Consider the following 57,671-nt stretch of genomic DNA (forward strand, 5'->3'; position numbering starts at 1 on the left):
GATCAAACTCTTCACTTAAAATTACAGGATCCGAAGATCCAATTTTTTGAGTGCAGTCGTCTATCCAGACCCAAATAAACTCAAATTACTAGCAATTGCTTGCTTTACTTGATTCATTTGGACTCTGTGTCGAACGTCTGCTTGATGGACATTTCCACCGGCCAGACGCCCGCACAAGTCACCTGCGCACACTGTCAAAGATCTTCGGAATCGGCCTCAGCGCCTCATCCTTCTTGCCTCACCCCGCCGCACCGAAGTGCCCGAGGGAGCCGACAACTATACAGCCAATTTCGATTCCGTCAACACCGTGTCGCAATCTTTTTTGGCTTCCCTGCGTCTCCGGGAGAGGCCGTTTCGGCCGTCCCGTCTGCAGGGCCGCGCATCTTACAGCACGCTTCGAATTCGTCAACCGCTTCCGAAACCGCTTTCTCAACACGCCCCCGCTTCGATCAATGCCTGCACCTCAGCGGGGCGCGCATTGTGCAGACGCACAAACAAAATGGGAAGGGGGTTAATGAAAATATTTTTGGGCGTTCGCGGAGCGCCAGCTCACACGTCGCTGTTTGATCTGAAAGCACGCGCTGCGCGCGCCCCTCATCCGCCCGTTGGGCACCTTCTCCCCGCAAGCGGGGAGAAGGAAAACCCAAACGGCGCGCTTGTTACGCCGCGATCAGGCGCACGCGCGCGAAGGTGCGCTTGCCCACTGCAAGCACGCCCTCGAAACCCGGTGCGAACACGCGCTGAGCGTCTTCAATGACTTCTCCGTCGATACGCACCGCACGCTCCTTCAGCTTGCGATTGGCCTCCGCGTTGCTCGGCGTCAGGCCGGAGGCCGTCAGCAATGCGGCGATGCGCAAACCGTCACTCGGCACCGCCACATCCGTCAGCGGCAGCGAAGCGGTATCGCCTACGCCACGCACCGCGGCATTCCAGCCCGCAATCGCGGTTTCCGCCGCCACTCTCCCGTGGAAACGCGCCGTAAGCTCGCGCGCCAGGCGTAGTTTGAGATCGCGCGGATTCAACTGGCCGACTTCGATATCGCGCTTGAGCGTCGCCGCCTCCGCAATCGAAATCTCGAAGCTCAGCAGTTCGATCCAGCGCCACATCAAGACGTCGTCGATCTTCATGGTCTTGGTGACGATGTCGATCGCCGGCTCATTGATGCCGATGTAGTTGCCCAGCGACTTCGACATCTTGTTGATGCCGTCGAGGCCCTCCAGCAACGGCATGGTCAGCACGATCTGCGGCGGCTGGCCAAAGTGTTCCTGCAGGCCGCGGCCCATCAGCAGGTTGAACTTCTGGTCGGTGCCGCCGAGCTCGACGTCCGCCTTCAACGCGACCGAGTCGTAACCCTGCACCAGCGGATACAGGAACTCATGGATCGCGATCGACTGCTGCGCGGCATAGCGTTTGGAGAAGTCGTCGCGCTCGAGCATGCGTGCGACGGTGTGCTGTGCCGCGAGCTTGATCATGTCGGCGGCACCCATCTGCCCGAACCACTCACTGTTGAAGCGGACCTCGGTGCGTTCCTTGTCGAGCACCTTGAACACCTGCTCGGCATAAGTCTGCGCGTTGGCGAGCACGTCCTCGCGGGTGAGCGGCTTGCGGGTGACGTTCTTGCCGGTCGGGTCGCCGATCATTCCGGTGAAGTCACCAATCAGGAAGATCACCTGGTGCCCCAGGTCCTGGAACTGCCGCATCTTGTTGAGCAGCACGGTGTGGCCCAGGTGCAGGTCCGGCGCGGTCGGGTCGAAGCCGGCCTTGATGCGCAGGGGGCGACCCAGCTTGAGCCGGGCTTCGAGCTCGTCGCGCTTGAGAATTTCGTCGGCGCCGCGGGCGATCAGCTCCATAGCGGCAGGTTCCAGGGCGTCGGAGTGGGAGGTCGATGCGGACACAACAGGTTTTCCGATGAGTGGTCGCCGCCTGAACGGGACGGGCAGCGTGAAATTCGTTAGATGGAAGTTAACACGGCGTTAAACCGGGCTCCACGTCAAAAATCCTTTGTGCTTCAAGGGTTTGACGCGGACTACTCACGTGACTATGGTACCCCCCGTAACGCGAGTCTCACGCGCGTGAACGCGCTATTTCATAAGCGCTGCGTTTCGGAGCCACGGAGTGGACGCCGGAGTTCTGAAAACCGTATTAGGGGGATGTTAGCAATGGGCAAATCCGGATTGGGCGCGCAGCGGCGCGAACGACTCAAGGCACTGCGCGAAGCCGCGCTGCACCGGCCGGTCCTGGCCCGACATCTTTCTGATGGCTTCAACGGTCGCTGGACGCGCCGGCAATGGGCGCAGGCCAGCCTGGTCGCGACCATGGGCATGCTGGTCGCCGCGATCGTCCCCGGCCTGAGCCCGGTGCACGACACCCCTGCCCCGGTGGCACGCACTTCGATGGCGCTGCCGCTGCCCTCCTTGCCGCTCGCGCGCCTGCGTGGCGAGGCTGGCGACAGCTGGCAGATGGTGCGGATCGAACGCGGCCAGACCCTGGCCTCGTTGTTCAAGCAATTCGGTCTCTCGCCCTCGACCCTGCACGATGTGCTGCAGCAGCCAGGCGCGCGGGAATCGCTGACCCGACTCAAGCCGGGCACCGAGCTGGCCTTCGACCTGCCGGTTGGCGAAGGCGGCAAGGCTGGCGAGTTGCGCGCCCTGCGCTTCGACCGGGATGCGACCCATCGCGTCGAATTGAGCTTCGATGGCGACCAGATCCGGCAGAAGGTCATCGAACGCCCGAGCGACACGCGCACCGTCGTGCTCAGTGGCAAGGTCGGCCGTTCGCTGTTCCGCTCCGCGCGCAAGGTCGGCCTGAGCGCGGCGAACATCAATACCCTGACCGACGACATCTTCAAATACGACATCGACTTCAATGACGATGTCGGCGCCAATGACCGCTTCAGCGTCGTGGTCGAACAGACGTGGCGTGAGGGCAAGCTGATCGGCACTGGCCCGGTGCTCGCAGCCACCTTCACTACCGGCGACAAGCTGCATACCGGTTTCCGCTTCCTGCGCAACGGCAAGGCCGAGTATTTCACCGGCGACGGCCGCCCGCTTAAGAAGAGCTTCATCCGCATGCCGATTCCGTATGCGCGCCTCACTTCGGGCTTCGGTAACCGCTTCCACCCGGTGCTCGGCCGCATGCGCATGCACAAGGGCGTCGACTATGCCGCCGGCACCGGCACGCCGATCCAGGCGGCGGGCGACGCGCGCGTGGCGTTCGTCGGCAAGCAGAACGGCTACGGCAACGTAGTGATCCTTGATCACGGCCGCGGCTACACCACGCTGTACGGGCACATGTCGCGCTTCGGCAAGGAGCACACCGGCCAGCACATCGCGCAGGGCACAGTGATCGGCTACGTCGGCATGACCGGCCTGGCCACCGGCCCGCACCTGCATTACGAATTCCGCGTCAACGGCGTGCACCGCAATCCGCTGTCGATCACGATGCCGCCGCCGGAGCCGCTGAGCGGCGTGGCGCTGGCGCAGTTCCGCCAGCAGACTTATGTCGCACTGGCGCGCATCCGCGAAGTCGAGAACATCATCTACGCCGATGCCGGCACCGCGGCCACGACGCAGGTGGCCAGCGCGCCGGCGAAGAAAAACGTCGGCAAGGGCTGATCGCGCTGCGACGATTACGTGCCAGGCCGCGCCTGGCACTACCCAAGCGAGGCAGCGCACGGTTTACTGCGCCGATGCCGCATAACGTCCTCGCTTCGAATCTCTTCCTTGGCCTGATCTCCGGCACCAGCGCCGACGGCATCGATGCCGCGCTGGTGCGTTTCAGTAGCGCCAATACTGGTGGCGATGACGCCGCACTGCATTGCGAGCTCGTTCGCGGCTGTACGTACGCGTGGCCCGAAGCCCTGCGCGCACGCCTGATCGCGCTCGGCCAGGGCGCGTCCATCGACTCCATCGACGAACTCGGCACGCTCGACGTGCAGATCGGCGAGCACTTCGCCGAAGCCGCGCTCCGCCTGCTCGGCGAAGCTGGTGTTGCCGGCGGCGACGTGCGCGCCATCGGCTCGCACGGCCAGACCGTGCGGCATCGGCCGGCCGGAGCCGCGTTCGACGGCAGGCATCCCTTCACTCTGCAACTGGGCGATGCGCACGTGATCGCGGAGCGCACCGGCATCGCGACCGTCGCCGACTTCCGCCGCCGCGACGTCGCCGCCGGCGGCCATGGCGCGCCGCTGCTGCCGGCACTGCACAACGCGCTGCTGCATTCGCCTGATGAAGATCGCGCCGTACTCAATCTCGGCGGCATCGCCAACTTCACTCTGCTGCCGCGTCGAGGCGAAGTGCGCGGTTTCGATACCGGTCCGGCCAATGCATTGATGGATGCGTGGTGCGCACGGCACACCGGGCAGGCCTTCGATGCCGATGGCGCTTTTGCGGCGCAGGGTCTGTGCGATGACGCCCTGTTGCACCGGTTGCTGGCGGAGCCGTGGTTCGCACTGCCGCCGCCCAAGAGCACCGGCCGCGAGGTCTTCCACCTCGACTGGGTGCAGGCACGACTGCAGGGGCAGGAAACCGCACCGGACGTGCAGGCCACCTTGCTGGAACTCACCGCCGTCAGCATTGCCGATGCCCTGCGCGCGCATCAGCCGGAGACGCGTCGTGTCCTGGTCTGCGGCGGCGGCGTGCACAACGCGCGACTGCTGCAGCGGATCGCCGCGAACCTGCCGGGCATGCAGGTCGAATCCACCGCCGTGTACGGCGTGGATCCGGATTTCGTCGAGGCGATGGGATTCGCCTGGCTGGCGCGGCAAGCGCTGGCGGGATTGCCGGGCAATCTGCCCAGCGTCAGCGGCGCGCGTGGGCCGCGCGTGCTGGGTGTGGTGTATCCGGCCTAGGGCAGCTTGTCCTTGCGTTCCATGAATTCGCTGACGGCGAAGCTCATGTCCACCTTGGGTGCGTCCAGCCCCTCGGGACGATCGACCCGGCCGATCAACGAGAAGCCCGGATCATTGGGCACGCCCTCGAGCGCGGCAATCGCCTCGCGCAGGGCATCGGTATCGGTGTCGCTGAATCGAACGTTCATGTCGGCCTCGACCGCGTATAACCCCTGCTCGAGCAGGTACTGGAGGGTCCGCGGCAAGTCCCAGCGACGCGCGTCCGCGATGCGGCGGATGCGATCCGCCAGCACGGGGTCGATGTCGCGGAGCACGATCTCGGTCATCGGGGGATGCTGATACGCATGAGTTCGACCCAATACTACTTCGATCGCACACTTGTCACACTTCATTGATCTCCCGCGGGCGACCGAGCGGCGGCCCGTTCCCGCCGCATCAGCCACAGCACCAGGATCAGCGCCGGCACGCCCATCACGGCGGTGTACACGAAGAACGGCGGATAGCCCCAGGCGTCGACGATGCGCCCCCATTGGCTCGCCAGACTCTTCGCCGGCAGGCTCCACAAGGTGCCAAACAGCGCGTACTGAGTCGCGGTGTATTGCTTGCTGGTCAACGACGACATGTAGGCGATGAACGCGGTGCCGGCGATGCCATTGGCCACGTTGTCCAGACTGATGGCGGCGGCCAGCCAGGCGATGCCGGGATTGGGGCCCGTGGTAAGCGTCGCCAGATGTCCGTACAGCAGGTTCGCCGCGCTCAACAGCACTAGTCCCAGCAGCATGCTGGGCATGAAGCCCAGGCGCCGCACCAGCCAGCCCGCGTACACCGCGCCGAACAGCGTCAGCGCCACGCCGTAGACCTTGGACACCGCCGCTACCTGGTCGAGCGTGTAGCCCATGTCCAGGTAGAACGTATTCGCGGCCACGCCCATGGTCATGTAGTTGAGGCGATAGGTGACGATGAGCAGGAGCATCGGCACCACGAGCCGCCATCCGAACCTGTCGACGATGTCCAGCAACGGCAGGGCGACCGATGCGATCAGGCGTTCGCGCGCGCCACGCAACGCGGGCAGCCACAGGACGGCGAGCAACGCCAGCTCGAAGAACGCGAGCGCGGCCGCGGTCGCGTCGAGCGCCAGCGTGGAGTCCTTGGCAGGCAACGCCATGCGCAGCCCCCACCATGCCAGCACGGTGACGAGCAACGCCGCCAGCAACATCACCGGTCGAATACGCGCGCCGGTCGCCGCGACCAGCGCCGGATCCGGACGGCCCCGCTCGATCGCCGTCACCGGCTCGCGGATCCGTAGCGTGGCAATGATCCCGACGAGCATCAGCGCCGCGATGAGAAAGTACGCGGCGGCCCACCCGCCGTGGCTGGCGGTCACCAGGGCGCCAGCACCGCTGCAGATCAACGCGATCTGATAGCCGACCTGATAGGCCGCCGAGGCATTGCCCTGCAGGCTCGCCTCGCTGGCCTCGATGCGGTAGGCATCGATGCTGATGTCCTGGGTCGCCGAGAAGAAAGCCGTGGCGGTCGCGAGCAACGCCACGCGTTCGGCATCGCTCGCCGGATCGGCAAATGCCAGCGCCACGAGTCCGGCGATCACGCCCACTTGCGCGAACAGCATCCAGCCACGGCGCTGGCCCAACACGCCGACACCGGGCAATCGATAGCGATCCACAATCGGCGACCAGACGAACTTGAGCGAGTACGCCAGGCCGACGAGGCTGAACAGACCGATCGTGGTGCGGTCGATGCCGGCAAGGCGCAGTCGCGCCGACAGCGTCGTCAGCACCATCGGGAACGGCAGGCCCGCGGCGAACCCCAGGAACAGCATCTCGCGGACGCCGGGCCGCCAGTAGTCGACGAACGATGCGAAAAATCCCGGCTTGCGTCCGGCGTCAGAGTGCATGGTCATATTCCACCGAAAACGGCGCGTGATCGGAGAAGCGCGGCGACGGATGGACCGCGCTCGCCTTGAGCTTGTCCCGCAACGACGGCGTGACGAACTGGTAGTCGATGCGCCACCCCACGTTGTTGGCGCGCGCCGCACCGCGGTTGCTCCACCAGGTGTAGTCCTGGCCTTCGGCGTGCAGGTGCCGGTAGGCATCGACCCAGCCGGTGCCTTCGCGGCACACGCCGTTGAGCCAGTCGCGCTCTTGCGGCAGGCAGCCGGAGTTTTTCTGGTTGCTGGTCCAGTTCTTGATGTCGAGGCGGCTGCGGACGATGTTCCAGTCGCCGCAGAGCACGTAGTCACGGCCGGATTCGAGCCATTGCTGCAGGATCGGCGCGAGCCACTGCATGACTTCGAACTTGAAGCCCTGGCGCAGCTCGCCCGACGAGCCCGACGGAATGTAGAACGACACCACGCTGAGATTGCCGTAGCGCGCCTCGATGTAGCGCCCTTCGTCGTCGAAGGCGGACCAGCCCATCGACGTCAGCACTTCGTCCGGCTCGCGCCTGGAATAGATCGCCACGCCGCTGTAGCCCTTCTTGGTGCTGGCGTCCTTGAAATAGCTGCGGTAACCATCGGGCCGGAAGGCGCTGCCTTCGAGCTGGTGCTCCTGCGCCTTGGTTTCCTGCAGGCACAGCACGTCGGCGTTTTGCGTGGCGAACCAGTCGAAGAAGCCCTTGTTGGCGGCCGAGCGCAGGCCGTTGGCGTTGAAGCTGATAATGCGCATGAAGGACCGTGCGGGGGACGAAGGTCGCAGCCTAGCGCACGCAGACGGATTTGCGATGCGGCAGAATTCGCGTCCCAGACTGCGTGCCACGCCGATGACCGACCACCGCTCCCGCTTCCTCCAGCTCGCCCTGCGCGCCGACGCGCTGCGTTTCGGCGACTTCACGCTCAAGTCCGGGCGCCAGAGCCCGTACTTCTTCAATGCTGGCCTGTTCAACTCCGGCTCGCTGCTGGCGGAACTGGCCACGTGCTACGCCGATGCGATCGACGCGCATGGGGTGGATTTCGACTTGATGTTCGGCCCGGCCTATAAGGGCATTCCGCTGGCCACTGCGGTCGCATGCGAATACGCGCGTCGCGGCCGCGATCTGCCGTTGGCCTTCAATCGCAAGGAAGCCAAGGCGCACGGCGAGGGCGGTACCCTGATCGGTGCGCCGCTGGCCGGGCGCCGGGTGTTGATCGTGGACGACGTGATCACCGCCGGCACCGCGATCCGCGAGGCCCTCGCCATCATCCGCGACGCCGGCGGCATCGCTGCCGGGATAGTGATCGCGCTGGATCGGCAGGAGGCCGTTGACCCCGCCGTATCGCGACGCTCTGCGGCACAAACTGTCGCGGACGAACATGGGCTTCCTGTCGTGTCCGTCGCCAATCTGTCGGATCTGCTGGAATTTGCGGGTGGCAGTACTGAACTGGCCGCCCAACGCGAACGCCTGTTGGCGTATCGTGGCGCCTACGGCAGCGAGGTAACCTGATCGGGTGACCGGAAAGCCACTCGGCTGGCGTGATCCTTGCTAGGCACTTGCGCATCAGCGATCGATCGCAGGATTCACATGAACAAGTCGTATGCCCCGCTCGCCCTGGCGCTCATAGCGGCCCTCTTCGCCGCACCGGTCGGCGCACAGACCAAGGCCCCGGCCAAGAAGCTCTACTGCTGGAACGAAGCCGGGCGCAAGGTCTGTGGAGATGCCTTGCCGGCCACCGCTACCGACAGCGCGCGCACCGAATTCAGTGCCAAGAGCGGCATGCCCACGGCGCGGGTCGACCGGGCACTGACGGCGGAGGAACGCGCTGCGGCCGCCGCTCAGGCGCGACTGAGCGAGCAGGCCCAGTTCCAGGCTCAGGCCCAGAGCATGCGTGAGCATGCGATGGCCGAGTCCTATGCCACCGAAGCCGACCTGCGCCGCGCCTTCGGTGAGCGCATGGCCCTGCTGGACGACACCATCAAGGCCGCGCAGCTGAGCATCGGCGGTCTTCGCCAGAGCCTGATCAGCCTGCTGCGCCAGGCCGGCGAAGCCGAACTGTCCGGCAAGCCTGTCCCGGCCAACCTCAGCGGCACCATCCAGACCCAGCATGCCGAGCTGATGCGTCAGCAGACCATGCTGGTCTCGCATCGCCAGGATCGCAGCGCGATCGATACCGAGCTCGCCCACGCCTTGGATACGTATCGCGGGCTGAAGGCGCAGAAGACCCCCGCGCCGATGCCGGAAGGCTGATTCCGGACCAGCCTCCCGAAATACGAACAAGCCTTCGCCCGCGCCATCAGCGCGGGCGAAGTCGTTAGAACGGCAACACCAGATCCGGCTTCACGGCGAGCAACTGTGCGCGGAACGCCCGCTGGATGCGCTGCAAGGCCTCCGGCGAATCCGCGTCGAAGCGCATGACCAGTATTGGCGTCGTATTCGATGCGCGCACCAGGCCCCAGCCGTCGGCGAAGTCCACGCGCAGGCCGTCGATGGTCGACAACCGCGCGCCTTCGAACTGTGCCGCGCCACGGAATCGCTCGACGAAGCTGTGTGGGTCGCCCTCAGGTGCGTCGACCTTGATCTCGGGCGTGGAGACGCCATCGGGCAACGCAGCCAGGGTCGCCGACGGCGTGTCGGGCTGCACGGACAGGATTTCCAGCAGGCGCGCGGCGGCGTAGATGCCATCGTCGAAGCCGTACCAACGCTCCTTGAAGAAGAAGTGGCCGCTCATCTCGCCGGCCAGTTCGGCGCCGGTTTCGCGCATCTTCGCCTTGATCAGCGAATGGCCGGTCTTCCACATCAGCGGGCTGCCGCCGTGGCGCAGGATGTGTCCGGGCAGGCGGCCGGTGCACTTCACGTCGTAGATGATCATCGCGCCCGGATTGCGCTCCAGCACGTCCTGCGCGAACAGCATCAGCAGGCGGTCCGGGAAGATGTTCTGGCCGTCGCGGGTCACCACGCCCAGGCGGTCGCCATCGCCGTCGAAAGCGATGCCGAGGTCGGCATCCAGGCGCTCGACCATCCGAATCAGGTCGTCGAGGTTGTGCGGATCGCTCGGATCGGGGTGGTGATTGGGGAAGGTGCCATCGATCTCGCAATACAGCGGGGTGACTTCCGCACCGATCGCTGCCAGCACACGCGGACCGATGTCGCCGGCGACGCCGTTGCCGGCATCGACCACGACCTTGAGCGGACGGTCGATCTGCACATCGCTGGCGATCCGCTGGACATAGTCCTCGCTGACATCCTGGAACCGCACGCTGCCCGTGGTGCTGGCGACGTACAGGTGGTCTTCGACGATGCGGTCATAGAGGTCGGTGATGGCGTCGCCGGAAAGGGTTTCGCCGCCCACGACAATCTTGAAGCCGTTGTAGTCGGGCGGGTTGTGGCTGCCCGTCACCGACACGCAGGACCCGGCGCGCAGGTGATACGCCGCGAAATATACGACCGGCGTCGGCGCCATGCCGATGTCGATGACATTGCGGCCGGCCTTGCGCAGACCATTGATCAGGCCATCGGCAAGTTCGGGGCCGGACAGCCGACCGTCGCGGCCCACCACGATGTCGAGCAACCCCTGCTGCTGCATCAGCGAACCGATCGCCTGTCCGAGCAGTTCGGCCACGCCCGTGTCCAGTGTCTTGCCGACCACGCCGCGCACGTCATAAGCACGGAAGATGCCGCGATCCACTGCGAGACCGATGGCCTTGGGCGCTGTTTCGACCAACTCGGCCGGCTTGCTCGGCGCGGCCGGCTGCGGCGCCTGCGCGCCAGAAGCCATCTGGGCCAGGGTCTGCTCGCCCTCGTCGTCTGCGGCCACCGCCTTAGCGGCGCGACCACGTGACAACGCCGGATAGAGCCAGGCCAGGACCGCGGCCAGCATCAGCAGGACGGTCGCGATCGCGCACGGCACCCAACCGAGCCCCAGCGGTCCGCCAGCCACGTCCGGCACGGCAGCAGCAATGCGCAGGTCGCTGCCGGGTACTTTGGCGGCCATGGCTTCGGCGCCGGTGGCAAGCGTCTTGTCGCCACGCTCCACCACGCTGGAAGCACCCTGACGCAAAGCCAGATAAGTGTCCTCCGGCACGCGTGCCGCCTCGACGCCGCTGCTCAGCTTGTCCAGCGGCAGACGCACCGCGGCGACGCCAACGATCTCCTGGCCACGCTGGGCCGGCGCAGCAAGCGCCAACTTCTGCTTGCCCAATCCATCGGTAGCGATCCAGGCCACGGCCTTGCGTTCGGCCAGTGCCTGCTCCATCGCCGCGAGGCGGCCGTAACCGGTCTTGGGTAGGCCCGCATAGGCTGGATCCAGATCCGGCGGCAGCACTTCGCCCTCAGTGGCCGAGGCCCAACCCTGGGTCAGCACTTCACCGGCCAGGCGCAGGTCGCCCGCCGCCAGCGCGGACTGCACCGCCGCACCCTGCAACTGGGTCGCGAACTGTTTCTGTTCGCTGGCGAGCACTGATTGCGCCGCACGGGCCGCTCCGTCGCGCGCTTCTTCCACCGCGTGGCGGCGCGCACTGTCGCGGAATTGTTCCCAGGCGCTCCAGCCAAACCAGGCCGCCAGCAGCACCAGGACAGCGGCGGCTACGCGACCCAGCAGCTGCGCCTGTCCCGAGGAAAACGTCTTCTTCTCGCTCATCATCGTTTCCTGTCGTTACTCCGTGCAGCGCGTCAACGCACGCCGGTATGTCCGAAGCCGCCCGCACCACGCGCGCTGGTTTCGAACTCGTCCACTACCTGCAGGCTCGCCCGCACGATCGGCAGCACCACCAACTGAGCGATGCGGTCCCCGGGTTGAATCGTAAAAGCCTCATGCCCGCGATTCCACACGCTGATCATCAGCGGCCCCTGGTAGTCCGCATCGATGAGGCCGGTGCCATTGCCCAGCACGATGCCGTGCTTATGGCCAAGGCCCGAGCGCGGCAGGATCACCGCGCACATGGTCGGGTCGCCGACATGGATCGCCAGGCCCGAGGGCACCAGCGCCGCATCACCTGGTTGCAGGGTCAGTGCGCCGTCGAGCGCCGCGCGCAGATCGAGGCCCGCACTCGCCGGCGTGGCGTATTGCGGCAGCGGCCATTCGCCGCCGAAGCGCGCGTCGAGGATCTTCAGTTCAAGCGTGTGATGCATGCGGCCCTTTGGTTCCTTGTTGTTCCGCGCCCGCGGCGCGTCGCCCGGTCAGTCCAGCCGGGCCGAGATCAGCTCAAGCAAGTTGTCTGCCAACTGCGTCTTCGGTGCCGGGCCCAGGGCGCGCTCGAACCCGTCGCGCCCGTACACCACCAGCGCGTTGTCGTCGGCCTCGAAGCCGCTGCCGGCGACGCCGACGCGGTTGGCGGCGATCAGGTCTAGCCCCTTCTTCTCCAGCTTGCCGCGCGCGTATTGCTCGACGTGGTCGGTTTCGGCCGCGAAGCCGACCACCAGCCGGGGCCGCAATGCATGCGCGGCGACTTCGGCGAGGATGTCGGGGGTGCGCACCAGTTCCAGCACCAGCGTGTCCATGCCGGCCTGCTTCTTGATCTTGCCCGCAGCGACGCTGCGCGGGGTGAAGTCGGCGACCGCCGCGGCACCGATATAGACGTCGGCCGGCAACGCGCCGAGCACGGCGGCGTGCATCTGCGCGGCACTGCGCACATCGATGCGCGAGAGCCCGGCTGGCGTGGGCAACGCCACGGGGCCGGCGACCAGCACCACTTCCGCACCCTGGCGCACGGCGGCTTCGGCGATGGCGAACCCCATCTTGCCGCTACTTCTATTCCCGATGAAGCGGACCGGATCGAGATCCTCGAAGGTCGGCCCCGCACTGATGAGGATGCGGCGTCCGCGCAGGCTCACCGTTCGCCCTCCCGATCATCCTGAGCCTGTCGAAGGATGAGCGCGGCGACGATGTGATCCGGCTCACTCAGGCGACCGGGCCCGGACTCGCCCTCGGCGAGCGGACCATCCTCCGGCCCGATGATCTGCACGCCGCGTTCGCGCAGCGTGGCCATGTTGGCCTGCGTGGCCGGGTGCAGCCACATGCGGTGGTTCATCGCCGGGCACACGGTGATCGGCGCGGTCGTCGCCAGGCATAGCGTGGTGACCAGGTCATCGGCGAAACCGTGGGTCAATTTGGCCAGGGTATTCGCGGTTGCGGGCGCGACGACGATCCGGCTGGCCCAGCGCGCCAATTCGATATGCCCCATCGCCGCCTCGGCCGCCTCGTCCCACAACGACGTGCGCACCGGGAAACCCGACAGCGCCTGGAAGGTCGGCGTGCCGACGAAGCGCGTGGCCTCCTCGGTCATCGCCACCTGCACCTGCGCCCCGGCGTCGCGCAGCCGGCGCACCAGTTCGGCCGCCTTGTACGCGGCGATCCCGCCGCACACGCACAGCAGGATGCGCTGATCGGCGAGTCGGGATTCGGGGCGGGCGCGGACATCGGCCATCGGTTCGGAAAATTCCTACCGTGAAACGGGCGATTAGCTTAACCGAACACGTGGATTTGCCTGATCCAAGCCGTGCGCTGATATCGGCAAGCTGCACCCATCCCGGACGCGGCGTGAAAGGTCGCCCTGTTCCAGGTTCGCAGGCCGCCCCTTGCTCCGCGCGCCGCGCCCGGGAACCTCTTTCCACCGACAGGCGTCATGCACATCCGCGACTGGCCCGCCACCGAACGCCCCCGCGAAAAGCTGCTGGCCCGTGGCACGGCGGCCCTGTCGGATGCGGAACTGCTGGCGATCTTCCTCGGCTCTGGGCTGCGTGGTCGCGACGCGGTGGCCACGGCGCGCGAGTTGTTGAGCGCACAGGGCGGCCTGCGCGCGCTGCTGGAGCGTCCGCCGAAGGAGTTGCGCAAGTTGCGCGGCCTGGGCCCTGCCCGCACCTGCGCGCTGGCCGCGGCGATCGAACTGGGACAGCGCCTGTTGCAGGCGGACCTCGAGCGCGGCGCTGCACTCAGCGATCCCCAATTGGCCGGGCGCTACTTCGCCCAACGCCTGCGTGGCCTGCCGCACGAAGTGTTTGCCGCGTTGTTCCTCGACACGCGCCATCGGGTAATCGCCTTCGAGGAATTGTTCCAGGGCACGCTGGACGGCGCCGAAGTGCATCCGCGCGAGATAGTGCGGCGCGCGTTGGGCCACAACGCTGCGGCGGTGATCGTCGCGCACAACCACCCCAGCGGAAATCCGGAGCCCTCGGCGGCCGATCGCGCCGTCACTGTGCGGTTGAAACAGGCGCTGGCCCTGGTCGAACTGCGCCTGCTCGACCACTTCGTCATCGGCGACGGGGCACCGGTTTCGCTGGCAGCGCGAGGCTGGGTCTAGTGGGACGCCGATTCTCAGGGCGCGCGGCGGCGCGTTGAAGTAGGACCTCGCGTGGGTATCTCCGCAGCGCGGCGCGCGGCGGCGCGTTGGAGTAGGACCGCACGTGGGTATCCCCGCGGCGCGGCTCGCGGCAGCGCTCGCGTACAATGCCCGACCCGTTACACCGCCTGAAAAATCCCGTGAAATCGACTCTCCGCGACCTGGTTGCGGCCGCCATCGACTCCCTGCGCGCCGCCGGCACCCTTCCGGCCGATCTGGCCACGCCCGACTTCGTCATCGAGCGCCCCAAGAGCCGCGCCCAGGGCGACTTCTCCAGCAACGCCGCGATGCTGCTGGCCAAGCCGGCCAAGTCGAACCCGCGCGCGATCGCGCAGGCCCTGGTCGATGCGCTACCCGCGAACGATGCGATCGCCAAGGTCGAAATCGCCGGGCCGGGCTTCATCAACTTCTTCGTCGCCGAAAGCGCGTGGCGCGCGCAAATCGGCGAAGTCCTGACGCAGGGCGCCCGCTACGGCCGTAACGCGTCCGGCCAGGGCCACACCGCCGGAGTTGAATACGTTTCCGCCAACCCGACCGGTCCGCTGCATGTCGGCCACGGCCGCGCCGCGGTGATCGGCGACTGCATCGCGCGCGTGCTCGATGCGAACGGCTGGAGCGTCAAGCGCGAGTTCTACTACAACGACGCCGGCGCGCAGATCAACAACCTCGCCATCTCCGTGCAGGCACGCGCGCAGGGCAAGGGCCCGGATGACGCCGGCTGGCCGGAAGACGGCTATCGCGGCGATTACATCAAGGACGTCGCCGCCGCCTACCTGCGCGGCGACAGCGTCGAAGTCGACGGCCATGTCGTCACCGGCGCGAAGGATGCCGCCGATCTCGACGCGATCCGCCAGTTCGCCGTGGCTTACCTGCGCCGCGAACAGAACGGCGATCTCGCCGCCTACGGCGTGGGCTTCGACGTGTACTTCCTCGAAAGCTCGCTCTACACCGACGGAAAGGTCGAGGAAACCGTGCGCGAACTCGTCGCGCACGGCCACACCTACGAGGAAGGCGGCGCGCTGTGGCTGCGCACCACCGATTTCGGTGACGACAAGGACCGCGTGATGCGCAAGTCCGACGGCACCTTCACCTACTTCCTGCCGGACGTCGCCTATCACCGCAGCAAGTGGCTGCGCGGCTACGAGCGCGCGATCACCGAGCTGGGCGCGGATCATCACGGCTCGCTCAACCGCGTGCTCGCCGGCCTGCAGGCACTGGACTGCGGCATCCCCAAGGGTTGGCCGGAGTACGTGCTGCACCAGATGGTCACGGTGATGCGCGGTGGCGAGGAAGTGAAGCTCTCCAAGCGCGCCGGCAGCTACGTCACCCTGCGCGACCTGATCGATGAAGTCGGCCGCGACGCGACGCGCTGGTTCCTGATCGCGCGCAAGCCCGATTCGCAACTCACCTTCGACATCGACTTCGCGCGTTCGCAGTCGCTCGACAACCCGGTGTACTACGTGCAGGTCTCGCACGCGCGCATGTACGGCCTGACCCGGCAGCTCAAGGAGCGTGGCCTTTCGTTCGACCAGGCCAACGGCCTGGCGCAACCGCTCGACGTCGACGACGACAGCGCGCGCGAACTGATCGCCACGCTGCTGCGCTACCCCGACGTGGTCGAACTGGCCGGCCGCGATCTCGAGCCGCACCAGATCGCCGTCTACCTGCTGGAACTCGCGCAGACGTTCCAGACGTACTACAACGACCACCAGTTCCTGGTCGACGACGCCAACCTGCGCGACGCACGCCTGGTGTTGGCGCTCGCGACGCGACAAGTGCTGGCCAATGGCCTGGAGCTGCTGGGCGTGAGCGCGCCCGAAGTGATGTGACCGTCGCGCGGTAACGCGCCACGGCGCAGTGTTTGAACGAAATCGCAGGGCGGCACCGCCCCAAGGCAGAACGAAGTGGCAGCAAAGCGTGGCAAGTCGCAGGCAAAGCGCAGTGGTGGCGGTGGCGGCAACAGTATTCCCGGCTGGGCCTGGCTGGTGCTCGGGGTGCTGCTGGCGATGGTGGTGATGATCGTGGCGCCGAAGTACCTCAAGTCCAGCGGCGACGGCTTCTTCCGTCCGCAGCCGAATCCCGACGCGCAGCCGGCACCGGTCGCGGAAGACGAGGACGCGGTGGCGCCCGAGGGCGACGCGCCCGCACCGAAACACGCGAAGGGCAAGGACGGCGGCAAAGCGGACGGTGAGGAATACGACTTCTACACCCTGCTGCCGGGCAAGGAAGTCCCGTTGAGCGATGCCGAAATCGCTGCGACCGAGAAGGCCGAGGCGCAGCGCGAAGCGGCACGCAAGAAGCAGGCACAGACGCCGGCGCAAACCGCGACAAATACTTCGCCAAATACTTCGGCCAGCGCCGATGGCGCAAAGCCGGCATCCAACCCGTTGCCGAAACCGGTGGACGAAGCCGAAGCCGCGACGCCAACCGCTGCGCAAACCAAACCGGCGCCCGCGCCGTCCACATCCAAGCCCACCACCGCACCCGCGACGAACGCCGCAACCGCGGTCGTCGACGACAACACCCGCTATCTGCTGCAGGCTGGCGCGTTCCAGGCATCCGGCCAGGCGGAGGAATTGAAGGCGAAGATAGCCCTGCTCGGCCTCGGCGCGCGCGTGGAAGCTGCCGACATCAAGGGCAACACGGTTTACCGGGTGCGCATGGGCCCCTACGGCACCGCCAGCGATCTCGCCGAGGCCAAGCGCAAGCTGTCCGCCGGCGGTTTGTCGGCGATGGCGATCAAGGTGAAGTGAGATGCGCCACGCGATCGGCCGTTGCCTGTTGCTGGTCGCCCTGCTCCTGTCGCATGACGCCTTCGCGGCCAAGCCGCTGCACGTGCTGTTCGTCGGCAATAGCCTGACCTACTACAACGATCTGCCGACCACGTTTTCCACGCTGTACCGCGCCACCGAGCCGGGCACGAAGGTCGAGACGGAAATGCTCGCGCAAGGCGGCGGCAAGCTGCGCGAGCGCCTCAAGGGCGGCCAGCTCGCGGCGCTGCTGACGCGGCAACGCTTCGATGTCGTGGTGCTGCAGGAACTGGGGGGCTGGCCCGATTGTCCGGCCGAATTTCCCGGTTGCACCGATGCGCCGCAGGCGCTGCGCGAGGCAGTCAATCTGGTCCGCGCCAATGGTGCGCGTGCCGTGTGGTTCTCGACCTGGCAGGCGCTACCTGCCGCGCAACAATCGTTGAGCCGGCAGAGCACGACGCTCGCCCGTGACATCGGTGTCGACATCGTCGATGTGGGCGCCGCCATGCAGCGCGTACCCAATGGTCGTCGCCTGCCTCTGCTGCGTCAGGACGGGCACCCTTCCCCGATAGGCACCTGGCTGACCGCCGCCGCACTGGTGCAGGCGATCAGCACACAGCCCCTGCCCGCCAAGACGCCGCCGCAGAGCTGCGGTACCGCCTGGCAGGAAACAAACCTGAAGGCCACCGCGCCGGCGTCCGCGCAACGTCGCGGCAAGCGCGAATGCCATGCCATCACGAACGCGCAATGGCGGCTGCTGCGCGCGGCCGCACTGCACTAGTACGCAATGCCTGATCCGGGACACGACATGACCAAGACTGCACTCATCACTGGCGCCACTTCCGGCTTCGGCGCCGCCGCCGCCCGTCGCTTCGTCGCCGCAGGTTGGCGCGTGATCGCGACCGGCCGTCGCGCGGATCGGTTGCAGGCCCTGGTGGACGACCTCGGCGCCGCACAGGTGCATGCCGCCGCATTCGACGTGTGCGATGCCGATGCCATGAACGCCTCGATGGATGCGTTGCCGGAAGCGTTTCGCGACATCGACCTGCTGGTGAATAACGCGGGCCTCGCCCAGGGCACCTTGCCGGCGCAGAGCGCGCGCCTGGACGACTGGCAGCGCATGATCGACACCAACATCACCGCGCTGGTGACGCTGACCCGGCGCGTGCTGCCCGCGCTGATCGAACGGCGCGGCGCGATCATCAACATCAGCTCGACCGCGGCGAACTACCCGTACACCGGCGGCAATGTGTACGGCGGCACAAAGGCCTTCGTCAGTCAGTTCTCGCTCGGTCTGCGCAGCGACCTGCACGGCACCGGTGTGCGCGTGACGACGCTGGAGCCGGGCATGGCCGAAACCGAGTTCACCCTGGTGCGCACGCATGGCGATCACGCCGCGTCGGACGCGCTATACAAGGGCGCGAATCCGATGACGGCGCAGGACATCGCCGACACGATCTACTGGGTCGCGACGCTGCCGCCGCATCTCAACATCAACCGGTTGGAAATGATGCCGGTGAGTCAGTCGTTTGCGGGGTTCCAGGTGGCGCGGGACGCGTAACGTCCCCTCACCCTGCGTCGCTACGCGACGCGGTCCCTCTCCCCGCAAGCGGGGCGAGGGGTGCATGCAACGGGTCGAGACTGCTTTTCTTTTCCCTTCTCCCCGCACAGCGGGGAGAAGGTGCCCGAAGGGCGGATGAGGGGCAGCTTTTGCCGTTGCCTTACGCCAACGGCTCGTCGCTCAAATACGTATATGCGGTAAGCCCCGCTTCCAATGCCGCATCCAGACGCGCCGCCTCGTCATTGGCCAGGTGCGCCGCCGCCACCTTGTCGCGATAGGCCTGGCGCAGGTCGGCGAGCTTGTAACCGACGTAGTCGAGCATCACGTCCGCGGTATCGCCGCGACGCTGCTGGCTCATCGCATAGCCGTCGCCGTCGATGTGCACTTCCACCGCGTCGGTGTCGCCGAACAGGTTGTGGATGTCGCCGAGGATTTCCTGGTACGCACCGACCAGGAAGAAACCAAGCCGGTACGACTCGCCATGCTTCATCTCGTGCAGCGGCAGCGAGCTGTCCAGGCCTTCGGTCTCGACATAGGTGTCGATCATGCCGTCGGAGTCGCAGGTCATGTCGGCGATCACGCCGCGCCGGGTCGGCGCTTCGTTCAAGCGTTCGATCGGCGCGATCGGGAATACCTGGTCGATCGCCCACACGTCCGGCATCGATTCGAACACGCTGAAGTTGACGAAATACTTGTCGACCAGGCGGTCGTTGAGCTCGTCGAGCAGATCGCGGTGACTCTTCTCGTCGTAGCTCAGTCGCGCGCGGACCGCATGCGCGATCGCATAGAACAGGTCGTCGATGCGGGCGCGATGGGTCAGGTCGATCTGGCCGAGCGCGTACAGCGACAGGCCTTCGCTGTGGTGGTGCTGCGCCTCATGGAACAGCTCGACGGCCGGACGCAAATCAATTTCGGCGTGGATCTCGCGCAGGTGGCGGATCACTGCCGGTTCGTCGTCGTGCTCGTCGGGCACGCGGCCTTCCGGCGCCTGCTCGACCTCGGACACATTCGCGATCAACACTGCGTGGTGCGCGGTCATCGCGCGGCCGCACTCAGTGATCACGCGCGGCGGTGCGAGGCCATATTCCTCGCAGGCTTCGGCCAGCGGCTGCACGATGCTGGAGGCGTACTGGTTCACGCCATAGTTGATCGAGCAGTAGCTGCGCGAACGCGTGCCTTCGTAGTCGATGCCCAGGCCGCCGCCGACATCCATATAGCGCACCTTGGCGCCGAGCACGGACAGTTCGACGAAGTAACGCGTCGCCTCGCGCATGCCGTTGGCGATGTCACGGACGTTGGAGATCTGCGAACCCATGTGGAAATGCAGCAGGCCCAGGCAATCTTCCAGCCCGGCGTCGCGCAGCTCCTTCCACAGGTCCAGCACCTGGCGCGGCGAGAGGCCGAACTTGGCCTTGTCGCCGCCGCTGTTCTGCCACTTGCCGGCGCCGAGCGAAGCCAGGCGCATGCGCACGCCCAGACCCGGCTTCACACCCAGCGCGCGCGCCTCCTCGATGATCAGCGGCAGCTCGGACGGCTTCTCGACCACGATGAAGGTCTCGAGCCCCAGCTTGCGGCCGATCAGGGCGAGGCGGATGTACTCGCGGTCCTTGTAACCGTTGCAGACGATCAGCCCGCCCGGGCGCGACAGCGCCAGCACCGCCATCAGCTCCGGCTTGCTGCCGGCCTCCAGGCCGAAGCCTTCGCCGTGGTGCGAAGCCAGCGTGCCGGCCACGCCGGCGTGCTGGTTGACCTTGATCGGATAGACCGCGGTATAGCCGCCGCTGTACTCCCAGTCGGTCATCGCCTGGGCGAAGGCGCCCTGCAGCTTGCGCAGGCGGTCGCCGAGGATGTCGGGGAAGCGCACCAGCAGGGGCAGCTTGGCGCCCTGCGCCTTGGCCCGGTCGACCACCTCCGGCAATGCGATCTTCGGTCCCTGCTCGCCACGCGGCGCCACGGTGATCCGGCCGGCGGCATCCACATCGAAATAGCCTTCGGCCCAGTGGGGGATGGAGTAGGTCTTGCGGGCTTGGTCGAGCGACCAGGCGGTCATCGGCATGCTTCCTGTAGCTAAGAGGTTGTGAACAGGCGCGCATTGTAGGGCCGCCCGCGGGTGATCCACAGTGCGGACACGGTGCGGGCCGCGCGCGCGGCTGGGACGGCCGGGCTATCGCGTTTTTTGGAGCGCCTGGTACGGCCCCGCGTCCACCACCGGCCGCCCCCCCATTCGCTACAATCCGCGCCCCCACGCAATAGCAACTCAGGAGCACCCCGATGACCGCCCCCACCTGGCACTACGAAAACTTCGAGCGCGCCGGCTCGGCCATCGGCTACCGCATCACCAAGAAGCTGGACGAGGTGCAGTCGCCGTTCCAGTTCATCGAGATCTACGAGTCGACCGACTGGGGCAACCTGATGCTCATCGACGGCGCGATGATGCTGACCACGCGCGACAACTTCCTCTATCACGAGATGATGTCGCACCCAGCGCTGTTCACCCATGCCAATCCGAAGCACGTCGTGATCATCGGCGGCGGCGACTGCGGCACCCTGCGCGAAGTGCTCAAGCACCCGGGCGTCGAGAAGGCCGTGCAGTGCGACATCGACGAGCAGGTCACGCGCATGGCCGAGAAGTGGTTCCCGGAGCTGTGCGATTCCAACAACGATCCGCGCGCCGAGCTGCTGTTCGACGACGGCATCGCCTACATGGCCAACTGCGCCCCGGGCAGCGTCGACATCGTGATCGTCGACTCCACCGACCCCGTCGGTCCGGCCGAGGGCCTGTTCAACAAGGCCTTCTATGAATCCTGCTTCCGCGCCCTGAAGGACGACGGCATCCTGGTCCAGCAGTCAGAATCGCCGCTGGTCCTGCTCGACCTGATCCAGGAAATGCGCGGCGAGATGGGCAAGGCCGGCTTCACCACCTTCAAGACCCTGCCGTTCCCGCAGCCGTGCTACCCGACCGGCTGGTGGTCCTGCACGCTGGCCCGCAAGGCCGGTGGCTTCGAATTCCGCGCGACCGACGCCCGCGCCAAGCTGTTCGACACCAAGTACTACAGCGCCGACATCCACACCGGCGCGCTGGTCTCCCCGCCCTTCGTTGCCGCCGCACTGGGCGAATAAGCGATTCAGGGTTCTGACTGACGGACGGCGCCGGAACAGCGCCGTGCGTCTCAGGCCGGTGCAAGGGCCTGTGTTACGTTGCCTTCCGGATGGCGCTACTGCCGTCTGCGCTCGATCCGGGGGGATGTCTTGCGCACATTGCGGTTCACCGTACTGCTGGCCGTGCTCGGCTGGTGCGTCACTGCGGACGTGCCGGCGCAGGCGGTTGCACCCGCGGCGCCGGACCTGTCCCGGTTCGGCGCGGAACCGGATGCCACCCAGTTCGACAGCCTGATCGAACAAGTCGAACGCGGTGACCTGGTCGTATCCGGCCCCCAGCAGGTCCGCGAAGTCGTCCGCCACCTCGACACCCTGCGCCCACGCGGCGATCCCGCCCGCGAATTGCGCCTGCGCGGCTTCCGCTGCGATTACGACGATCTCGGCCAGCCCGCGGCCGGGCTCGCCTTCGCCCGCACCGGCCTGGCCGATGCGATGCGGCTGGGCGATGTCGGCGAACAGATCCGCTTCGGCCTGTGCGAAGCCAATTACATCGATGGCTCCGGCCAGACCTCGCAGTCGGCGGCCACGGTCGACAAGGCGCTGGAACTGGCCCGCAAGCACAAGGACCCGCGACTGCTGGCCCAGGCCCTGGCCCATCGCGGCAGCCTGCGTTCGCTGCTGGGACAGCAGGCGGCGGCACTCAACGATTTTCTCGAGGCCCAGCGCGTCTACACGGCCGCCGGCTTGCGTAACGAGGCGGAAGCCGGCCTGGGCGACATCGCCGCCGCGTACCGGCGCATGGGCGACCACGCCAAGGCACTGGAATACCTGCGTCAGAGCGTGGCGTTCGCCGAGCGCCAGGGCGATCCCGGCCTGCTGACCGTGGCGCTGATGCAGACCGCGTTCCTGCACGAGGACCTGGGCCGCCACGACGAGGCGCTGCAGGTCCTGAGCCGCGCCATCGACACGGCGGCCGCGCATGGCCTGGAATACGACGTCGCCGCGGCGCACCTGGCCTCGGCGTCGGCGCTGGTGCAGAAGGGGGATTTCAGCGGCGCCGAGACCGCGCTGGCCACCTCGCGCATCGGGTTCGAACGCGTCGGCGACCGTTCCAACGAAGCGATGCTGCAATTGCTCGAAGGCCGCGTGCTCGCCGGCCGCGGCGACGACCAGCAGGCACTGGAACATTACGATCGCGCAGCGCGCGCCTTCGAAGCCGACCCCAACTTGCGCTACCAGGTCGACCTGTACGCGGCACGCGCGCTCAGTCACGAGGCGCTCGGCGACTACCGCGCGGCGATGGACGACCTCAAGCTGGAACGCACCGGTCGGCGCAAGCTCAACGACGACGCGCGCACCCAGCAGTCGCTGTTGCTGCAGTACCAGTTCGATACCGCCCGCCGCGACCTGGAAAACACGCGCCTGCAGAGCGAGCGCCGCAGCCAGCAGCAGCGACTGAAGGCGATCGAACGCGCCAACCGCTGGCAGCTCGCCGCCCTGATCAGCACCGGCTTGCTGCTGTTGCTGCTGGGCGGACTGTTCCTGCGCCAGCTGCGCAGCATGCGTCGCATCAATCGCCTGGCCCTGACCGACTCGCTGACCGGCGTCGCCAACCGCCGCCATGTCGAAGTCGCGGCCGAACAGGCGCTGGATAACGCGCGCAGCAACGACGCGCCGCTGGCCGTGCTCACCTTCGATCTCGACTGGTTCAAGCGCATCAACGATGGCCACGGCCACGCGCGCGGCGACCAGGTGCTGGTGCGCGTGGCGCGCGCCTGCGAGGCCGTGCTGCGCCAGAACGATCTGCTCGGCCGCATGGGCGGCGAGGAATTCATCGTGCTGCTGCCGAACACGTCGTCCGACGCCGCGTTGCTGGTGGCCGAACGCCTGCGCGACAGCGTACACCGGCTCGATCTGTCGGATATCGCACAGGACCTGTGCGTCACCATCAGCCTGGGCCTGGCGATGCTGCGACCGCAGGACGACGGCGTGCACGACGTCATCGATCGCGCCGATGCGGCGCTGTACCGGGCCAAGGAAGCCGGACGCAATCGCGTGGCGATCGAGGCCTGAGCCTCGACGCCGCTATGCGTTAGAGGGCGTCGCCGTCCATTTCGCCAGTGCGGATGCGCACCACGCGGTCCAGGTCCCAAACGAAGATCTTGCCGTCGCCGATCTTGCCGGTGCCTGCGGCCTTCATGATCGCCTCGACCACGGTGTCGACCTGCTCGTCAGTGACCGCGACTTCCAGCTTGATCTTGGGCAGGAAGTCGACGACATATTCGGCGCCGCGATACAGCTCGGTGTGCCCCTTCTGGCGGCCGAACCCCTTGACCTCGGTGGCGGTGATGCCGGCGACACCGGCTTCCGCCAGCGCTTCGCGCACATCGTCGAGCTTGAACGGCTTGATCACCGCCATGACCATCTTCATTGCATTGCCTCCGGTTCTGCGCGGGAGGATACGGTGCATGACGATGCAGGGCGAGCGGGCTGCGTTCGATGCCGCATCGGAGCGACGGAACGCGACCCGCCCCCGGATCAAGTTCGGGGCAGGCCCTACAATGGTGGGCCATCGGATTATTCCTACCGCGCACCACGGCCTTGCCCGACTGCGCCGTCACGGCACCCGCCCCAAGCTGGGGCCATCGCCGGAGGAGCCAAGCAAATGATCGACCTCAACCATCTCGACGACCTTGCCCGCCGCCTCAGCGCGCTGGTGCCGCCCGGCCTCCGTGAAGGCCGCGACGAGCTGCAGCAGAACTTCAAGTCGGTGCTGCAGTCCGGCCTGTCCCGGCTCGACCTGGTGACCCGCGAGGAATTCGAGGTGCAGCGCGCGGTGCTGTTGCGCACCCGCGAAAAACTCGAAGAGCTGCAGCGCACCGTCGCCGAGCTGGAAGCGCAGCTGGGCCCGCACAACCCCCGCCACTAAGCGGGCATCCCCATGAACCTGGCACTCGTGCACAGCCGTGCGCGAACGGGCGTGCGCGCGCCCGAGGTTCGCGTCGAAGTCCATCTGGCCGGCGGCTTGCCGCGCTTCTCGCTGGTGGGTTTGCCGGAAGCCGCGGTGCGCGAGTCCCGAGACCGCGTTCGCGCGGCGATCAGTTGCGCGCAGTTCGAATTTCCGTCGCGGGTGATCACGGTGAATCTCGCGCCTGCCGACCTGCCGAAAGATGGCGGCCGCTTCGACCTCCCGATCGCGCTGGGCATCCTCGCGGCCAGCGGACAGATCCCGCTGGAGCCGCTGCGCGAATACGAATTCCTTGGCGAGCTGGGACTGACCGGTGAACTGCGTGCGGTCGACGGCGCTTTGCCTGCGGCCCTCGCGGCGGTGCAGGCCGGACGCAAACTGATCGTTCCGGAGGGGAATGGCGTCGAAGCCGCGTTGGCGCGCGACGTCGAAGTCCGCACTGCGCGCACGCTGCTGGAAGTGTGCGGCGCGCTTAGCGGACGCAAGACCCTGCCGGTTGCCATCGCCCCGACAGCGCAGCGCAACGACCTGCCCGATCTTGCCGACGTCCGCGGCCAGACGCAGGCGCGGCGTGCGCTCGAGATCGCCGCGGCGGGCAATCACCATCTGCTCTTCGTCGGCCCGCCGGGCTGCGGCAAGACCCTGCTCGCTTCACGCCTGGCCGGCGTCCTGCCCGAGGCCAGCGAGGCCGAAGCGCTGGAATCGGCGGCGATCGCTTCGATCAGCGGGCGCGGACTGGATCCGGCGCGCTGGCGTGCGCGCCCCTATCGCGCGCCGCACCACACCACCAGCGCGGTCGCGCTCGTCGGCGGTGGCGCGCAACCGCGCCCCGGCGAGATTTCGTTGGCGCACAACGGGGTGCTTTTTCTCGACGAATTGCCTGAGTGGAGCCGGCAGTCGCTGGAAGTGCTGCGCGAGCCGCTCGAATCCGGCGTGGTGACCATCTCGCGTGCCGCGCGGCAGAGCGAGTTCCCCGCGCGCTTCCAGCTGGTCGCGGCGATGAACCCCTGCCCCTGCGGCTGGGCCGGCGATCCTTCCGGCCGCTGTCGCTGCAGCGCCGATGCGATCCAGCGCTATCGCGGGCGGATCTCCGGGCCGCTGCTGGAGCGGATCGACCTGCACGTCGAGGTGCCACGGCTGCCACTGACCGAACTGCGCAGTGACGCACCGCCGGGCGAAGCCAGCGCCAGCGTGCGTGCGCGGGTGGAAGCGGCGCGCATGCGCCAGCAGCAGCGCAGCGGCAGGATCAACGCGCAGCTCACGCAAGGCGAAACCGCTGCGCATTGCCGCCTCGGTGCTTCGGAACAGGCGCTATTGGAGCGTGCCGCCGAAGCCCTGCGCCTGTCCGCGCGTTCCGTCCACCGGATCCTGCGGGTCGCGCGGACCATCGCCGATCTCGACGCCAGCGCCGATATCACGGCGCCGCACCTTGGCGAGGCGATTGGCTATCGCCTCGAACGAGGGCCCGCATCGCATTGCGATCGCTCATCGCGCGACACGGGGCGTTGAAGGATCGGACGAAGTCGCCCGGGTTACATGCAGCCCGGAGCGGAGCACGAGCGCAGCGTCTTCTGCGTTTCGTCGCGCTCCTGGTCCTGCGCCATCCGGGTCCTGCAAACCCTCGTGGGACGGTTGCTGCCAGTCTTGCGAACGACCTCGCAAACCAGCTGTTCGCTTTTTGCATTCTTGACCACCACATCGATCGCCTCGAGCGCGCTGAACAGCTCGATGCGCTGCGCTTCGGTCAACTCATCCGAACTCTGCTTGCCTTCCAACAGACGGAACACGACGTCCTGCTTCGCCAGCAAATCGTTGCGTGCGGCTTCGTCCATGTCCTTGTAGCGGCCCTTGCGCGCGGTCGCGTCAGCGCGAATGCCCTGCTGCTGGGCCAGCGCCGCGTCGGCACGGATGACCGTGTTGGTGTCCATGGCCATTGCGGTGCTGCTGCCAGCCAGCGCAATGAACAGCGCAAGGAGAACTCCGTTTCGCATGTGTCGCATCTCGTGTGGGGGTTGCGGAAGCTAACGGGCCGCGCGCATTTGGGCCAGTGCCGCAGTCCTGACGCGGGACGCGCTCAGGTCCAGACGCTGCATAGCGGATCAAGCTCCGCCGTCACCATCTCCTCGCCCCGCCAGCCGAACCCGCACACCGCCAGTACGCCCTGGCTGATGTGATCGAGACCGAACGCTCGTTCCAGCTCTTTCTCGTTGATGGCGCCGGTGATGAAGGCGCCCAGCCCAGCCTCGGTCGCGGCCAGGTACAGGGTCTGCGACAAATGGCCGGCCTCAAGCGCCACCACGCGATAGCCCTTGGCGTGATTGCGGTACTTCCAGAAGGTCCGGTCGAAGCGCGGCGCCAGCACCACCGCGACATGGGCATCGGCAAACCAGTGCTGCTGCGCGACCATGTCCTGCAGGAACTGACGCAACCCACCACCGGACCAATCGCACCCTTCGGGCACCGCCAGCGGTTCCAGCGCGTGATCGATCGCGTGGTAGTGGTACAGGCCGGGCGCGACTCCCTCGACGTGCTGCACGATCAGGTAGCACTCCATCGGGTGCAGCCCGCCACCGGAGGGAACGTTCTTCTTCAGGATCACGGTGTCTTCGGTGACCTGGACCTGCGCCTGCGCGGCGAACACGCGCTGCAGCAACTGCGCAAGCAGCTCGAACGACAGCGCGCGTGCGGCATCGAAGTTACGGCAGGTGGCGCGACGGGCCAACAGTTGGTCGAAGTCATTCGCGACGGCGCGCGGCAACTTGAGCTGCATGGTGACCTCGGCGCGGCGCGCGGCCTCAACGGGTGGAGCGCCGAGCACCTCACGCATTTCGATGGCCGTCCCGGTGCCGCTGTCCTTCATGTTCTGCACGGTATCGACGTCTTGCCAGCGAGTGAAGGCGTGCAAGGCCGCGGCGAGCGGATGCCAATGCACGGAACGCAAGGCGTCATCGCGCTGCCGCCAATGCGCGTGCTCAGGCGCATCGCTGATCAACAGGCCCTCGACCAGCAGCGATTGCAGCGCGGCGGCGGAGTGCGGCGGTAATGCCGAGGCATCGATCCATTGGCTCGGGCTGACGGCGCCGAGCAGTTCGCGCTCGGCCGCGTCGATCTCGATCTCCTCGCCGCGATGCGGTGCCAGGGCAAGCCAGCACAGGTCGCGACGCAGGCCCGCGCTTCCCGCCATCAGCAGCTCTAGGTCGAAACCGACTTCCTCGCGTGGTTCAAGAAATACGGCGGCACAGCGGCGAACTTGCATTCCCTACTCCGGATCGGGTGAAGCGTCTGCTGCCTGCGAGGGCATGGCCTGCTGGGCCCCGAGCATTCTCCACCAAGCCGCCATAACGCAAGCCGTGATGCGGAATGCGCGGCGTGCATCCGCAATGCGCGGGCCGATGCAGGCTTCAAGTGCGGTGCGCACGGCTCATCACCGTTGTCCCGCCACCCCCTCCGGGTTAGATTCATTCGCGCCCGCCACGGGCCCACACAGGGGATGGGGAAATGGCAAAGCAGAAATCCGCTCCGCTCGATCCGAAAGTTGCAGACAAGCTGCTGGATCTGCTCAGCACCGACAATGCATTTCGGCGATTGTTCAAGAAGGATCCGCAGGCTGCCTTGGCTCAAGCGGGTCATCCGGAAGCAAAGGCTGCTCTTGCCGCGCAGCGCAAGGGTTCACCGCTGCCCGAATCGGCGGCACTGGCGACCGCTGCTTGTTGCCGGGTGCATCGAATTGCGCCGAAAGCCGACATCCTGAAAGCACGCGCCGAACTCAGGGCGATGCTGCTTGCAGGCCTGGGCCAAACGCCCCCGATGCTGGACGCAAGCGTTTCCGCCCGTTCGGGCAAGTAATTGAAACTACGGCCGAAGTAGCCTTGTATCGAGGCTACTTCGGCACGCGATCCAGGCGCGAAGAGGCTGCATCGCTGCTCGCCACGTTGAGCGCCTGCACGACCTGATAGCCGATCAGCTCGGCGTACGCCTGCCCTCGCCGTTGCGCGAGCCACTTGGCCTGCTCGTTTACGCAAGCGGTGCGTTGCGCCGCCAGGCAGGCCTCCAACAGGGCTTGTCGCGTCTGGAACAATTCGTGTCCATTGAGCAGCCCTCTCAATTGCTCGACGGCCTGCTCCGGTCTACCCGACAGTCGCATGTCATTCGCTCGCACCACCGCCGCCAATTCGGACAGTTCCGGCGAAGCCATGAGCGGGTTGCCTTGCAGTTCCGCCAGCCTCTGATTGGCGAGGGTCCGCTCGCCCAACTGCTGGGACAGCAGCGAAGTCGAAAGAGCCAGCCCGACAACGTCGACCGACTCGGCCAGGCTGACAGACTTGAGGGCCGCGGGTATTTCATCAGCGACATTGCGCACTGCCGTGCGCGCTTCATCCTGTCTACCCGCAGCGTTTTCAATCACAGCCAGAGTGAGGGTCGCCACCATGCGCTTTGATCCAGGCTCGTCTCCGCCCAGACGGACGGCCCTGAGCGCCGATTCACGCGCCTTTTCGACATTGCCTTGATCCAGCAGAACAACGGCTCTTTGAATCCAGACACGCGCCGTGTTCTGCGGCATCTTTTTCAACGCGGTTTGCGCTGCTTCGAAACGCCTGGTCGCCGCGGCTACTTGTGCAACCTGCTCGGCGCTGTCGCGACTGCCGTGCGCGACGGCCTTATCGAACGAATCGGCGGCGCCCTTGTAATCTTCGCTACCAAGCTGCGCTCGGCCCAGCCATTCGTATCCCTTCCCGGCCAGATCGTGTCGCGGATCGGTCGTATGCCGCGCGTAGTCCACGGCTTCTGGGAAACGGTTCAAACGAATCAGCCGCAGCGCCGTGTTTCCGAAGGCAGGCATGAAATCCGGATAGAGGTTCGTCAATAGGCGCCACTTCTCGAAGGCGTCAACGGGCGATTCGAACTCGGCCCCCCATCCGTCCAGATAGAGCGCCTCTCTCGGCGCCAGCCTGCTGCGCAATGCCCTCGCGCGCTCCAATGCGGGTCTTGCGGAGTTGGCATCGAACGCCGCATACCGCGACTTCGCCTGGCCGACCCAGGCGAGGGCAAACTGAGGATCCTGCGTTGTAGCCTGCTCATACAGCTTCAGCGCATTGGCGTAGTCGGTTTCTCCATACGCCTTCTGCCCCAACGCATACGCACGCAATGCATCCAGGTTCGTCGTCGTCACCTGCGGCAACGGCACCGAATCCTTCTCGATCGACTTCACCGCCTCGCCGAGTTTGCCGCGCAGTGCCGCGGTGACATCGTCGATCGAATCCAGCGCGGAATCGACGCCTCTGCCTTCAGCGGATTCCGCGTACACCGTGGTCTGCGTGTGCGGATCGATCACCTCAGCGCTCACGCGCACGCGGCCGCCGACTTCCGCCACCGTCGGCAGGATCACCGCGCGGGCGCCGTCGCGCAGCGCGATTTCCGAAGCGACGGCGCGATCGAGCACGGTGTCGGCCGGGCGCTGCATGCGTTGCAGGGTGTCACGCGCCTTCAGGTCGCTGAGCACGTTGACGTAGCGCGACTGCTCGAGGCTGATGCGGAAGGCTTGCTCGAGCGAGTCGTCGAGCGCGCTTTGCCCGGTCAGGTTGCGCAGGTCGCCGACCACCACCCAGTCGCGCTGGGCGAAGGCGATCGCGGGCTCGGGGCGGGTCACTAACCACACGGCGAGCACGCCAACCGCCAAGACCGCGACTTCGGCAGCGAGCGCGGCCGGACGCCGCCACACCGGAATGTCGCGCCACGCCTTGGGCGTACTCGACGGTGCGCGTAGCGGGGCGAGGTCGGGTTCGCCGACTTCGAAGATTTCCTGCACTTCTGGCACGCCCTTGAAGCGCCAGCGCCCCCACGATTTCCAGGCCAGGTGCTGGCCGCGTTCGCCCAGTTCGCGCGCAGCGCGGTGGGCGAGCGGTTCGGCCACGGCGGACAGCAGGATCTGGCCCGGGCGCGCCATCGCCATCAAGCGCGCCGCCATCGGCTTGGCGAGGCCTTCGACTTCCAGCGGCTTGGCGCCCACGCTCACCGCTTCGGCACTGTTGCGCCAGGTCAATACTTCACCGACGTGCAAGCCGGCGCGCGCGCGCAACTCCAGATCGCGCTCTGCACCGAGTGCGAGCAGGCCGCGCATGTAGTCCAGCGCGAAGCCGAGGCCGTCGATGGGCCGCTCGAACAACAGCAGCAAGCCGTCGGAACGATCGATCAGGCGTCCGCGCCACTGCTGCTGCAGTTGCAGCACCAGACGGTCGTGAGCACGGAAAAGGTCGCTGGCGGGTCCGTCGCCGAGGCGTTCGATCAGGCCGGTGGAGTCGACGAGATCGGTCAGCAGCAACGTGCGCAGTTGCGGTGCGTTGGCGGACGGGCGCGGTGCCGGTTCGGGCGTCGGTTCGAACGTGTGTACCGCGGTATCCATACGCATTCAGTCCATTTCAAACGGTCGCGTAAGCATCGTCCTGCCATTCCACGCGATTGCCGCCCAGTCGCTTCGCACGATACAGCGCCGCATCGGCCTGGGCGTACCAGTCGTTCCAGTCACGCTCGCCGTCGATCAGGCAAGCCCCCACGCTGACGGTGCAGACCAGCGGCGCTTCTCCGGGTTCGGCATGGCGCGGTACTTGCAGTAGGCCGCGCGTGGTCGACAGGATGAAGTCGGCAAAACCGAGCGCGGCCTCGCGGCTGTCTGCGCTTACCAGCAGGCAGAACTCGTCGCCACCGAGGCGACAAGCGATGTCGCTTTCGCTCAACACCGAGCGCAGGATGCTGGCGACGCTTTGCAGCACGCGATCGCCGACCAGATGGCCGTGCTCGTCGTTGACCTCTTTGAAGCGATCGCAATCGACCAGCACCAGGCCCATGCCCTTGAGCGTGCCGTTGCGGCGGCGCTCGCTGAGGTATTGTGCGAGGCCACGACGATTGTGCAGGCCGGTGAGCTCGTCGGTGCGGATCAGCTCTTCGGTCTGGTTGAGCTGGTGCGCGGTGGCGCGCAGCGAATCCAGCGCCGACTGCAGGTCCTGGTTGCGACGACGAAGACGGCGGATCAGGCTCTGTTCGTTGAGCACCACGCGCATGATCGCGCGGCGCAGGAAGTGCGAGACCAGCCCCGGGTTGCGATCGACCAGACGCTGGAATTCCTCGTGACGCAATTCGATCAACTCGCCATCGCCAGCCGCGACGGCATCGGCGCTGCGCGCGTGATCGCCGATCAGCAGACCCAGTTCACCGAAGAATTCGCGTGGACCCAGGCGCTTGGAAATCAGGTCTTCGCCGAAGTCGAGATCGATCGCACCATCGGCGATCACATACATCGTGGTGCCGAGATCGCCGCGGCGGAACAAGGTCTCGCCGGCATAGCAACGGCGCGGGCGGCCGACTTCGGCGAACAGCGCGTATTCCTCCAGCGTCAGCGCAGCCGTCGCCGCATCGGTGCCGCCTGCGGACGAACCGGTGGTCTGCAGCTTCTGCATCGCGGCCCTACGCTTCATCCACACGCTTCCGCCCCGCTCAAGGATTCAGGATAACACCTGATCCTGCACGTCTACGCGGGTGGAAACCCCCGGAATTCGGGGGTTCCGATGGCTCCGGATCGGGGCCGTCCCACCCCGACACACGATGCGGCCGGCGCCATGGGCCGGTGCCGGCCGCACGCCTGATCAGGCGGCCTTCTGTTCGTGGAACTGCTCCTCCTCGGTCGAGCCCTTCAGTGCGACGGTCGAGGACTGGCCGTTCTGGATCACCTGGGTGACCGCATCGAAGTAGCCGGTGCCGACTTCGCGCTGATGCTTGACCGCGGTGAAGCCGCGCTCGGCGGCGGCGAACTCGGCTTCCTGCAACTCGACGAAGGCGCTCATCTGTCGGCGCGCGTAGCCGTGCGCGAGATTGAACATGCCGTAGTTGAGGCTGTGGAAGCCGGCCAGGGTGATGAACTGGAACTTGTAACCGTAGGTCGCCAGCTCCTTCTGGAACTTCGCGATCGTCGCGTCGTCGAGGTTCTTCTTCCAGTTGAAGCTGGGCGAGCAGTTGTAGGCGAGCAGCTTGCCCGGGTACTTCGCATGAATTGCCTCGGCGAACTTGCGTGCGAACTCGAGGTCGGGCTTGCCGGTTTCGCACCACACCAGATCGGCGTACGGCGCATACGCCAGGCCACGCGATATCGCCTGATCCAGACCGTTCTTCGTCTTGTAGAAACCTTCGACGGTGCGCTCCCCGGTGGCGAACGGCTGGTCGTTGGCGTCGATGTCGGACGTAAGCAGATCGGCGGCTTCCGCATCGGTGCGCGCGACGATCAGCGTCGGCACGCCCATGACGTCGGCGGCGAGGCGCGCGGCGACCAGCTTCTCGACCGCTTCGCGCGTGGGCACCAGCACCTTGCCGCCCATGTGGCCGCACTTCTTCACCGAGGCAAGCTGGTCTTCGAAATGCACGCCGGCCGCGCCGGCTTCGATCATGCCCTTCATCAGTTCGAACGCGTTGAGCACGCCGCCGAAGCCGGCTTCCGCGTCGGCCACGATCGGCTGCAGGAAGTCGACATCGCCGCCGCCTTCCGCGCACTGGATCTGGTCGGCGCGCAGCAGGGTGTTGTTGATGCGACGCACGACCTGCGGCACCGAGTTGGCGGGGTACAGCGACTGGTCCGGATACATCTCGCCGGCGACGTTGGCGTCGGCCGCGACCTGCCAGCCCGAGAGATAGATCGCCTTGAGACCGGCCTTCACTTGCTGCATCGCCTGGTTGCCGGTCATCGCGCCGAGCGCATTGACGAAGTCCTCGCGATGCAGCGAGTTCCACAGCTTCTCCGCGCCCAGCCGCGCGATCGAATGCTCGACCGGCACGGTGCCGCGCAGACGCACCACGTCTTCGGCGCTGTAGGGGCGGGTGACACCGGCCCAGCGCGGATTGGTCTGCCAGTCGTGGCGAAGTTGATCGGCGGAAGCTTGCTTGTTCATGGCGTTACCCTCGATGGTTCTGTGCGTGAGCGCGGTGGTGGGGTTGCTTGCGATGGATCAGTCGAGCCGCGCGTAAGCGGGCAGGGTCAAAAACTCTTCGAGCGTGTCGGCGTGGGTGAGTCGATCGAGCATTCCGATCGCCTCGTTGATGCGGCTGCCGCCGGGCAGCTTGCTGCGGTCGCCGAGCTTCATCGGCAGATTGATCAGGGCGCGCTCGAACAGCGCGAGATCGAGTTCGCTGCCGTCGTCCAGGTGCAGGCCATCGGTGTGCAGCCACTGCCATAGCTGGGTGCGCGCGATCTCGGCGGTCGCGGCGTCTTCCATCAGCCAGTGGATCGGCACGCAGCCGTTGCCGTCGAGCCATGCGGCGAGATAGCGCACGCATACTTCAACGTTGTTCTCGAAGCCGGCGCGGGTGATCGAACCGATGCTTGGCTTGATCAGGTCGTCGCGGGTGACGATGACTTCCTCGCGGCGCACGCCGTGCTGGTTTGCGCCCGGCATGCGCTCGTCGAAGATCTGCTTCGCCAGCGGAATCAGCGCCGGATGCGCGACCCAAGTGCCGTCGTGGCCGGCGGTGACTTCGCGCAGCTTGTCGGCGCGCACCTTCGCCAGCGCCGCTTCATTGGCTGCGTCGTCGCCACTGATCGGAATCTGCGCGGCCATGCCGCCCATCGCGTGCGCGCCGCGCTTGTGGCAGGTCTGGATTAGCAGTTCCGAATACGCGCGCAGGAAAGGCTGGGTCATCGTCACCTGACCGCGCTCGGGCAGCACCTTGTCGCGGTGCTTGCGGAAGCTCTTGATGTAGGAGAAGACGTAGTCCCAGCGCCCGCAGTTGAGACCGACGATGCGATCGCGCAGGACGTAGAGGATCTCGTCCATCTCGAACACCGCGGGCAGCGTTTCGATCAACACGGTGACCTTGAGCTGGCCGGCGGGCAGCTTGAGCTTGGCTTCGATGTGCGCGAGCACGTCGTTCCAGAGCCGCGCCTCTTCCATCGACTGCAGCTTGGGCAGGTAGAAATAAGGTCCGCGATCCTTCGCGGCGAGCACGTCCGAGTTGTGGAAGGCGAACAGACCAAGGTCGAACAGCGACGCCGACAATCTCTCGCCATCGACCAATACGTGCTTCTCGTCGAGATGCCAGCCGCGCGGGCGCACCAGCAGCACGGCCTGCTCCGCGTACGGCTTCAGCGTGTAGTGCTTACCCCGCGCACCGTTGGCGCCCGGCGCGGAGAATTCGAGCGCGCCGGCGACGGCGTCCTTGAGCGCGCGCTGGCCGGCGAGCAGGTTGGCCCAGGTCGGGGCGGTCGAATCCTCGAAGTCGGCCATGTAGCAGTTCGCGCCGGAGTTGAGCGCGTTGATCACCATCTTCGGATCGGTGGGGCCGGTGATCTCGACGCGGCGGTCACGCAGCGCGGCCGGCAGCGGGGCGACGCGCCAGTCGCCGGCGCGGATCGCGGCGGTATCGGCGCGGAAGTCGGGCAGGCCGCCGGCGTCGAAGAACGCCTGGCGGTCGCGGCGGGCGGCGAGACAGGCCTGCCGGGTGGACTCGAAGCAGCGGTGCAGGCCGGCGAGGAAGGCCTGGGCGGCGGGGGTCAGCAGCGACCCGTTCTCGGCATGCGCGGCGAGCAGCTCCACGCCCCTTGGCTGCGACCCGAAATCCCGCGATTCCAACACTGCCGACATCGTTCGTTCCTCACTGTGTTTGTTGTAACGAGTGAGGCGAGACCATGCGGTCACGTGTGTTATAAGGCAATCAAGTTTTTTCAATACATCTCATTTGGTTTATTAATATCTGACGAAACGATGTCAGCCAAACCGCCACCCGCGCCCCGCTTTGCCTACAAGGGCGACCGCCTCAAGCCGCTCCGCGCCTTCTGCCAGACCGCGCGCCTGGGTTCGATTTCGCGGGCCGCCGAGGCCCTGTTCCTCAGCCAGCCGGCGGTGACCCTGCAGCTGCAGGCGCTGGAACGCGACCTCGGGGTCCGGCTGCTGGAGCGCAGCGGCCGCCGCATCACCCTCACCCGGGAGGGTCAGGAGCTGTACGACCTGGCCCGACCGCTGGTCGAGGGCCTGGACGGGCTGGACGCCGCCTTCCGCGACCGCATCGGCGGGCTGGATGCCGGCGAGCTTCACGTCGCGGCAGGCAGCTCGACCATCCTCTACCTGCTGCCGAAGATCGTCGAAGCCTTCAAGGCCCGGCACCCCGAGATTCGCCTGAGCCTGCACAACGTCACCGGTGCCGGCGGACTGGAGCTGCTGCGCTCGGATGCGGTGGACCTGGCGGTGGGCTCGATGCTCGACGTGCCCGGCGACCTCGACTACGCCCCGGTCTACCGCTTCGAGCCGATGCTGATCACGCCGCGCGACCACCCCCTGGCGACCAAGACCAACCTCACGTTGCAGGACCTCTCGCCCTACGGCCTGATCCTCCCACCGCAGCGCCTGACCACCTACCGCCTGGTCGACCTGGTGTTCCAGCAAAACCGCGTGCCCTACACCGTGGCGCTGGAAGTCGGTGGCTGGGAAGTGATCAAGCAGTACGTGGCGATGGGCCTGGGCATCAGCATCGTCACCGCGATCTGCCTGACCGATGCGGACCGCGAACGCCTGGCCACTCGCTCGCTGGCGAAGTACTTCCCGTCGCGCAGCTACGGCGTGGTGGTGCGCAAGGGCAAGTTCCTGTCACCACAGGCACGCGCCTTCAGCGAGTTGATCAAGCCGGCGCTATTCGAGCGCGGCGGGTATTACGAGACCGGGCAGTCGGAGCGCTGAGTTCCGCTACTTCTTGGCTTGCGTGTCGACCCATTCGCGATAGCCGCGGTAGTGATGCAGCGCGAAGCCGGCGAAGGCTTTCGACTTCGCGTACGCAGCCTGCGCGGTCTCGATCTCGCGCTGCAGGTCCGCTTCTCGGCGGTGATTGAAGGTCACCTTCTTCAACTCATTCGGCGTCAGTTCGAGTCCGATAACGACCTGCTTTCCCGCCTGCTCCGCGTACGTCATCTCCTTGGCCGCATGCGCGACGATGCCGTCGTTGCCATCGGCATGGTCGCGGTAGTCCATCAGCGCGACGTAGTCGTAAACATCGGCGAGGTGTTCGCTCGCCGGTCGCGTGCGGCCGTGCCATTGCACTTCGATGCCGTCGAACCAGAACGGAATCGCGGGGCCAACCGCCAGGTTTTGTCCCGAGTCGTGCTTCAGCTTCATCCACGCCGCGCTGACCTCGAGGAAATCGCGCAGCAGGTTTTCCCGATTCGCGTCATTCCACTCGTCGAGCAGATGCGGCTCGATGTCGAGATTGACGCCATCAAAGCGTGCATCGCGCGGTGCCTGCGTGTTGTAGTCGAGCACGCGCTGGAGCATCGCGGTAGCCGTCGACCGTTGCTCGGGCAGGATGTAGCGCTCGGTATTGAGATAGGCCGATCCCAACAAGGCATAGACCTTGAAACCACGCCGGTGCGCATCGGCGATGAAATCGCGATAGCGCTGCGGTTGCTTCGCGAGCAGATTGCGGCCTTCCCACGCATCGGCGTAGAGGTAGAGCGTGTCGACGCCCTTGGCCCGCAGGAAATCGAACGCGGTAGTGGCCTCCGCACTCGATTCCAGCATCGCGTAGCTGTCGCGCTCCCAGGTCCACACGGCGCGAGGTGCAGCGAAAGCGGAAGCGGACAGCGTTCCCAGCAACAGCATTGACCACGCCAGTCCGCGCATCGTTCGTCTCCGTCGGGATCAGGGCCGCGCCAGCGCGCCGCCGCCGGGTGCACAACAGCGCACTTTCACTGGGATGCGATACAGGCCCTCGCCTATCCGCCGTCCGGTATCGGGATGCGACGGCAGCACCGCGATGAAATAGCGTCCGGACGGCAGTCCGTCCAGCTTCACCTGGAAGCTGGCCACACCGCTTGCGCCCGCGGCCAATTGCAACGGCGCCGCATAGCTCTCGCGAAGTTCGCGCCCCCCCTCGTCGCTGAGCACCAGCAATGGCACGAACGGCGCACTGCGGATCGTGGTTGCATTTGTGAAGCTTGCCCCGACCGCCATCAGATCCGTATCGGCGCCGACCGGAGCATCGATATCGTGCGCGTACAGCGCGTGCGGCGTCGACGTTGGATGCGCAGCCGACGCTTCGGTCGCGGGCCTGGAGACCGCCGCAGGCTCGACATACGCCACCAACTGCGGCGTGGCTCCTTCGGGAGATAGCCTGAGGCGCTGCGCGAAGTTGCGATTTGCCTGTTGATATCGGGCAAAGCGCTCGAGCACCTGCTGTTTCACCGCCGCGTCTTCCACCGGCGCAATGCGCATGCCGTCTTCCAGGCGGTACAGCTGCTCATGACTCACGAACCATGGCCCGGCCACGAAATCGGCCAGGATGGTCTTGGCGTGCTTGAGCGGAATGTCATGCGTGCTGCGGAACTCCTGGCCCGTGTCGAGTCCGATGCCGGTCCAGGTGGCCTGCGCGGGACGCTGCAACCCGTAGCCGTGGGCGAGGAAGGCGAGCAGCGACGGCGTGATGTCCAGGTGTGAGGACACGGCGCGGAAGCGTTCCGGTTGCCGCAACAACGGCGAGAACACGATCAGCGGCACGTGATAGCGCTCGATCTTCGTGTCCATCGGAATTTCCGGCAGGCGATGATCGCCGGTAATCACGAACACCGTGTTCTCGTAGCCCGGCGCCTTGCGCGCGGCTTCGAAATAGCGGCGCAGGGCGTCATCGGTAAACAACACCGTCGAATAGATGTCGGAGAACGCGCGATACCCAGCCCTGTCGGCCTCGGCGATACCCAGCGCCTCCAGTCGTTGTTCGACGCGCCGACGGTACGCGTCCTGTCCGGCGAACCGGTACGAGGTATGCATCGACATCGTCTGGATCACGGTAATCGTCGGCTGGCGGGTTGCAGCCGCCACCGGACCGTCCGCGAGCACGCGCGCCACCAGCTCGCCGTCGTCGTAACCCCAACTGCTGTAGGGATTGCGCCGATAGCTTGACTCGAAATTGTGGATGTCGACGATGCGCTCCATGCCCTGCTGCTGCAGGTAGACGCGTTCGTTGTCGAAGGTGACATCGCTGCCGGCGTAGAAGCGCAGTGCATAGCCCTGGCGCTTGAGCACATTGAGCAATCCGGCGTGCGGCGGCATGCGCGCGCCCAGTGCCGCAAAGCCCTTCTCGCCGAACGGCAGCGAGCCGAACACCGACGGCAGCACGCCGAAGGTGCGGCCCTGAGTGGCGAGGAAGTTGTCCCAGTACAGGCTTTGGCCGGCGAGTTCGTCCAGGAAGGGCGTGAAGCTGCCGCGCGCGGCGTCCGGCCCGGAGAAGGTACGGCCGAGGCCTTCGACGACGATGAACACCAGGTGCGGCGGTTGTGCCGAAGCCCGGTTGAAATAGGGACCGAGCGCGTCGGGAGTCTGGTCGGGATGCAGGAACGGGTAGTCCGGATCGGCCGGCGCCGTGCTCGCCGCAACGGTGGCGATCGGCGCGGTGCCCGTACCTACTGGCGCGCCGCTGAAGTAACGCAGCGAGTCGCCGATGAAATATGCAGTCTTGTTGCGCATGACGTTCTGCACATCCTCGCTCGCGCGCAGCGGTGACGGCAGCGGCAGCAACCACAGCGCGATGCACGCGACCAGCACGGCCACGCTGAGACGCGGCATGAAGCTTGGCCTGAATCGCATCAGCCCCGCCAACGCCAGCCACAACACCAGTAGCGGCAACCACCATCCGGTCAACGCCGCGACGTCACCGCGCAGGCCGCCGTCCGCAGTGGTCGTGATCTCCTGCCAGGAATAGCCGAACAGATCCGCGCCCAGCGGCACCCGCGCCGAAATGAAGTACTGCTCCAGCGCAACCGCCACCAGCAGCCACGCCGACCACAGCAACGCGACCGCGACATAGCGGCCGCGCCCACTGCGCAGGCGCAGCAGCGGCCACGACAACAAGCACAACAGCGGCAGGCTGCGAGCAAACACCACAGCATCGACCCACAGCGCCGACCCAAGCAGCTCCGCTGGATTCACCAGGATCGGCGCCGCCGGCCATTCCAGCCACAACGCCCATGCGCGCAGCGCCAGCAGGCCCGCCAACAACGCGGGCGCGCAGATCAGGAAGCGGGTGATCGGCGCAGGCCGCGTGTCGTTCGCGTCCATCGCGATCTCACCAGCGTGAATAGAGCATGGCCGAGACGCTGCGCTCGTCGAAGCCATCCACGTCGTTGGCGAAGCCCGCGCCCAGCTTGACGCCCCACTGCGGCGCAAAGAACTTCACGTACGACACGCTGTAGGAGGAGTGGCTGCTGTCGACCACCCGATCGAAGCCAGTGGTGTCTAGCTCGTGGCTGCGGCCGTGACTGATGCTCGCTTCGAAATAGTCGTCGGCATTGCCGGCGTAGTACCAGCGTAGCTGCCCCCGGTGGTTCAGGCTGCCCGAACCGACGCCCGGCACGTGCAGTGCGCGATAGCGTGCATAGAAGTCGCCCCAGTAGCGGCCGACGCCAACGCCGTACATGTCGGTGTCGGAGCCGTCGAATTCGAGATGGTCGTAACTGCCCGACAGTTCCCAGCCCTGGCCCACGCCCTGAAACAATTCCACTCGCCACGCATTGTTCGGGAACAGGCCATCGTCCGGTCCGCGCTGGTAACGCACATTGGCGTAGGCGCGTTCCCACAACGACGCGTACCCGTCCAGCGCCCACGCGGTGTCGTGCTCGCCGAAGCGGTGCGCACGCAACATCTCCAATGCCAGCGAGCCGCGTTCGAACTTGCGCCGCAGCGAGGCTTCGTATTCGTTCCAGTTCGCGCGCGAGGAAGGATCGAAGCTGGTGTGTGTCCCGCCCACGCGCAGCAGCCAGCGATAGCCGGCCGGCACCGCGGTCTCCTGGTCGGCGATGCGCGGCTGCAACGATGCGAGATAGTCGTCGACCTGCGCGGGATCGGCACCGCGCGTGCGCGCGGCTTCAAAGTCCGCGCGCGCGGCGGCGAAATCACCGGCGGCACGATGCGCGCGACCCAGCGCGATCGACGCGGCCGGATCATCGCTGCGCAGTTCGGACCAGCGCGTGTACGCGGTCGCCGCCTGCTGCGGTCGATCGCTCCACAGGTACATGTCGCCCAATCCCGACCACGCATCGGCGTAGTCGGGCTTCGCGGTCGTGACCGCGACCAGATCCGCTTCGGCTTCCGGCCAGCGCTTCATCCAGGCGAAGGTGCGGCCGCGGGCGAGCTGCACGTCGGTGTTGGTCGGCGATTGCGCCAGCATCATGGTGTACAGCGCGACCGCTTCCTCGCGCCGGCCGTTGGTCGCGAGTTCGCGCGCGCGGGCGAACTGCTGTTCGTAGCTCTCGCTGCCTGCGGCGTCCTGAGCGAACGCGGCAGGTGCCATCGCCACCGCGCAGGCAAGCATCAGGGCCTTGGCGGTCAGGCGGTGGGGGCGATGGCGCATGGGGCACTCCATTGTCGGCATGAAAGAAAACCTTTTCGTCCTCGGCGATCGCATCGCTCAGTCCACCGATTGCTCGGCGGGCCGCTGCGACGTCGTCGGCTGCCAGGTGCGGCCGACCCCGGCCAGGTGCGGTGGCGGCGCGGATTCGTCCGGCATGCCCTCGTGCTGCCAGGTCGCGTTGCGATGCACGCGGCCCCAGCGCGAACGACCGCGCAGCTTGGTCAACCAACGCAGCAGGCCCATGAAGCGCCATACCGAAGTCAGCTGGCGATAGCCGAAGTTCTCGAAGATCGCGATCAGGAACAGCTTGAGCTGCTGGCCCGGACGCGGATACAGGTGGAACGACAGCTCTTCGAGTACCAGCGCGTTGGTGGAAAGCAGCACGCCCAAACCTACCGAGGCGAACAGGAACACGAAGAACGCCTCCGGCGAGAGCACGCCGGCCAGACCGAGCACGATCATCGACACGTAACCGACCACTTCGATCACCGGCCCGATGCATTCGAACAGCAGCATGAACGGGTACGCGAGCCAACCGACCGCGCCGCCGTTGCGCTGGAACATCAGACGCCAGTTCGGCAACAGGCTTTCGGCCAGCCCCTGTTGCCAGCGCATGCGCTGGCGGCGCAGCGAACCGAAGTCTTCCGGCGCCTCGGTCCAGCAGATCGGATCGGGCACGAAGGTGATGCGGTAGTCGCGCTTCTCCTCGCGCAGCTGGCGATGCAGGCGCACCACCAGTTCCATGTCCTCGCCAACCGTATCGCCGTGATAGCCACCCGCCGCGATGACGCGCTCCTTGTAGAACACGCCGAACGCACCGGAGATGATCAGCAGCGCGTTCATCGGCGACCAGCCCAGGCGCCCGAACAAGAACGCACGCAGGTACTCCACGGTCTGCACCAGCGGCAGGATCTTCTGCGGCAGTTCGACCTTGGTCAGGAAGCCGTCCTTGACCTGGCAACCGTTGACCACGCGGATCACGCCACCGGCGGCGACCGTGGTCGAATCCTCGAGGAACGGCTGGACCACGCGCGCCAGGCTGTCCTGCTGCAGGATGCAGTCCGCATCGACCACGCAGAACAACGGATAGCGCGCGCAGTTGATGCCGGCATTGAGCGCGTCGGCCTTGCCGCCATTGACCTTGTCGACCAGGCGCACGTTCGGATACGCCGGCGAGGCATAGACCCGGTGCACGTCCTTGGTCTTGATGCGCTTGCGGTAGGCCTCGGGGAATTCGACCAGCGAGAATGCCTTGATCACTTCGTCGAGGGTGCCATCAGTGGAACCGTCGTTGACGACGACGATCTCGAAATTCGGATAGCCCAGGCGCAGCAGCGAGCGGACCGAGGAGACGATCGTGCGCTGCTCGTTGTACGCCGGTACCACAATGCTCACCGGCGGCTGGTACGCGCGGAAGTTGTTCCACATGAACTTCGTGCCGTGCTCGTGCATGTGCCGCACGATGCCGAACATCGAGATGTAGTTGAGCGCGAGGTAGGTCAGGTTGATGACGATGAAGTAGGCGAAGAACACCCACTGCAACCACTCCAGCGTCGCAACCGCGCCCGGCGGCAGGGTCAGCATCGCGGTGCTCATTGGTCCACTCCCATGTTGCGCTCGGCCATCACTTGATCCAGGACGTCGCAGGCGAAGCGGTCGGTCTGGGCGGCACGGATGTTCTGGATGTCTTCGAATTCGACGCCCGGCAAACGGCTAAGTGCCTGGGCGGCGCGATAGCGCACCCACCACTGCGAGTCGGCGAGCAGCGGCAGCAGGTGCTGCGCGTCGACGATCTCGCCCAAGCGGCCGAGTGCAGCCGCGGCGTGCATGCGTACATGCCAACGCGTGTGCGCGAGCAAGCCGCGAACCATATCGAGGTCGTTCCGTTCGGTCATCACCTGCAGGCAGGTCGAGACCAAGTGGTCGTCCGGACGTGACTGCAGGATGTGGCGGATCACCGGTGCCGCAGCGGCGGGGCTGACGTCGGCCAGGAATCGCACCAGGCGCGGCGCGACGTCCGCGTTCGCCTGCAGCGCGACTTCACTCAGCTCCTTGGACACCAGCGCCGGGCTGGCGTCGTGCAGGATCTGCGCGACACCCCCCTGCGGCCAATCGTTGCGCTGCACGATGTGCGGAACCAGCATCGTCACCGCGCGCGCCGGGTCGATGTGCATCAGCGCGCGTGCGGCGCTGAGCGAGATGATCGTGCTGCGGTCGTCGAGGTAGCGGGCCAGTTTGTCGAAATGGGTGCGGCTGCGCAGGTAGCCCAGAGCGATGATCGCCATCACCCGGTTGTGGAAGTTGCCGTGATCGATCGCCACATACAGCTGTCGCTCCAGGTCGATCTCGCGCGCGACGCGCTGCAGGCCGGTGTTGTCGTGCTCGCCCAACGACTGATGCACATGGTTCCACGCGTCGACGAACCCGGGCAGATCGGCATGCGGCAACGCCAGCGGCGAGGTGGCCGCGCCCTGCACGGAATCCAGCAGGACCTGATGCCAGCGCGTTGCGGCGCGGATGCGGTTGCGTTCGCGGCGCATCACTACCTGGCGCATGATCACGATCACGGCCAGCATCACCAGCGCCATCGCGATCACCACCACCCCCAGCCAGAAGGCGAAGACGACGCGCGGAGAGGCGGAAGTCAGGAAGTCCACGGCAGCACCTTTTCCTTTTGCAAAAAACGATTGCGGGAGAAACGGAGTTTTCAGGGCGCGGAGGACACCACCGATGCACCTTCGGTGGAAACGTCGCTCAGCCGTTCGAGCATCTGCTGGGTTTCGGGGTTGTTCGGATCAAGGCCGGCCGCACGCGCGAACAGCGTCTTCGCTTCCACCCGTCGGCCCTGCCGGTAACGCACATGGGCCATGCCTTGGATCGCGGACACGTCGCTGGTATCGGCGCTCAGGATCTGGACGAAGGCCAGCTCCGCGGCATCGAGCTGGTTGTCGGCAAGGCTGCTGTAAGCCAAGCCGTTCAATGCATCCAGGTCGCCGGGATATTCACGCAGCACCTTCTCGAAGGTCGCGCGCGCTTCGGGCAGGCGGCGCAAGCGGTAGTAATTCCAGGCTTCCAGGCGCGCGGCGCGCAGGCCCTTGTTGGGAATCTTTGCCAGCGCATCGAGACTGCGCTGGTAATCGAGCGCGTCAAAGGCCGTCTGGGCGATGTGTTCGTAGTCGAGATCGGCGGCACTCGCGCTCGCCGTGCTGCCGGCGTAATTTCGCGCCTGCTGGGCCAGGTACGTCTGCACATTGCGCGCGCGATGCAGGCCCAGGTAGCAGTGGATATAAGCGATGCCGTCGGCAGCGATCGCCGCTTCGGCGGCGGCCCTGGAGTTCTTCGCATAGTCGTCGCCGAACTTCTGGCCGAGGATGCTGCCCATCGGGAAGCTCCTCACCGTCATGCCGTAGCGCGCGGCGCGTTCGCGCTCCTGCTCGAGCAACACCTTCTCGTATGGCACGTTGGGCTCGAGCAGGCTGATGATGGTAGTCACGCCGCGCTGCTTGAGCGCAATGAAGTCGGCTTCCACCGGATACGGTCCGAGCAGAACGTCTTCGGCTGCGGTCGTGGTGCGCTGCGCGCGCCACGGCTGTACGAAGATGCTGGCCGGATGCAGCAGCACCCAGATTCCCAGCACGCCCAATAGCGCGCAGAGCACGAATCCGATGACGAGGACTCGTCGGCTGGGTCTGAACATTTGGCTCCCCTAAGGCGCGCCGCCGCATTCCGATTGCGGGTCGCGCAGTGATCCTCACGGTGGTCGGCGGCGGGCATTGCGCCCGCCCAGCCGACTACCGTCCCCCTGGCCCCTGTTCCGCTGCCCCTGCGAATTCCCCGCAGCGGCGTTGTGATATGTGACGCATATCTCGTGCCAAACCGGCCATGGGCGCGCTGTGCGTCGCACGCGCAACGGCTGCCGGGGCACGACCGGCAGGTGCAATTTGCGTCACATTGCGACGGGCCGCGCACCGGAAACACCAGAGCGGGCGCATGGGCGGAAACGATGCGCGGCGATGGCGCCGCGACTCAGACGTCGTGCAACTTGCCCTTGGAAACACCGCGGTACCACTCGCGGATGCGCGTCATGTCGGCGGCCATGTCGTCGCCCAGGTCGAACGTCGGACCGATGCCGATGATCTTGTGGCCGTAGTGGAAATAGGCAGGCAACACCGGCACCTGCGCGGCCTTGGCGATCTTCCAGAAACCGGTCTTCCACCGCTCCACCGGTTTGCGCGTGCCTTCGGGCGCCAGGCCGTACCAGAACTGGTCCGCGCGCCGGATCATCGCCGCGGACTGTTCGACCACGCCATGCGCGGCGCTGCGGTCGACCGGCATAACGCCCAGCCGGCGCAGGAAGAAGCCCATCACCGGCACCTTGAACAGCGAGTCCTTGCCCAGGATGCGGATGTCCAAGCCGAGGGCCATCTTCGCCGCCATGCCCCAGATGCCGTCCCAGTTGGAGGAGTGCGGTGCGCCGATCAGCACCAGCTTGGGGATGTCGGGAAACTCGCCAGTCATGCGCCAGCCGCCCAGGCGCAACATCGTGCGGCCGATCCATCGAGCGAGGGCGCTGGACTTCACTCGCGGGGCGTTCGGCGGCAGCGGCAGCACCGTCGGGTTGTGATCACTCATGGGCTGCCGGAGTTCTCTGGTGGGCTGGACCGGGCTGGGTCAGTCCCAGGTCCGGCGCGTGCGGTCGCGTTTGATCGTACTGCGTTCCCGTTTCGCGTCGAGCCGCCGCTGCTTGGCCGCGCGACTCGGGCGGGTGGCGATTCTAGGCACGGGTGCGTGCAGTCCGGAAGCGATGTACGCCGCCAGTCGCTCGCGCGCGTCCTCGCGGTTGCGGTCCTGGGTGCGAAAGCGCTGCGCACTGAGCACCAGTACGCCGGCATCCGTGACCCGCCGGTCGCGCTTGGCCAGCAGACGCAGACGCACGGGTTCGGGCAGCGAGGGCGAGCTGGCGATGTCGAAGCGCAATTCCACCGCGGTCGCCACCTTGTTGACGTTCTGCCCGCCGGGACCGGAGGAGCGCACGAAGCGTTCGACCAGTTCCTCGTCGGGGATCGCGATGGTGTCGGAGATCTGCAGCATCTGGGGATTGTAGGGCGCCGGGCCGGTTCTTCTCGCCAGGGACAGGCAATGCAACACGCCTGTCCTTCTCCCCGCGAGCGGGGAGAAGGTGCCCGAAGGGCGGATGAGGGGCGGGGCTTGCACAACCGCCGACACGTCCCCTCACCCTGCGTTGCTACGCAACTCTGTCCCTCGCTCCACCCCCAGCTCTCGCGCATAGCGCGAGAGCGCTCAGTCGTGCACGCGCCAGTGGCGCGTAAGCGGCACGACTTCTCCCCGCAAGCGGGGCGAGGGAGGATCGAATTGCCGGCACGCTATCCGGCGTAATCAAACAACGCCAGCGCCTTCGCAAACTCCGTATCCACCGGCGCCGTGACCACGACGCGTGCGCCGGTATGCGGATGCATGAAGCCCAACATGCGCGCATGCAGCAGCATGCGATGCACGCCGAGCATGCGGAAGTTGCGGTTGTGGCGGCCGTCCCCGTGACTGGTGTCGCCGATCAGGTGGTGGAAGGCGTGCTTGAGATGCCGGCGGATCTGGCGGAAGCGTCCGGTTTCCGGTTGTGCATCGAGCAGCGCGTAGCGCGAGGTTTCGAAGCCCTGCGACGGCACGGCCAGTTCGCACGTTGCCAGACGGGTGAAGCGGGTAATCGCCGGCCGCTTCTGCGGCTTGCCCGGACCGCCGTCGAGCGGATGATCGATGACGAAGCGTTCTTCGGGCCAGCCGCGACACACCGCCCAGTAATGCTTTTCCACTTCGCGCGACATCATCACCTGCCCAAGCTGCGCGGCAGTGGCGCGATCGAATGCGAGCAGCAGGCAGCCGCTGGTCGCACGGTCGAGTCGATGCACGAGGAAGACCGGCCGGCCCAGCTGCTCGCGCAGGCGGTCGGCCAGGAAGTCGGATTCGCCACCGGCGAGCTTGCTGTCGTGGACCATCAGCCGCGCAGGTTTGTTGACCACCGCGAGCATGTCGTCGAGATGCAGCAACTCGAGCGGGGGCATGGCCTCGGATGGGGATGAGAGTTCGGTCATGTAGCGACAGGACGATGGTGATCGCGCATTGTCGCCCGCCGGCCCGCGGTAAATCCCGGCTGCGGCACCGCTGATACCGCGCCCGCGGCTAGCAGTGGCGAACTACGGGCCTTTCGACGCGAACCAGACCCCACGCTTCGCCGTCGGAACGCAACCTCGAATGCGCATGGAACACGGGCAGCGAACCCAGCTATGCCGCAACCATCACCGCTGAGCTGCCGTCCCGCTCAATGCAACTCGCGCGTCTCCCGCGCATGCGGCTCCGCCACCGCGCCACGGTTGCCTTCCGCCTTGCTGCGATACAGGGCGCGATCGGCCCGATCGAAGACTTCCGTGGCACGTTCGGACAGCCCGCCCATCGGGAACACCGCGATCCCGGCCGACGCCCCCACACTCACCCGGCGTCCGTCGGGAAGCATCACCGGTTCGCCGATCCGATGCAGGACATGGTCGACCTGATGGAACAGCATGCGCGTCGTGCGTTCGCCGCGCAGCAGCAGGGCGAACTCGTCGCCGCCCAGGCGGTAGGCGGCATCCGGCGCGAGCATGCACTGGGCCAGACGTTCGCCAATGCGGCGCAGCACCACATCGCCGGCACTGTGACCGTAGTGGTCGTTGACCGGTTTGAACTGGTCGAGGTCGATCAGCACCAGCGCACTGCTGCGCGGCTTGGCCTGCAGGAGTGCGGCAGCCAGCTCCTGGTCGAAGGACTTGCGATTGAACAGTCCGGTCAGCGCATCGTGGCCGGCCTGCATCAGGTCCTGATCGTGGCGTGCGAACAGGCGCCACGTGCCCCAGCCGAGCATGAGCGCAAGAACATGCAGCAGCACCCGCGCGATGATCGGCAAGCCGCGCACCGCATCCCATCCGGCACGCGGCACGGCCGCCAACTCCCAGCGGCCGCCGCCTGGCAGCGGGTAATACACGGTCACCGGCGCAGCGGTGAATACTGCCGGATCTCCGCTGACCATCGAGTGCGCGTCTTCATTCGAGACGGACCGCACCGCCAGACTCAGGTCATTGCGCGTGGCGATCCCGGCGATATCAGCGAACAGCGGTTCGACGTCGACCACCAGCGACACGATGCCCCAGTAGCGGGTGTCGGTGCCGCCGTCGCCCCGCAGGAATACCGGCGTGCGGCTGACCAGGCCGGTCCCGCCCTGCACCAGCGGCATGGGTCCGGCGACGACCGTGCGCTTGGTACCGATGGCCTGCAGGACCGCCTGATACTGCTCCGGCACATCGGCATAGCGCAGCCCGAGGGCGGCCTCGTTGCCCTTTAGTGGATGGATCAGGGTGATCACGCCGCCGGGAGCGACCGCGATCCCGCGAATCGAAGGATTGGCGCGGACTAGGCGCGAGGCGATCGCGTCGAAGGTGACCTGGTCGATCGGCGTACCCGAGGCGATGACCGCGGAGAGGGTCTCCGGCACGGCCAGTGCGGTCTCCAGCCGCCGGTCGATCTCGTCGCGGGCTTCGCCGAGCGCGCCGCGGATCACGCCGGTGGTTTCCAGCCGCGCCTTGGCATCCACGTAATACGCCAGCACCTGGATCAGCCCCACCAACGCGAGCCAGGCCAGCACACCGGCCAGCACCGGCAGGTACTTGCGGTCGCCTAGCAGTGGCGGACGGACCTTCCCCAAGCGGTAGCTCGCTCGATCCGGGTGGTGCCCGATATTCGCACGGCCCGGGCCGGCCGGCGCAAGTCCCGCTCTGGCCGCTACGACCGCCGCGGCCAGGCCGCGCGCAAGGCCCAGGCGGCGCCCAACACCGCGATCCAGGCCGAGGCGGGCACGCCGAACACGCGCGGCCCGCCGGCTTCCAGCGCATACAGCAACGCCGCCACGACCAGCAGGCCGGTGCCGAAGATCGCCGCGATCGTGCGCCGCTGCGCGCTCTGCAGCGCGCGGGTGAGCGCGCGCAGGTCCTGGGACTGCATGTTCAGCGCGTGCTTGCCCTCGACCTGCTGCTGCAACCACAGATGCAACAGGCGCGGCATTTCCGGCGCATGGGTGACGAACTCGGGCAGGCGCTTGCGGAACTCGCTGGCCAGGCGCTGTGGGCTGTAGCGCTCGACCAGGATCTTCGACAGCACCGGTTCGGCGACCGCCCAGATGTCGATCTTCGGATCGAGCTGGCGGCCCACGCCTTCGATGTTGAGCAGGGTCTTCTGCAGCAGGATCAGCTGCGGCTGCAGGGTGAGTTCGTAACGCTGCGCGGTGCGGAACAGCTTGACCAGCACTTCGGCCAGCGAGATCTCGCTCAGCGGCCGGGTGAAGTACGGCTCGCACACCGCGCGCGCCGCGGCCTCGAGTTCGTCGATGCGGATGTGCGACGGCATCCAGCCGGCCTGCACATGCAGTTCGGCGATGCGGCGGTAGTCGCGATTGAAGATCGCCATGAAGTTCTCGGCGAGGTAGTACTGATCCTCGTCGGAGAGCTGGCCCATGATGCCGAAGTCCAGCGCGATGAAGCGTGGGTTCGCCTTGCGCGCAGGATCGATGTCGACCCAGATGTTGCCCGCGTGTGCATCGGCGTGGAAGAAGTTGTCGCGGAACACCTGGGTGTAGAACACCCGCACGCCTTTCGCAGCGAGCGCATGGCGATCGATGCCCGCGGCATCGAGTGCGGCGACATCGTCGGACGGAATGCCGCGCACGCGCTCGAGGGTCAGCACGCGCCCGGCGCTGTGCGACCAGATCACTTCTGGCACGTACAGGTCGTCGCTGTTCTGCCAGAAGCGACGCAGCACGCTGGCATTGCCGCCTTCGCGCTGCAGGTCGAGCTCGGCCGACAGAGTGTTCTCGATCTCGGTGACGATTTCGCGCGGACGGATCTTGTCGGCGGACGGATGCGTGCGTTCGACCACGCCCGCCACCGCATTGAGCAGGGCGATGTCGGCGGCGATCTGCTTCTCGATGTCCGGACGCAGCACCTTGACCACGACTTCGCGCGACGCGGTAGCGCCTTCTGCATGCAGCGTCGCCGCGTGCACCTGCGCGATCGACGCCGAGGCCAGCGGCGTGGTGTCGAAGCTGGCGAAGGCCACATCGATGCGGCGATTCAACGCCGCTTCGACGATCGCACGTGCGGCCTCGCCGTCGAACGGTGCGACGCGGTCCTGCAACAGCGACAGTTCCTCGGCGATGTCGGACGGCACCAGGTCGCGGCGCGTCGACAGGATCTGGCCGAACTTGACGAAGATCGGGCCCAGCTCCTGCAGCGCCATGCGCAGGCGCGCGCCGCGCGACTGCGCCGCGACTTCGGCCGATGCACGCGGCACGAAGGGACGCGCGAGCTTGAGCCAGCGTTCGGCCGGTGTGTCGTCGAGTAAATCATCGAGCCGATAGCGCAACAGCACGCGGCCGATGCGCCAGGCGCGGAACACCGGCGTCATGCGCGCGTGCTCCGGGACGGGATGGCCCCGCGCAGGCGCTGCACGCGCGCAGAGGCCCGCTCGACATCGTCGCGCAGGGTGTCGACATCGTCGTAAAAGGCATTGAGTTCGTCGCGACCGACCACGTCGCGCGATTCCTCGGTGACGTACTCGGCGGCGTTCACCGCGAACGCGCCACCGGCCTCGCGTGCATGACGCAGGCCGGCACGCAGCGCGTTGGCGATCTGCACGCCGAGCACATCGCCGAACACCGAGGCGAAGGGCTGCTGCCAGTCCGGATCGAAGCGTTCGGCGAGGCGTTGCAGACGGCGGGCAAGATCGGCATCGCCTTCGATGCGCAGCTTGCCCACCGGCGGAGCGTTGTCATTGCGAAAGAACGGCAGCTGCGCGATCAGGCCGCCGAAGGTGCTGCGCACCGAAAGGTCCGCTTCGTGGCCTTCGTGCACGGGTCCAACCTGCAGGCGGTCGCCGGCGACCGTGACCTGGAGGGCCAGCGGCGGCGCGGCCACGTACAGGGCGACGCTGCGGCCATCGAGGGCGCGCAGGCCATCACGGGTATCGGGGTCCAAAGCCAGGGCGCGGTTGAGCGCGGCTTCGAGCGTTCGGCCGGCCAGCGGCTTGAGCGGATCCAGGGGCGTGGCGCGTGCGGTCATGTCCGCATTGTAACGTTCGGACCCCTTGCCTCATCGCGCCAATCATCCCGGCGGGAATCACACCAGCCGCGGCCCCTCTCCGCGGCGGTGGACTTGTCGGCACACACGCGTCACAGCATCACGTCAGACGCGCCGGCCACGCAGTAGCGAAACGATCGCCAGGACCAGGAAGACGACAAACAGCAGCCAGGCGATATTGCCGGCGGCGCCGGCGATACCGGTGAAGCCGAGGATCGCTGCGATGATCGCAATGACGAAGAAGACAACGGCGTAATGCAGCATTGGAACCTCCCAATGCAAGCGCGCGGTTTGCGCGCGGATGCACTGTTGCGCAGTCGCAGTGGTCAGCCGGTGACGGCAGCCGGGTTCGTGCGGCTGGGCTTCAGCCCCGTGAGCCCTTCGTTAATCGCTGTCCTCAATGACCGTGGCGATCGCTGTGCCAGCGCCACAGCGAAGAGACGGCCATGCCCATGAACGCAGAGAACCAGAACCAGGCGAGGGCGTCGGCGACATCCGGGGTATTGCTCAGGCCGAACGCGCCTGCAATGAGCGCGAGAACAAAGAAGATGGCGGCGAAGTACTGCATCGTGTCCTCCCCTGCAGCACCCAGGGTGCGGGCTCATGCTGGCCGAACCCAGGTAATCACCCGGTGATGACGCGCCGCGCGCGTAGGGAAATGCGGCTACAAGGTTTGTTGCCTCAGCCCTGGTACGCCGCCCGCAACCGCGCCAGCCCTTCCGCGATCGACACCGTCGGCACATAGCCGAAGTCGCGTCGCGCCGGGCCGCGCCGCGCCGCCGCAGCGTTCGAGCGCCGATTGGCCAAAACGCGCCGCCGCGCGTCAGGAGCCTTCAGACGAGGGCTTTTGATCAGCTCCGATAGGACGCCGCCAACCGCGCCAGCCCTTCCGCGATCGACACCGTCGGCACATAGCCGAAGTCGCGTCGCGCCGGGCCCATGTCGTACCAATGCGTAGTACTGAGCTGTTCCGCCAAAAAGCGCGTCATCGGCGGCTCGCCCTTCAACGGCAACGCATGCCACAAGCCTTCGCAGACCACGCCGGCGGCATAGGCGACGCCAAACGGAATCGTCTTCTCCACCATCGGTGCTCCGGCCGCTTGCAGCAGGCCGTTCACGATCTCGCGCACCGTCTTCGGCTCGCCATTACTGATGAAGTAGGCGCGGCCCGCGCACGCGGCACCCGGGGCGAGATGCGCGAAGGAATCTAGATGCGCCTGCGCCGCGTTGTCGACATAGGTGGTATCGATGCGATTGTTGCCGTCGCCGACGAAACGCAGACGGCCCGCCTTCGCGCGTTCGACCAGGCGCGGCAGCAACTGATTGTCGCCGACGCCCCAGATCAGGCGTGGACGCAACGCGACGGTTGCGAGCTGCGCGTCGTTCTCCGCCAGCACCAGCTGCTCGGCGAGCAGCTTGGTCGCCGCGTACGGCGCCTTGAGGTGCTCGCCGTAGGGCACGCTGTCGGCGGTGCCGCCTTCGACCGGTTGCGTGGCGCGATGGGTGACGCTGGGCGTGGAGGTGTAGACCAGCTTGTCGATGCCATGCACGCGGCAGGCTTCGATCACATTGCGCGTGCCTACGACATTGGCGTCGAAGTAACTGCGGTAGCTGCCCCAGGCGCCGGCCTTGGCGGCGTTGTGAAAGACCGCGTCGCAACCCTGCGCCGCGCCGATCACGGCATCGCGCAGGGCAAGATCGCCCTGCACCTGCTGCACGCCGATCGCATCGAGCGCGGCGTAGCGGCCGCGATTGAAGCTGACCACCTCGAAGCCACGCGCACGCAGACCGCGACACAGCGCCTGACCGAGAAAGCCACCGCCGCCAGTAACCAGGATCTTCATGGGTCTTTGTTGCCTTCGTCTTCGCCGTTGCCTTTGGCCCCCTCCCTTTCGCGCAGCGAAGGGGAGGGTTGGGGAGGGGTGCTGTTGCTTTTGTTGTTGCTTTTCAACAAGTGCGAGTGAATGTCTTCCAGAACTGCTTCAGTTCGCGCGAGCACATCATTGTTCCAGTAGCGCAGGACGCGGTAGCCGAAGCCTGCAAGCTTGGTGGTCCGCGCCGCATCGTAGCCGCCTTGCTCAGCGTGCTGGCCACCGTCCAGCTCGATGATCAACCTTGCTTGCGGACACAGGAAGTCCGCAATGAACCCGGCGATCGGCACCTGGCGGCGAAAGCGAAAGCCTTCCAGCTGTTTTCCACGGAGCGCACGCCATAAGACCTTCTCGGCATCCGTTGCGTTGCTGCGCAGTTCCCGTGCTCGCGTTCTCAACACATCCATGTGTTATCGGCTCCGTCTTACCCCTCCCCGGCCCTCCCCTTCGCTGCGCGAAAGGGAGGGAGCAAAGCGGTCACTGCGCCACACGGCTACTTCGCGGCCTTCGCCACCCACACCGCCAACTTCTCGCGCCCGATCTTGGCGTTGTGACGGATATCGACCGGGAATTTGGGGTGCCGCAGGAACCGATCGATACGCGCGGTATGACGCTGGCTCTGCCCGAGCGCGCGCAGTTCACGTTCGATGCGCGGCCACTCGCTCGCCGATACGCCGGGGTTGAGCTCGACGCACAGCACCGGCAGTTGCGAACCCAGCGCCCTCACGCCGACCAAAGCCGTGCGGCGCACGTCCGCATGGGTGTTGAACACGGGCTCGACCTGCTCGGTGTACAGCGGACCGTCCGCGGTTTCGACGCGATGCGACTTGCGCCCGCAGAACCACAACCGGCCTTCGGCATCGAAGTAGCCGACGTCGCCCATGCGGTGGACCACGCGCTCGCGGCCATCGGGCAGGCGTTCGCGGATCTTCGCCAACCGGGTCTGCGCGTCGCGGTTGAAATACGTGTCGGTCGCGGTGGGGCCGGCGACCGTAATTTCGCCGACCGCGCCATTGCGCACCAGCAGATCGTTCGACCAGGTATCGATCGCCTCGTCGCCGATGCGGATGATCCGCACCTCGTTGGGCGGCACCGGCTGACCGACGCAGGTGCCGGCGCCGGTTTCGTTGGCGCGTCGCGTGGACTGCAGTTCACGCGCTTCGATCACAGCCACGGGCAGACATTCGGTGGCGCCGTACGGCGTCCAGAACTTCGCGTCGTCGGGCAGCAGTTCGCGCATGCGCGCGACGATGTCGGCCGGCACCGGCGCGCCAGCGGAGGTCACCCGGCGCAGGGTCGACAACGGCGCGCCGTGCTTCGCGAGCACAGCCATCAAGGCCGGTGAGCCGAACAGCTGATCGACGCCGAAACGCGCGATCGCGTCGTGCAGTTTGTGGGGATCGGCGAGCGCAGGCTTGGTCGGATCCATGTCGGGGATCACCGAGGTAAGTCCCAGCGCCGGATCGAACAAGGCAAACGGCGGGAAGGTCGGCAGATCGACACCACCGGCTTCGATGCCGAAGGCCTCGCGCATCATCGCGATCTGCGCGACGAAATGGCGATGCCGGTACACCACGCCCTTGGGCACGCCGGTGGAGCCGCTGGTGAACAAAATCGCCGCGACTTCGTCCGGCTCCGTTTCGGCGAGCTGCGAACCGGCCTGGGCGCCGTCGCGCTCGACCTGCGCCAGCGTCGCATCGGCGAACCAGGCGCGCTGGCCGGTGGTGATCCGGACGCGCGCCGACTTCGCCCAGCCCAGCAACACCCGGGCGAACTGCGCCAGCGGAATGCCGATGAAGGCCTCCGGCTGGGCTTCGTCCAGGCATTGCTTCAGCGCGCGCTTGTCGATGCCCGGGTCGACCAGCACCGGCACCGCGCCGGCCTTGAACAGCGCGAACATCAGCAGGAAGAACTCCGGCGTCGGCCGCACCATCACCACGCAGCGGGTGCCGCGGACGATGCCGCGCGCGGCCAGACCAGCGGCGACGGCGTCGCTACGGCTATCGAGCTCGCGGTAGGTCAGGGTGGTGTCATAACGCGCCAGGCCGTCCGCACCGCGGCTGCCGGGGCAGCGCATCGCGACGCGATCGGGAAACTCCCGGGCCAGGCGTGGCAGCGAAGCGGCGATATTGCACGGCGCGGGACTGCGCCGGGCCGCTGCCCGATCGGCATCGGCGGCGGTACCGGACGGACGAAACGATCCGTCGGAACTGAAATTTGACGCCATGGAGGGCTGAGAGGCTGAGCGGATAGGTGTCTATTCTCGCCCGAAGCGACAGAGCGACCGCACCGCAGCGGATAAAATAGGCACCCAGCCTAGATTTACGCGGTTCCCGTGTCCCACCCCTGCCTTACTTGCGGCGCCTGCTGCGCCTTTTTCCGCGTCAGCTTCCACTGGTCCGAAGCCGATCCGGCGCTGGGCGGACAGGTGCCGTTCGAGCTGACCGAACCGCTGCGCGCGCACGAACGCGTCATGCGCGGGACCTCGCAGGCGCATCCGCGCTGTATCGCGCTGGATGCGGATATCGGTCGCTACAGCCGTTGCACGATCCATGATCGGCGGCCGTCGGTGTGTGCTCTGGTGCCGGCGTCGTACGAGTTCGGCGAGGCCAGCGCGCAGTGCGACAAAGCGCGGGTGGCGCATGGGTTGCCGGTGCTGACGCCGGCGGATTGGAGCGGTGTGAGCGACGCCGAGCGCAATCCGCTGCCGGAACTTTAGCGACCTCGAGCTCCCTGCCGTTGACGTCCCTCTCCCTGCCGCAGGCGGGGAGAGGGTGCCGAAGGCGGGTGAGGGGCGCTTTTGACCTTTGCGGTTGCTTGTAGCAAGGGCTACAGCAAGCTCGCTGCGCTCGCTCCCCCTCACACCCCAAGGGTGCTTCCTTCGGGCGTCCGGCCTTCGGCCACCTTCTCCCCGCAGGCGGGGAGAAGGACAAGCGATGATCAACTCAGCGGGTGCGTATCCAGGAACCGCCGGATCGCCGGCACCAACACGTCCGCCTTGTCTTCCAGCACGTAGTGGTTGGCGTCCTCGAACGCATGCACCTCCGCATTCGGCAACGCGGCACGGAAACCCTCGAGGAAGTGCCGGTCGAAGACGAAATCGCGCAGGCCCCAGCCGATGAACACCGGACGGTCCGCATATTCGGGCAGCTTGCGACCCATCGCTTCGACCAGCGGCCACGCGGCGTCGCCGGGGCCAAGCGGAATGTCCTGCACGAAGCGCGAGGTGGCGATGCGGTTGGCCCACGAGTCGTACGGCGCGACATAGGCTCGGCGCACGGCCGGCGGCATCTTGTTCTCCACGCCGACGAACGAGGCCACCGACGAGAACGCATTGAAGCCGCGGATCAGCAGCGTGCCCAGCGCGAGATCGCGGCCGAGCTTGAGCGCCTTCGGCAGCGGCTTGGCCGCCGGCAACGGAAACGCGCCTGTGTTGAGGATTACCAGCCGCTTGATCTGCTCGGAATGCTTCACGCCCCAGCCGAAACCGATGCCGCCGCCCCAGTCGTGCACGGCCAATGTCACCGGACCGGAGATGCCCAGGCGCGACAACAGGGTTTCGACGTCGTCGACGCGCGACTGCAGGGTGTAGCGGTAATGGGATTCGTCGGGCTTGTCCGAAAGCCCCATGCCGACGTGATCGGGAACGATGCAGCGATACGCCTTGCCTGATGCGGCGTCGCGCAAGCCCAGCACCAGCTTGCGCCAGTAGTAACTCCACGACGGATTGCCGTGCAGCATGACCACGACTTCGCCGTCGCGCGGGCCTTCGTCGAGATAGGACATCGCGATGCCGGGACGGATCTCGATCCGTTGCGGCTGGAAGGGATAGTCGGGGAGCACGGACGAAGACAGGGACATGCGGATCTTGGCTGCGGCCGGATGGCCGGTCGGACGAAGCCCGACATTATGCGGGCCGCGCGACCCGAACCCCAGTTGCGCCCGTGCGTGGGCCTTCCGGCCCCGCTCGTCGCCTTTTCCCGCAAGCGTGACGGCGGTATCGAACCGGCCTGGGCGGAACCTCCAATCTGACTGCGGACGCGGATGCGTCCTGGACACGTCCCACCCTCACGGGCCGGGACGCTTTAAACGCCTTCCAAGGAGAATGGTTATGGCAGCAGTAATGGATCTGCATCAGACCGATCGCACCGCCGCCGATGCGGCCACGCTCAGCGATCTGCGAACCCAACTCGAACTGCACCCGGTGTTCGAGGCCCTCACCGACATCAACCACCTGCGCCAGTTCATGCGCGCACATGTGTTCGCGGTGTGGGACTTCATGAGCCTGCTCAAGCGCCTGCAGCGCGACCTGACCTGCACCGAGGTGCCGTGGACGCCGCCGCGCGACCGCGTCGCCTCGCACCTGATCAACGAGATCGTGCTCGGCGAGGAGAGCGACATCCGCCCCGACGGCGAGCCGGCCAGCCACCTCGACATCTACATCGACGCGATGCGCGAAGTCGGCGCCGACACGAGCCAGTTCGATCGCTTCCTGACCCTGGTCGAAAAAGGCATGGAACCGCTGGATGCCATGCACACCGTGGGCGCGCCCGAGCACGTGCGTCGCTTCGTCGCGCATACCCTGCATGTGGCGCGCGAGGACACCACGCTGGCGGTGATGACCAACTTCTTCCATGGCCGCGAGAACGTGATCCCGCAGATGTTCAACGCGCTGCTGACGCGCTGGCACATCGACGAGGACGCCGCGCCGATGTTCGTGTTCTATCTCAAGCGTCACATCGAGGTGGACGGCGAATCGCACGGTCCGAT

At 66.5% G+C, this 57,671-nt stretch carries 48 protein-coding genes and 2 pseudogenes (1 of these 50 running past the window's edge); 17 read left to right on the forward strand and 33 right to left on the reverse strand.

Translation table 11 applies throughout. The features are described from left to right. Positions 1-659: 659 nt before the first annotated feature. Positions 660-1,850 carry a tyrosine--tRNA ligase gene (gene tyrS, locus ACYVGK_RS00005; RefSeq protein ID WP_460732404.1) on the reverse strand — a complete coding sequence of 397 codons (1,191 nt, stop codon included), beginning with the start codon at positions 1,848-1,850 and terminating at the stop codon, positions 660-662. Between the two features lie 309 nt (positions 1,851-2,159). On the opposite strand from tyrS, the gene ACYVGK_RS00010 reads away from it, so the two are divergent. Together ACYVGK_RS00010 and ACYVGK_RS00015 are read left to right on the forward strand one after the other, a co-directional pair. Then, the gene (locus ACYVGK_RS00010) at positions 2,160-3,614 is read left to right on the forward strand and encodes a peptidoglycan DD-metalloendopeptidase family protein (protein WP_460731168.1); all 1,455 of its coding nucleotides are present in this window, start codon (positions 2,160-2,162) and stop codon (positions 3,612-3,614) included. Positions 3,615-3,688: 74 nt separating this feature from the next. After that, entirely contained in the window at positions 3,689-4,849 is a 1,161-nt protein-coding gene (locus ACYVGK_RS00015) for an anhydro-N-acetylmuramic acid kinase (protein WP_460731169.1), read from the forward strand. 107 nt (positions 4,850-4,956) lie between these two features. On the opposite strand, the pseudogene ACYVGK_RS00020 reads toward ACYVGK_RS00015, so the two are convergent. The 3 genes and pseudogenes from ACYVGK_RS00020 to ACYVGK_RS00030 all read right to left on the reverse strand — a co-directional run. Further along, a pseudogene (locus tag ACYVGK_RS00020) lies at positions 4,957-5,175 on the reverse strand (hypothetical protein); the annotation flags it as partial. 62 nt (positions 5,176-5,237) lie between these two features. Continuing rightward, complete coding sequence (locus ACYVGK_RS00025; protein WP_460731170.1) at positions 5,238-6,761, reverse strand: AmpG family muropeptide MFS transporter; 1,524 nt, start codon at positions 6,759-6,761, stop codon at positions 5,238-5,240. Further along, complete coding sequence (locus ACYVGK_RS00030; protein ID WP_460731171.1) at positions 6,751-7,530, reverse strand: exodeoxyribonuclease III; 780 nt, start codon at positions 7,528-7,530, stop codon at positions 6,751-6,753. Before ACYVGK_RS00030 ends, ACYVGK_RS00025 begins: the two co-directional genes overlap by 11 nt. A 94-nt stretch (positions 7,531-7,624) precedes the next feature. On the opposite strand from ACYVGK_RS00030, the gene pyrE reads away from it, so the two are divergent. Both pyrE and ACYVGK_RS00040 read left to right on the forward strand, forming a co-directional pair. After that, positions 7,625-8,284: an orotate phosphoribosyltransferase gene (gene pyrE / locus ACYVGK_RS00035; protein WP_460732405.1), complete on the forward strand. Its 660-nt coding sequence runs from the start codon at positions 7,625-7,627 to the stop codon at positions 8,282-8,284. A gap of 78 nt (positions 8,285-8,362) precedes the next feature. Continuing rightward, complete coding sequence (locus ACYVGK_RS00040) at positions 8,363-9,025, forward strand: hypothetical protein (RefSeq protein WP_460731172.1); 663 nt, start codon at positions 8,363-8,365, stop codon at positions 9,023-9,025. 64 nt (positions 9,026-9,089) lie between these two features. Here ACYVGK_RS00040 and ACYVGK_RS00045 read toward each other — a convergent pair whose 3' ends face one another. From ACYVGK_RS00045 to coaBC, 3 genes and pseudogenes are all read right to left on the reverse strand, one after another. Then, positions 9,090-11,414 carry a phosphomannomutase/phosphoglucomutase gene (locus ACYVGK_RS00045; RefSeq protein ID WP_460731174.1) on the reverse strand — a complete coding sequence of 775 codons (2,325 nt, stop codon included), beginning with the start codon at positions 11,412-11,414 and terminating at the stop codon, positions 9,090-9,092. A 32-nt stretch (positions 11,415-11,446) separates the two neighbouring features. After that, positions 11,447-11,905: a dUTP diphosphatase gene (gene dut, locus ACYVGK_RS00050; protein WP_460731175.1), complete on the reverse strand. Its 459-nt coding sequence runs from the start codon at positions 11,903-11,905 to the stop codon at positions 11,447-11,449. A gap of 48 nt (positions 11,906-11,953) precedes the next feature. After that, positions 11,954-13,200 (reverse strand): annotated as a pseudogene (coaBC, locus tag ACYVGK_RS00055) (bifunctional phosphopantothenoylcysteine decarboxylase/phosphopantothenate--cysteine ligase CoaBC). Between the two features lie 198 nt (positions 13,201-13,398). On the opposite strand from coaBC, the gene radC reads away from it, so the two are divergent. From radC to ACYVGK_RS00080, 5 genes are all read left to right on the forward strand, one after another. Next, positions 13,399-14,073: a RadC family protein gene (gene radC / locus ACYVGK_RS00060; RefSeq protein WP_460731176.1), complete on the forward strand. Its 675-nt coding sequence runs from the start codon at positions 13,399-13,401 to the stop codon at positions 14,071-14,073. Positions 14,074-14,252: 179 nt separating this feature from the next. Beyond that, positions 14,253-15,941, forward strand: coding sequence for an arginine--tRNA ligase (gene argS / locus ACYVGK_RS00065; RefSeq protein WP_460731177.1), 1,689 nt, complete (start codon positions 14,253-14,255; stop codon positions 15,939-15,941). 75 nt (positions 15,942-16,016) lie between these two features. Beyond that, positions 16,017-16,865, forward strand: coding sequence for an SPOR domain-containing protein (locus tag ACYVGK_RS00070; protein WP_460731178.1), 849 nt, complete (start codon positions 16,017-16,019; stop codon positions 16,863-16,865). Between the two features lies 1 nt (position 16,866). Beyond that, the gene (locus ACYVGK_RS00075) at positions 16,867-17,643 is read left to right on the forward strand and encodes an SGNH/GDSL hydrolase family protein (RefSeq protein ID WP_460731179.1); all 777 of its coding nucleotides are present in this window, start codon (positions 16,867-16,869) and stop codon (positions 17,641-17,643) included. A gap of 27 nt (positions 17,644-17,670) precedes the next feature. Then, entirely contained in the window at positions 17,671-18,423 is a 753-nt protein-coding gene (locus ACYVGK_RS00080) for an SDR family NAD(P)-dependent oxidoreductase (RefSeq protein ID WP_460731180.1), read from the forward strand. 160 nt (positions 18,424-18,583) lie between these two features. Here ACYVGK_RS00080 and speA read toward each other — a convergent pair whose 3' ends face one another. Beyond that, positions 18,584-20,473 (reverse strand): arginine decarboxylase, encoded by a 1,890-nt coding sequence (speA, locus tag ACYVGK_RS00085; protein WP_460731181.1) that lies wholly within the window; start codon positions 20,471-20,473, stop codon positions 18,584-18,586. Between the two features lie 221 nt (positions 20,474-20,694). Here speA and speE point away from each other — a divergent pair, with 221 nt between their 5' ends. Both speE and ACYVGK_RS00095 read left to right on the forward strand, forming a co-directional pair. Beyond that, positions 20,695-21,543 carry a polyamine aminopropyltransferase gene (speE, locus tag ACYVGK_RS00090; RefSeq protein WP_460731182.1) on the forward strand — a complete coding sequence of 283 codons (849 nt, stop codon included), beginning with the start codon at positions 20,695-20,697 and terminating at the stop codon, positions 21,541-21,543. 129 nt (positions 21,544-21,672) lie between these two features. Next, positions 21,673-23,595 (forward strand): diguanylate cyclase, encoded by a 1,923-nt coding sequence (locus tag ACYVGK_RS00095; RefSeq protein ID WP_460731183.1) that lies wholly within the window; start codon positions 21,673-21,675, stop codon positions 23,593-23,595. A 19-nt stretch (positions 23,596-23,614) separates the two neighbouring features. Here ACYVGK_RS00095 and ACYVGK_RS00100 read toward each other — a convergent pair whose 3' ends face one another. After that, positions 23,615-23,953, reverse strand: a complete 339-nt coding sequence (locus tag ACYVGK_RS00100; protein ID WP_460731184.1) for a P-II family nitrogen regulator — start codon at positions 23,951-23,953, stop codon at positions 23,615-23,617. A 234-nt stretch (positions 23,954-24,187) separates the two neighbouring features. Here ACYVGK_RS00100 and ubiK point away from each other — a divergent pair, with 234 nt between their 5' ends. After that, positions 24,188-24,451: a ubiquinone biosynthesis accessory factor UbiK gene (gene ubiK, locus ACYVGK_RS00105; protein WP_460731185.1), complete on the forward strand. Its 264-nt coding sequence runs from the start codon at positions 24,188-24,190 to the stop codon at positions 24,449-24,451. Positions 24,452-24,463: 12 nt separating this feature from the next. After that, positions 24,464-25,999 (forward strand): YifB family Mg chelatase-like AAA ATPase, encoded by a 1,536-nt coding sequence (locus ACYVGK_RS00110; RefSeq protein WP_460731186.1) that lies wholly within the window; start codon positions 24,464-24,466, stop codon positions 25,997-25,999. A gap of 23 nt (positions 26,000-26,022) precedes the next feature. On the opposite strand, the gene ACYVGK_RS00115 is transcribed toward ACYVGK_RS00110, so the two are convergent. After that, positions 26,023-26,481, reverse strand: a complete 459-nt coding sequence (locus ACYVGK_RS00115; RefSeq protein ID WP_460731187.1) for a hypothetical protein — start codon at positions 26,479-26,481, stop codon at positions 26,023-26,025. Positions 26,482-26,564: 83 nt separating this feature from the next. Next, positions 26,565-27,746, reverse strand: coding sequence for a putative peptide maturation dehydrogenase (locus ACYVGK_RS00120; RefSeq protein WP_460731188.1), 1,182 nt, complete (start codon positions 27,744-27,746; stop codon positions 26,565-26,567). Positions 27,747-27,988: 242 nt separating this feature from the next. Here ACYVGK_RS00120 and ACYVGK_RS00125 point away from each other — a divergent pair, with 242 nt between their 5' ends. Beyond that, positions 27,989-28,336 carry an NHLP-related RiPP peptide gene (locus ACYVGK_RS00125; protein WP_460731189.1) on the forward strand — a complete coding sequence of 116 codons (348 nt, stop codon included), beginning with the start codon at positions 27,989-27,991 and terminating at the stop codon, positions 28,334-28,336. A 34-nt stretch (positions 28,337-28,370) separates the two neighbouring features. On the opposite strand, the gene ACYVGK_RS00130 is transcribed toward ACYVGK_RS00125, so the two are convergent. The 4 genes from ACYVGK_RS00130 to aceB form a co-directional block, all read right to left on the reverse strand. Next, complete coding sequence (locus ACYVGK_RS00130; protein ID WP_460731190.1) at positions 28,371-30,890, reverse strand: putative peptide modification system cyclase; 2,520 nt, start codon at positions 30,888-30,890, stop codon at positions 28,371-28,373. A gap of 16 nt (positions 30,891-30,906) precedes the next feature. Beyond that, complete coding sequence (locus tag ACYVGK_RS00135; RefSeq protein WP_460732406.1) at positions 30,907-31,941, reverse strand: GGDEF domain-containing protein; 1,035 nt, start codon at positions 31,939-31,941, stop codon at positions 30,907-30,909. Positions 31,942-32,127: 186 nt separating this feature from the next. Beyond that, the gene (gene aceA, locus ACYVGK_RS00140) at positions 32,128-33,420 is read right to left on the reverse strand and encodes an isocitrate lyase (RefSeq protein ID WP_460731191.1); all 1,293 of its coding nucleotides are present in this window, start codon (positions 33,418-33,420) and stop codon (positions 32,128-32,130) included. Positions 33,421-33,477: 57 nt separating this feature from the next. Continuing rightward, positions 33,478-35,109 carry a malate synthase A gene (gene aceB / locus ACYVGK_RS00145; RefSeq protein WP_460731192.1) on the reverse strand — a complete coding sequence of 544 codons (1,632 nt, stop codon included), beginning with the start codon at positions 35,107-35,109 and terminating at the stop codon, positions 33,478-33,480. Positions 35,110-35,229: 120 nt separating this feature from the next. Between aceB and ACYVGK_RS00150 the strand changes: the two genes are divergently transcribed. Continuing rightward, positions 35,230-36,198, forward strand: a complete 969-nt coding sequence (locus ACYVGK_RS00150) for a LysR family transcriptional regulator (protein ID WP_460731193.1) — start codon at positions 35,230-35,232, stop codon at positions 36,196-36,198. Between the two features lie 6 nt (positions 36,199-36,204). Here the strand turns inward: ACYVGK_RS00150 and ACYVGK_RS00155 are convergent, their stop codons facing one another. The 17 genes from ACYVGK_RS00155 to oleC all read right to left on the reverse strand — a co-directional run bounded on the left by ACYVGK_RS00155 (position 36,205) and on the right by oleC (position 55,128). After that, positions 36,205-37,134 carry a hypothetical protein gene (locus ACYVGK_RS00155; RefSeq protein ID WP_460731194.1) on the reverse strand — a complete coding sequence of 310 codons (930 nt, stop codon included), beginning with the start codon at positions 37,132-37,134 and terminating at the stop codon, positions 36,205-36,207. An 18-nt stretch (positions 37,135-37,152) separates the two neighbouring features. After that, entirely contained in the window at positions 37,153-39,564 is a 2,412-nt protein-coding gene (locus tag ACYVGK_RS00160; protein WP_460731195.1) for an LTA synthase family protein, read from the reverse strand. Positions 39,565-39,571: 7 nt separating this feature from the next. Continuing rightward, entirely contained in the window at positions 39,572-40,855 is a 1,284-nt protein-coding gene (locus ACYVGK_RS00165) for a YaiO family outer membrane beta-barrel protein (RefSeq protein WP_460731196.1), read from the reverse strand. 57 nt (positions 40,856-40,912) lie between these two features. After that, positions 40,913-42,451: a glycosyltransferase family 2 protein gene (locus ACYVGK_RS00170; RefSeq protein WP_460731197.1), complete on the reverse strand. Its 1,539-nt coding sequence runs from the start codon at positions 42,449-42,451 to the stop codon at positions 40,913-40,915. After that, positions 42,448-43,512, reverse strand: a complete 1,065-nt coding sequence (locus ACYVGK_RS00175) for a HEAT repeat domain-containing protein (protein ID WP_460731198.1) — start codon at positions 43,510-43,512, stop codon at positions 42,448-42,450. The genes ACYVGK_RS00170 and ACYVGK_RS00175 overlap by 4 nt, the downstream gene beginning before the upstream one ends. Before the next feature lie 50 nt (positions 43,513-43,562). Continuing rightward, entirely contained in the window at positions 43,563-44,552 is a 990-nt protein-coding gene (locus ACYVGK_RS00180; RefSeq protein WP_460731199.1) for a tetratricopeptide repeat protein, read from the reverse strand. 329 nt (positions 44,553-44,881) lie between these two features. After that, a complete protein-coding gene (locus ACYVGK_RS00185) occupies positions 44,882-45,487 on the reverse strand; it encodes a lysophospholipid acyltransferase family protein (protein WP_460731200.1) in 606 nt (201 codons plus the stop codon). A 39-nt stretch (positions 45,488-45,526) separates the two neighbouring features. Then, the gene (arfB, locus tag ACYVGK_RS00190; protein WP_460731201.1) at positions 45,527-45,946 is read right to left on the reverse strand and encodes an alternative ribosome rescue aminoacyl-tRNA hydrolase ArfB; all 420 of its coding nucleotides are present in this window, start codon (positions 45,944-45,946) and stop codon (positions 45,527-45,529) included. 293 nt (positions 45,947-46,239) lie between these two features. Beyond that, complete coding sequence (locus tag ACYVGK_RS00195; RefSeq protein WP_460731202.1) at positions 46,240-46,962, reverse strand: pseudouridine synthase; 723 nt, start codon at positions 46,960-46,962, stop codon at positions 46,240-46,242. A 227-nt stretch (positions 46,963-47,189) separates the two neighbouring features. Next, positions 47,190-48,605 (reverse strand): diguanylate cyclase domain-containing protein, encoded by a 1,416-nt coding sequence (locus tag ACYVGK_RS00200; protein WP_460731203.1) that lies wholly within the window; start codon positions 48,603-48,605, stop codon positions 47,190-47,192. 77 nt (positions 48,606-48,682) lie between these two features. Next, positions 48,683-50,359: a ubiquinone biosynthesis regulatory protein kinase UbiB gene (gene ubiB, locus ACYVGK_RS00205; RefSeq protein WP_460731204.1), complete on the reverse strand. Its 1,677-nt coding sequence runs from the start codon at positions 50,357-50,359 to the stop codon at positions 48,683-48,685. Then, entirely contained in the window at positions 50,356-51,012 is a 657-nt protein-coding gene (locus ACYVGK_RS00210) for a ubiquinone biosynthesis accessory factor UbiJ (protein WP_460731205.1), read from the reverse strand. The genes ubiB and ACYVGK_RS00210 overlap by 4 nt, the downstream gene beginning before the upstream one ends. Before the next feature lie 123 nt (positions 51,013-51,135). Then, positions 51,136-51,294, reverse strand: coding sequence for a DUF1328 domain-containing protein (locus ACYVGK_RS00215; RefSeq protein WP_460731206.1), 159 nt, complete (start codon positions 51,292-51,294; stop codon positions 51,136-51,138). Positions 51,295-51,427: 133 nt separating this feature from the next. Continuing rightward, entirely contained in the window at positions 51,428-51,598 is a 171-nt protein-coding gene (locus ACYVGK_RS00220) for a DUF1328 domain-containing protein (RefSeq protein ID WP_460731207.1), read from the reverse strand. 283 nt (positions 51,599-51,881) lie between these two features. Next, positions 51,882-52,874, reverse strand: a complete 993-nt coding sequence (oleD, locus tag ACYVGK_RS00225; protein ID WP_460731208.1) for a 2-alkyl-3-oxoalkanoate reductase — start codon at positions 52,872-52,874, stop codon at positions 51,882-51,884. Beyond that, positions 52,871-53,308: an endonuclease domain-containing protein gene (locus tag ACYVGK_RS00230; RefSeq protein WP_460731209.1), complete on the reverse strand. Its 438-nt coding sequence runs from the start codon at positions 53,306-53,308 to the stop codon at positions 52,871-52,873. The genes oleD and ACYVGK_RS00230 overlap by 4 nt, the downstream gene beginning before the upstream one ends. An 86-nt stretch (positions 53,309-53,394) precedes the next feature. Further along, complete coding sequence (gene oleC / locus ACYVGK_RS00235; RefSeq protein WP_460731210.1) at positions 53,395-55,128, reverse strand: olefin beta-lactone synthetase; 1,734 nt, start codon at positions 55,126-55,128, stop codon at positions 53,395-53,397. Between the two features lie 108 nt (positions 55,129-55,236). On the opposite strand from oleC, the gene ACYVGK_RS00240 reads away from it, so the two are divergent. Next, complete coding sequence (locus ACYVGK_RS00240; protein WP_460731211.1) at positions 55,237-55,620, forward strand: YkgJ family cysteine cluster protein; 384 nt, start codon at positions 55,237-55,239, stop codon at positions 55,618-55,620. 221 nt (positions 55,621-55,841) lie between these two features. Here the strand turns inward: ACYVGK_RS00240 and ACYVGK_RS00245 are convergent, their stop codons facing one another. Next, entirely contained in the window at positions 55,842-56,762 is a 921-nt protein-coding gene (locus ACYVGK_RS00245; RefSeq protein ID WP_460731212.1) for an alpha/beta fold hydrolase, read from the reverse strand. A gap of 250 nt (positions 56,763-57,012) precedes the next feature. Here ACYVGK_RS00245 and ACYVGK_RS00250 point away from each other — a divergent pair, with 250 nt between their 5' ends. Then, positions 57,013-57,671, forward strand: partial view of a DUF3050 domain-containing protein gene (locus tag ACYVGK_RS00250; RefSeq protein WP_460731213.1) — the 5' portion only. Its footprint extends 148 nt past the window's final position; 659 of the gene's 807 nt are visible here — the first part of the coding sequence; it begins with the start codon at positions 57,013-57,015; its stop codon lies off the right edge, out of view.

The organism is Lysobacter tyrosinilyticus (genome assembly GCF_054779815.1).

Excerpts from the sequence above, each read along its gene's own strand:
- tyrS (WP_460732404.1), bottom strand. The coding sequence starts at position 1,850 with ATGGAGCTGATCGCCCGCGGCGCCGACGAAATTCTCAAGCGCGACGAG.
- ACYVGK_RS00010 (WP_460731168.1), top strand. The coding sequence starts at position 2,160 with ATGGGCAAATCCGGATTGGGCGCGCAGCGGCGCGAACGACTCAAGGCA.
- ACYVGK_RS00015 (WP_460731169.1), top strand. The coding sequence starts at position 3,689 with ATGCCGCATAACGTCCTCGCTTCGAATCTCTTCCTTGGCCTGATCTCC.
- ACYVGK_RS00025 (WP_460731170.1), bottom strand. The coding sequence starts at position 6,761 with ATGCACTCTGACGCCGGACGCAAGCCGGGATTTTTCGCATCGTTCGTC.
- ACYVGK_RS00030 (WP_460731171.1), bottom strand. The coding sequence starts at position 7,530 with ATGCGCATTATCAGCTTCAACGCCAACGGCCTGCGCTCGGCCGCCAAC.
- pyrE (WP_460732405.1), top strand. The coding sequence starts at position 7,625 with ATGACCGACCACCGCTCCCGCTTCCTCCAGCTCGCCCTGCGCGCCGAC.
- ACYVGK_RS00040 (WP_460731172.1), top strand. The coding sequence starts at position 8,363 with ATGAACAAGTCGTATGCCCCGCTCGCCCTGGCGCTCATAGCGGCCCTC.
- ACYVGK_RS00045 (WP_460731174.1), bottom strand. The coding sequence starts at position 11,414 with ATGAGCGAGAAGAAGACGTTTTCCTCGGGACAGGCGCAGCTGCTGGGT.
- dut (WP_460731175.1), bottom strand. The coding sequence starts at position 11,905 with ATGCATCACACGCTTGAACTGAAGATCCTCGACGCGCGCTTCGGCGGC.
- radC (WP_460731176.1), top strand. The coding sequence starts at position 13,399 with ATGCACATCCGCGACTGGCCCGCCACCGAACGCCCCCGCGAAAAGCTG.
- ACYVGK_RS00075 (WP_460731179.1), top strand. The coding sequence starts at position 16,867 with ATGCGCCACGCGATCGGCCGTTGCCTGTTGCTGGTCGCCCTGCTCCTG.
- ACYVGK_RS00080 (WP_460731180.1), top strand. The coding sequence starts at position 17,671 with ATGACCAAGACTGCACTCATCACTGGCGCCACTTCCGGCTTCGGCGCC.
- speA (WP_460731181.1), bottom strand. The coding sequence starts at position 20,473 with ATGACCGCCTGGTCGCTCGACCAAGCCCGCAAGACCTACTCCATCCCC.
- speE (WP_460731182.1), top strand. The coding sequence starts at position 20,695 with ATGACCGCCCCCACCTGGCACTACGAAAACTTCGAGCGCGCCGGCTCG.
- ACYVGK_RS00100 (WP_460731184.1), bottom strand. The coding sequence starts at position 23,953 with ATGAAGATGGTCATGGCGGTGATCAAGCCGTTCAAGCTCGACGATGTG.
- ubiK (WP_460731185.1), top strand. The coding sequence starts at position 24,188 with ATGATCGACCTCAACCATCTCGACGACCTTGCCCGCCGCCTCAGCGCG.
- ACYVGK_RS00110 (WP_460731186.1), top strand. The coding sequence starts at position 24,464 with ATGAACCTGGCACTCGTGCACAGCCGTGCGCGAACGGGCGTGCGCGCG.
- ACYVGK_RS00115 (WP_460731187.1), bottom strand. The coding sequence starts at position 26,481 with ATGCGAAACGGAGTTCTCCTTGCGCTGTTCATTGCGCTGGCTGGCAGC.
- ACYVGK_RS00120 (WP_460731188.1), bottom strand. The coding sequence starts at position 27,746 with ATGCAAGTTCGCCGCTGTGCCGCCGTATTTCTTGAACCACGCGAGGAA.
- ACYVGK_RS00125 (WP_460731189.1), top strand. The coding sequence starts at position 27,989 with ATGGCAAAGCAGAAATCCGCTCCGCTCGATCCGAAAGTTGCAGACAAG.
- ACYVGK_RS00130 (WP_460731190.1), bottom strand. The coding sequence starts at position 30,890 with ATGGATACCGCGGTACACACGTTCGAACCGACGCCCGAACCGGCACCG.
- ACYVGK_RS00135 (WP_460732406.1), bottom strand. The coding sequence starts at position 31,941 with ATGCAGAAGCTGCAGACCACCGGTTCGTCCGCAGGCGGCACCGATGCG.
- aceA (WP_460731191.1), bottom strand. The coding sequence starts at position 33,420 with ATGAACAAGCAAGCTTCCGCCGATCAACTTCGCCACGACTGGCAGACC.
- aceB (WP_460731192.1), bottom strand. The coding sequence starts at position 35,109 with ATGTCGGCAGTGTTGGAATCGCGGGATTTCGGGTCGCAGCCAAGGGGC.
- ACYVGK_RS00150 (WP_460731193.1), top strand. The coding sequence starts at position 35,230 with ATGTCAGCCAAACCGCCACCCGCGCCCCGCTTTGCCTACAAGGGCGAC.
- ACYVGK_RS00155 (WP_460731194.1), bottom strand. The coding sequence starts at position 37,134 with ATGCGCGGACTGGCGTGGTCAATGCTGTTGCTGGGAACGCTGTCCGCT.
- ACYVGK_RS00160 (WP_460731195.1), bottom strand. The coding sequence starts at position 39,564 with ATGGACGCGAACGACACGCGGCCTGCGCCGATCACCCGCTTCCTGATC.
- ACYVGK_RS00165 (WP_460731196.1), bottom strand. The coding sequence starts at position 40,855 with ATGCGCCATCGCCCCCACCGCCTGACCGCCAAGGCCCTGATGCTTGCC.
- ACYVGK_RS00170 (WP_460731197.1), bottom strand. The coding sequence starts at position 42,451 with ATGAGCACCGCGATGCTGACCCTGCCGCCGGGCGCGGTTGCGACGCTG.
- ACYVGK_RS00180 (WP_460731199.1), bottom strand. The coding sequence starts at position 44,552 with ATGTTCAGACCCAGCCGACGAGTCCTCGTCATCGGATTCGTGCTCTGC.
- ACYVGK_RS00185 (WP_460731200.1), bottom strand. The coding sequence starts at position 45,487 with ATGAGTGATCACAACCCGACGGTGCTGCCGCTGCCGCCGAACGCCCCG.
- arfB (WP_460731201.1), bottom strand. The coding sequence starts at position 45,946 with ATGCTGCAGATCTCCGACACCATCGCGATCCCCGACGAGGAACTGGTC.
- ACYVGK_RS00195 (WP_460731202.1), bottom strand. The coding sequence starts at position 46,962 with ATGACCGAACTCTCATCCCCATCCGAGGCCATGCCCCCGCTCGAGTTG.
- ubiB (WP_460731204.1), bottom strand. The coding sequence starts at position 50,359 with ATGACGCCGGTGTTCCGCGCCTGGCGCATCGGCCGCGTGCTGTTGCGC.
- ACYVGK_RS00210 (WP_460731205.1), bottom strand. The coding sequence starts at position 51,012 with ATGACCGCACGCGCCACGCCCCTGGATCCGCTCAAGCCGCTGGCCGGC.
- ACYVGK_RS00215 (WP_460731206.1), bottom strand. The coding sequence starts at position 51,294 with ATGCTGCATTACGCCGTTGTCTTCTTCGTCATTGCGATCATCGCAGCG.
- ACYVGK_RS00220 (WP_460731207.1), bottom strand. The coding sequence starts at position 51,598 with ATGCAGTACTTCGCCGCCATCTTCTTTGTTCTCGCGCTCATTGCAGGC.
- oleD (WP_460731208.1), bottom strand. The coding sequence starts at position 52,874 with ATGAAGATCCTGGTTACTGGCGGCGGTGGCTTTCTCGGTCAGGCGCTG.
- ACYVGK_RS00230 (WP_460731209.1), bottom strand. The coding sequence starts at position 53,308 with ATGGATGTGTTGAGAACGCGAGCACGGGAACTGCGCAGCAACGCAACG.
- oleC (WP_460731210.1), bottom strand. The coding sequence starts at position 55,128 with ATGGCGTCAAATTTCAGTTCCGACGGATCGTTTCGTCCGTCCGGTACC.
- ACYVGK_RS00245 (WP_460731212.1), bottom strand. The coding sequence starts at position 56,762 with ATGTCCCTGTCTTCGTCCGTGCTCCCCGACTATCCCTTCCAGCCGCAA.